The organism is Symplocastrum torsivum (assembly GCF_059505465.1).
In genome coordinates this window covers 1-57,671 of record NZ_JCACKQ010000040.1, presented here as the reverse complement: position 1 = coordinate 57,671, position 57,671 = coordinate 1, and the positions used below count along the sequence as shown (strand labels likewise).

Here is a 57,671-nt window from a genome sequence, read left to right as displayed (position 1 = left end):
TCCCAAACCTAAGCCACTCACTGCAAGCCCGATGAGAATCTGCTCGTAGCTCTGAACCCGATCGATAATCACATAGCTAACGCCCATGGGTCTAAAGATGAGTGTGAGGATGCTGATAAAGTCTAGGCGTGTCTTGACCCGCCCATAGGCGAGGGAGGCAAAGGAGCTAAAGAGGGTGGTAAACGCGATCACTGGTTTTATTGGTATCGGATTGCTGGTTCTCGGCCCAACGGCACGCCTCGATCCTGTTGGCATTGTTGCTGCGATCGCGCCTAGTCGATCGCTCCGACACCACCACCATTTAAGGTGCTTTTGAGGCAGTAGCGGTAAAAGCCGTGACTTGCCGTTTCATAGCAATAAAACTAACCCCCAAAACCAACAGTAGTGTGCCACAAAAGGCGTAAGTCACCCCCAAACCAAACTTTTGACTCACAGGCTGGGTGACAATGGGTGAGAGAAACTGCCCCAAAAATAAAGAGGTAGAAAGTCCACCTAAAGCCCGTCCCCGCACGGCATCGGGTACAGCAGCGGATACCCACACCGTCATATTGGGCATCAGCAGTCCTAGTCCCAAACCTGCAATCGCTAAACCGATCAGGATGAGTGCATAGCTGCCCGCTAAACCAATTTGGACGTAGCCGATGCCCATGAGGAAGAAAATGAGGGGCAAAATGCTCACAAAGTCCAGTCGTGTTTTTACCTTGCCATAGCCCATAGAGGCTATGGCACTAAACAGAGTACAAAGAGCGATCGCCATCCCACTTTGGGACGCACTAGCATTCGTCAGGCTGCGGAGATAGAAGGGTAACTGTACTGGAACCAAGTAAAAGATAACCTGGCTGAGGGTCGTAACTCCATAGATAAGTAAGAGCAGCTTTGTGGGTGTGGAAGCGTTGGTGCTAGGTTGATTGCCCCTTTGGGGTGTAAGTGGGTTAACGCGACGCGGCTCGTAGATAAATGTCACAATCAAGGGCAGCAGGAGCCAAGCCAACAGATAAATCAAGAAAGGGTAGCGCCAGCTCGACTCAGCCAAAGAACCGCCAGTAGACAGAAACAAGACTCCTCCCAGCCCCATAAAGGCGGCTTGTAAACCCATGAAACTAGCGCGGGCAGCTCCGATATAGTAGTCGGCAATCAGCGTCGTGGCACTGACTATAACCCCGGCAACAGATAAACCCAGCAAGGCACGACCGCACAAAATCGCAAACAGAGAGTCCAGGAAAAAGCCAGAACTCCCGGCAAAACCATATAGTGCAGCGGAGATAACTAATAAAGGTTTGCGTCCCAGCCGATCTACAATGACTCCGGCAAGGGGCGAACCAATGACGATAAATAGCGCAGGAACCGTCAAGACCAGTCTTACCCAAAGTTCCACGTTCCCCACTGAGGCAAAGTGGTCTTGCATGGCAGGTAGAGAAGGAGCAATGGTTGCCCCTGACATCACCGTTAGCGTGCTAGCACCGAGCAACGTGGCTTTGGTTAGGAGCGAGTTAGGATTAGACTGCTTCATAAGTACATACCGTTGCTAGGTTACATTGTGTTTTTTAGAAGGAAAAGACTGTTCGTAATGTGCCAGTGACAATCGTGCCGTTAGCCTCCTGGTTAGCCGGATGGGTAATCACCTGAATCAAGGGCGTAATCCGGATATTGTCACTGACCGGGAAGTTGTAAAACGCTTCAAAATTAGTTTGAGTGGCATTCCCGACAGCACTTTCAATAAAAGGTTGACCGAGCGCAATACCGAAGAGAGCACGCGGTACAAATAAGTCTCTTAACGCCACCCCTGCCATCCAGTAGTTGGGGTTAATATCACCCAATGTCGTGTCAGGGTAGGTAGCATAGCCGTAGCGACCAAATACGCCCAGTTGGTTACTCACTGCCAGGTCAAAGTTGACCCCAAACCCCTGAAAACTGCTACCAAATACCCGACCGCCGCTGTACTGAAGGCGAACAGTAAAGGTTTGGCTGGGAGCGTATTCCAGTTCCAAAAAACCTTGGTAGGGGTCGCCGAATAACCCCCCGTCAGCCCCCCCACCCGCTGTAGGGAATAGCCGGATATCTTGAAGCCCTCCGCCACCGATTAACCGCTGGTTCTCAGGGAAACTATTTGTCGCATCCCCAGACACGTAAATTCCCCGTAACTTCAAGGCTCCTCCTGCCGGATGCCAGTCAACAACGGCACCGGCTCCCCCAGGTCTAGGGAATAGGATGAAGTTGCTGACCAAGGCTTGCGTTGAGAAGTCCAGAAAGCTGACGCTCGCATAGCGATTCTTATCCACAAAGTCTGGGGCAACTATCCTTGGACCAATCGTCACTTTTAGGTCTTGGACAGGAGCAAAGGTGTAGTACAGTCGCGCCAGGCTGAACTGACTGTCTCTACCGGGAACTGAGAAGTCCAGGGTACTACCCAGGTTGGGTTCGAGAAAGCCAGCTGCGTTATCAGTGATACCATCACTACCTGTCACCAAGCGGATTTTCAGTAGGTCGGTCCCGTGAAAGCTGGTGTTTAAGTCTAGACTGGCTCGATAAATGACCGTGGGATTGGGTTGGTCTTCGCTAACTACTGCACCTCTGGGAGCAATGATACGTTCACCATCAAACCCCCCTGCATTCACAGCGAAGATAGCTTGACCCGTCAGCTTTGTTGTTGTGGAAAACTGATATGCCTCCAGCTCGGCTGTACGAGCTTCGAGTGCATCAACCCGACCCCGCCATGTTGCTAGCTCTACGGCAAACTCCTGTTGCAGTCGCTGCAACGTCGCTAAGTCCTCAGGAGAAACTAAATTCTCTTTCTCCGTCCTGATTAGCTCATTTACTTGGTCAAGGGCTGCATTGAAAGCGGCTGCAAATTCGTAGCGGGTCATAGCTCGGTTGCCCCGGAAGGTGCCATCTGGATAACCGGCTAACGCTCCATAGCGCTCGACTAATGATTGAAGAGCCTGAAAAGCCCAATCGGTCGGCTGCACATCTTTTAGCTGGCTTACGGAAGTTACCTGACCTTCTATGGTGGTTTCCAAAGATTGGTTTTGAGAAACGGCTTCTGCATCGGCTTCAACAACAGCAGAATTTACCGTCAGCTCTTGCTTATAACTTACAACAGGAGGTTCATCAGTTTGAGCCAATACACAAGTGCTGTGGAAAATGAGACAAAAACTACCAAGACTCGCCGCAATAGATAAACCAATCTTTTTCATCGTTAGGGGTTGGGCTTACTCATCGGGCTATCTCACCAACTGGCAACCATTTTCTCAATCGCTGCACGAGCCGCAGTCAGAGACTGTTGACGAACTTCATCACCTGCCGCCAGATTATCGGCGTGAATAAACGTAATATCTGTAATGCCGATGAAGCCAAAAGCTGTTCGGAGGTAAGGTTCTTGAAAGTCGTACTGAGCGGAGGGAGTTCCAGGCCCATAAGTGCCACCACGGGCAGTAATAATCAACATCTTTTTGTTTTTTGCTAAACCTTCGTAGCCGCCATTGTTGATAACAAAAGTTCGGTTGACTCGAAGAATTTGGTCAATGTAAGCCTTGAGAGTAGAGGGGATGCTGAAGTTGAACATCGGCACTCCAAAAACATAATAGTCAGCAGCCAGAAACTCATCAATTAACTCATCAGAGGTTTTAATCACCGCTGCTAGTTCGGTCGTTCTGGATTCGGCTGGGGCGAAGGATGCTGCAATCCAGGGTTCATCCACAGCCGGAACCGGATAATGTCCTAAGTCTCGATAAGTAACGATATCGCTTGGATAAGAGGCTTTCCAGTCTGTGATAAATTCCTTCGTCAGAGTGCGTGAAATGGAGCGATCGCCACGAGGACTAGAGTCAAGGTGCAGAATGTGTGCCATATACTGTTCTCTTAAAATGTTCGAGTAGGGACAAACAACGGATAGCCCAGACGGTTAGAGATATACGGTGGGGTAGTGCCTGTTAGTTAAGAACTTCTTTCTCAATATCGATACCAAGACCTTGCGCTACCCGGATGCCGAAGTCTGGATCGGATTTTTAGAAGTGGGTAATCTACGGACAGATGTCACTTTTATAGAAATTCGACAAAGAATAACTCAATGGCGTGTACGGCGTTAGCGATCGCGTGCGTGTACTTTTCACATAGCTTTCCGCAAGAATCCCAATTAAACTGGCTGCGATCGCCTTGGCATCCGCATCATCACCGCAGTAGAAAACACTGGGGCGCTCGGAACCAAACTGTCTCATCAAGACTCGCCCCACTTACTGTGTTCTTGATACAATTTCCCAACCTCATCTCCTGTGGAGCTGTTCCAATCAGCCATTAACTCGGAGGCAAGTGATACCCAATTCGTCATCACAGCCCCAGCTTGGGTCATTCGCATAATGGCAGCATCTTCCACCAGCTTGGACTCGGTTCCTGAGACATCCACGACAACATATACTTCGTACCCAGCGCGTAAGACATCGAGTGTTGTTTGCAACACACAGTTATCGATGGAAATACCAGCCATAATCACTTTAGGGCGGTTGAACTTTTGCAAGGCTTCAACAAACTTTGGTTCATGCCACGCACTGGGGGTATGACGTTCAATTCGCCAGCCATGTGATAAATACTGGGAAATCTGGGGGAAGAACTCGCCGCGAAAACCGCCTTCATCCCCAAGGATGATGGTGGGCAGTTGGAAAATTTTGCCGATTTTAGCCAGTGCTGTGACGTTGTTCATGTAGGTGTCTCGGTCCATTGTCCGCAGCCCTGGCAGGAATCCTGTCAGGTAATCAACCATTACTAAGACGGAATTTTCAGGAGTTAGCTTGATCAGGTATTTCTGCTCTACAAGGGTTTGTGTTGTCATAGACTCACAATGGTATTTTTTCTGTGGTGATAGGACTTTGTATCTACTGCGTTACGCTAGGCAACCACGATAAAACCCCATTAGTCACCTAACTCATGGCTTTTTTAGGTTCAATCAACAGGCAGCATCGTCGCCATCCACTTTTCAACCGCTTTGGGGTCTAGTAGCAATTGCGCTGCCATTTCTGTTGCCTGCTCGCCGGGGTAAACATCCTCAACTTCATCAATCACAGCTTGCAATGCCGTCTGAGCCACCACCTCTGGAGCCACTTTGGGCGGAGGAAAATGCTTACTCATTCCAGCATCCACTGTTGCCGGCATCACAGCGACAACCAGCGTCCCCTGTTGTGTCAGTTCAGCTCTGATTCCCTGAGTCATTGATAGAGCCGCTGCCTTGGAAGCGCTGTAAGACCCATTCATGGGAAGATTGGCTTTCGCCAGAATCGTTAGCATATTGACGAGCGCTCCCCCACCATTCGCTTTCAGAATAGGAGCAAAGGCACGGCACATCAACAGCGTGCCAAAATAATTGACCTCTATCTCGGCTTTCGCACTAGAGAGGTCGGGCGCAGAGATAAACCCTTTGAGAAGCCCTATGCCAGCGTTGTTAATTAGCAGGGTAACATCCTGGCACTTGGTAGTAGCAGTACTCACAGATTGCTCATCGGTGATGTCGAGTTGAATTGGGATAACCCGTTGTGGGTCAGCCGCCACCATCTCACTCACAGAGTTGGGATTCCTTGCCCCTGCATAGATCCGAGCGGCTCCTGCTGCTTGCAGTGCCTCAACGTAATATTTACCAATACCGCCATTTGCACCTGTAACTAAGGCAATTGCGCCTTCAATCTGCATTTCTTGTCTCCTTTGCTCTAGAGTCGTAGGCTAGGTACTGCCGCTCATTCATGAAAAAAGTCACGCCGCACAAGCCGTTGACTTCTGTTTTGATTTAATATCTGTTCGTCCCCAGGTTTGAGAATGGAAATAGCGATGATGGCAATGAGACACACCGTCTGAATTGAACCGCCAGCAATCACGCCCTCTGTGTTGCAATAACGGCTTTGCCCGTTCCACTCTCGGCTGAATCACGTACTGGTAAGGTGCAACACGCATCGACTATTTGAACAGTTGGCAGCCGATTATACAGATTTTGAGCGAACGATGTAGAGCTAATTTTGAAAAAATTTGGCATTTTCGAGGCTCCATCTAAACCTGCGACTAGAATACTCGCTCTTACAAACAATTGCATTGATTTGAATCAAGCGGCGGGTGAATTCTGAAGGGTGATTTGTAGCCGTGTCCGCGTAATCATCCCTTCTTGCTCCAGCCGAGTCAAAGCGCGTGAAAGGGTTTCAGGCGTAAGCCCCAACTCGGCGGCAATATCCTTGAGTGGGCGCTCGAAGTTGACCAGATTTTGCTCTCCAGGCTGTACTTGGTAACGCAGATATCGCAGCAGCCGCTCATGAGCCGCTCGAATGTCCCGCAACTCTAAGCGGACTTTCAGCGCCTGAATTTTCCGCACCAGCATTGCCATAAAATCTTCTGCTAAGTCGGGATTTTCACGAAGTGCTGACAAAAGTAGTTGCTTGGGATAAACAATTACCCTTGAAGCGACTTCAGCCACCGCCGCACAAGGGTAAGTGTCCGAGAACAAGGCAATCTCAGCCAAACTCTTCCCAGGTCTAGCCACCTGAAACGTCACCACTTTGTCCCCAGTCGTGTAGCGCATCAGTTTAACTCGTCCCGTTTCCACAATGAAAAAGGCAGATGTTTCCTCCCCCTGCTGGAAAAGGTTTTCTCCCCGCGCCAAGTCGCGGTGTGTAATCGCATTTCGTAACTGGGCAGGCAAGCTATCCAGTGTTAACAGATCCATACAGGCTTCTCCTATCTACTCTGTTTATTTAGCTGGCTAAGTAAATCACAAAAAAAAAGAATGTTCACGTTAGGTTACTGCGGACTTGCAAAAGCAACCGACGAAACAGGAGTTGCTCCTCTAGCGTCAGGTCGGTCAAGATCCGGTTTTCCTGGACATTCCAGACGTGGGTGACTGGTTCAAAAAGCGCTCGACCCTTGTCAGTTAAGTAAATCCGGTAGCTTCGAGCATCCTGTTCATCCCGGCGCCGCTCCAGTAACCTAACTTTTTCCATGCGGTGTAGCATCTTAGTTAAGGTTGGAGGTTCCACCTCCATCAGAAGAGCCAGTTCAGATTGGATTAGACCATCGTTTTCCCACAGGTGCATGAGCAAAATCTCTTGTCCCGTGTGGAGTCCTAGTTCAGCCAGAACCACGCTAGCTTGATTGCGGTGCGCCCTACAAACTTGCACCATTAGGTAGGCAATGGTTTGGAGCATGGGTTTTTCAGGCATCTCTGTGTTTATTTAGCTGGCTAAATAAACAATAGAACAATTCCTTATTCACTAGCAAGGTGTGGAAAAAGTGTGGTTTGCCGACATGCCTCCACCTCCCCACAACAACTCAAGGTGCTCGCTGCATACAGATGGGGAGCATCCCAATGAGAGTAAATCGCCCACAGACTGGAAGTCTGAGGCTAGACAAACCAAGCCTACCTCCGTCGAACCAACGAATTGTTAAGGGTGAAAGGCGCAATTACACGAAATGTCTCGAGAGTGGGTCAGACTCGCAGAGATCGCGATAGGTTTTTGCTACCCCATCTAAAGGATTTTGGTTTAGGCAGGCTTGGAACTTTTGGGCGGCTGCTTCCCGCTGCTCTGATTCGTAGAGGGCCAGAGCTTGAGAAAACAGTTCGGCAGTTGCCAGTTTACCGGAAAGTTCAACAAGCCAGTGAATGGAGCTGTGCGATCACGCCTTCGGAATACCAGCCCAAACAGCGATCGCTCTGATTTTTTCAAGTTTATTTCGGCTTGAGTTAACAAGCTATCATAGTAGCCATGCGTATTCTGGCGATTGGACACATTCACGGCTGTTCCAAAGCGTTTGATTCCCTGATAGCTGTTGTAGATTTACAGCCGGAGGATCGATTAGTCACTCTTGGCGGCTACGTAGATCGCGAACCCGACTCAAAAGGCGTGATTAATCGGCTAATTAGCGGCAGAGTTTGGCAAGCTAATCAAAATGCTGATGTACGAACAGCTTGGATTGACGAATTTACCCCACAGTGAGTGTCTTCTCAAGCCGCTCAGGGCTTTGGAGCAGTCTCACCTAACCTCCACAGTCATAGGTAATCCGTTTTTAGGACGAGTATTGAAACTGTAGAATGGCTCGAATTGATATTCAGGGGCGACAGTTAGCCGATAGTCTTGCAAAATCGTTGCTAAATTGATTCGCATCTGCATCATTGCGAATGCATTGCCAATGCAGATGCGAGGACCCGCAGAAAATGGTAGGTAGGCAAACTTAGGAATTTTATCTTTGCAATCGGGATGAAACCGCTCTGGGTCAAAGCTAAGTGGGTTAGGGAAGTACTCCGAGCAACGATGCAGCGTCCACGGCGCAAAGAGTACAACACTGTTTTTAGGAAGGGTATAACCACCTTTAAGCACAACACTTTCTACGGCTTGACGGGACAGCAAAGTTGTGACAGGCAACAGGCGCATGGATTCTTTCAAAACCATTTCTAGGTACGGCATTTGCTCTAGATCGGGAATTGTGATCGCTCTTTGACCAACAACTCGATCGATTTCCTCAAGCAATCGTGCTTCCACATCTGGATGTTGAGAGATGAGATACAAGGTAAACGCCAGTGTATGCGCTGTGACTTCATAGCCCGCAGCAAATAAGTTCAGGACTTCGTTTTTGATTTGTTGATTCGTGAGAAGCCCTGTCGTGTCTGCGGCTTGCGCCTGAATCAGCATAGACAAAACATCGTCATGCTCTGCAAAGGACTGATGACGTTCTGCAATCAACGGGCTGAGGTGGCGATCGATAATTGCAATCTGTCGTTTGATTTCCCAATTACTAGGAATGGGCAACCAAGCTGGTACTGGAAATCCACTAAGTCGCTGGGAGAATAGTTCAATGAAGCGGATAATTGCTTGACCTGCTACATCATTGCGTAAATCTTGACCAAATAAAGCTTTAGTCGTAATGCCTAACGTTAAATCCATCATGGCTTGTGGAATATCAATGACTTGACCCGGTTGCCATTGAGAAATCATAGCCTTGGTGTAGTCCACCATGATGCTGGCATAGGCGTTGAGCCTCTGAGCATGAAATGCAGGTTGAATGGCAGCACGTAATACTTGCCACAGTTCGTCATCACTCGTGAAGAGGTTTTCGCCGAAAAACTCTTTTGCCGTGTATTTGACGATAAAAGGCTTGTGAAACTTCCTGGCTTGCTTCAGCAGAATCTCTTGCACTAAGTCAGGACTATTGACGAAATAGGCTGAACCAAGAAGTCCAAACGAGATGCGGAGAAGGTCACCTTGTCGCGCTAAATGCTCGATGTACGTGATCGTGTCCTCCCGTAAGGCACGCAAGTGTCCCCGATGAGTTTGACCTTCTGGAGTTTTTGCACTGAGGATGTTTTGAACCATTAAATTTTTAGTTGAATTGGTACAGCAAACACAAGTTATTTGAGAATTTTGTGGAAAAGAGCGTTCTTATTTCTGCAAGCTAAGATGGCGATCGAATGCCTCAATAGCATTGGCGATGCCATCTTCTGCCCTAATCTTTTGCCCGAGCGCGATCGCACGGGAACGCATAGCTTCATCGCTAACAGCCACTTGGATTGCAGCCGCCAATCCCTCCACTGATAGTTCCTTGTAGGGAATTGGTGATAGTCCCACACCTAAGTCAGCAACTCGTTGACCCCACATAGGCTGATCTCCAAAGAACGGGACGACTATCGAGGGGACACCTGCACGCAATCTTCGGCAGTGGTGTTAGTGCCTCCATGATGGACAACAGCAGCCATTCGCGGAAAAAGCCACTCATGCGGAACAGAGTCGCATAGGAATACACTCTTTGGTAGATCGGGCTGCACGTCTCCCCTAGAACCGACAGCCAAAATTGTAATCAATCGATTCTGCGAGAGCGTTGCGTTGCCGCCTTCGGCAGATCGCTCAACAGTTAGAGGTTCATTCATATTGCTTAATTCTGTTAAAGAACGTTTGCTAATGTGCTGGTGTAGCCAGTCATTTCAACATAACCTTGTGCCTGAACTGGCTTTCCAGCTTGCGTACCTTTGAACCTAACTGCGCCTTCCCAATAAGTGGTAGAAAGGTTGAGTTCTTGATTGGGCATCAACGGCTGTCCTTCCAAATTCAACGCTAGCTTTGGAATTGCAAGCCGCCACTTAGCCGGATACTGTGCTTTACTGGTTGGGCTTTTCCAAGTATCCAATACCTCTAATTGCCAATCAGTGTTGTTCAATGGTTGCACCGTACCGTCAGCAGTAATGAAAGAACCGCTAGAAACGGATTCTATGGTTCCATCTTTACGCCGCAATAGGTATAACATCAGCGAGGTATCGTTATCGAGTTGCAACGAAAACCAGTCCCAGCCCACGTCATCAGCGCTGAGAGAGCTGGTTGAGTATTCATGGTCTTTCCAAGTTAAGCCTGTAACCTCAAACGTCTCTCCTTTTACTGTTACTTTCCCAGTGGTTTCTTGATGCACAATTGAGTAGTAGTAAGAGGCATTTCCGGGTTCTGAACTTTTGGCACTGTAGCCGCGATCGCCCTGTAAAATAGGAGGCAATGTTTCCTTAACAACCAAATCTAAAGCGACTTGGTCAGTTTTAGCTGCAAGCTGCACTTGACCTGGGGCAATTTCTGTGAATGACCAATCCTGGAGCCAGACTCGATAGGGAACGGCTTGCGCTCCAGCTAATCCTGCTGCTCCTCTGCTAAAACGTTCAGCGGGATAGAAGGCTTTGTCGGCAATATCGCTAATGGTGAAATGGGCAAAATATACCTGATTAGTGCGCCAGTCTGAGCGATTATCAGTACTTACAGGTTGAATTGAAGGAGTTAAACCCCGTCGAAAAATGGTTAACTGAAACCCAAAGGGGTGACCTGTGGAGGTTTCTAAATTCCCCGTATAATACCACCACTCCGTTTGATAGTCCTCGTGAGCGCCTAAGTCCCGAGGAAACACGATTTCGCTTGGGCTAAAAACCCGTTTAAAACCATCTGAGTTGGCTTGGTTATTGTCAGCAAGCCATGCAACAGAAGCACTTCCTTTCTCGGCTACTTTCTGAGGCTGAACGACGAGCAAAGCAATGCTGCCGACGACTAAACCAACTATGAGAATAAAGGCTAAAAATCGTTTCATAAGTCTTATGAAAGGAGTCAGTATTGAGAATATAGAAGTCAGAAGAACTGCCAGTCGCACAGGAATACTTCTGGCTCCTGGCTACTTCTCAAATCATTCTTGACGGATTGCTGTAGCAATGATCGTGTTGCCCTGACGCACTGAAGGATAAATCCCTGCCAAAAGTGCTGCGACAACAGCAACCACTAATGCCTGCCAGAAGTAGCTGGGTTGTAGTTGCATCTGCAATGTCCAGCCAAACGATCGCACGTTAATCACGTAAATTAAAATCCAAGCCAAAACGTAGCCCAAAGGCATTGCCAACACTCCAGCCGTAGCGCCCATTAACCCTGTTTCCAGCAGTGTCAGCAGCCACATCTGGCGTGGAGTCATTCCTGTTGCTCGCAAAATGCCCAATTCCCTCGTCCGCTCTAATTGCAGGCTCATCAAAGCACTGAGAACCCCAATAAAGGCAACAATCACAGCAAGGAGACGCAAGGCGTTGGTGATGGCAAAGGTGCGATCAAAAATCTCCAAGGAACCATTGCGTAAGCTTTGATTGGACTGGACTAGCAAATCCTGTCGTCCCTGGAAATGATTTCGGATTGCTGCGACAATTTCATCAACCGATCGCCCTGGCTCAACAAATAAACCCACAGAAGCAATACTCTTGTCTTGCCACAAATCGACGTATAAGTCATCATCGATTAAAACTGTGCCTTGGTCGGAGGAGTAGTCGTAGAACACGGCTAGGACAGGAAAACTACGCCAACCTTCTGTCGTCTCCAAGGTGAGGGACTGTGGCGGTTCAGTCAGATTCTCTCTCAGCATCAACGCCTCGGAAATAATGATGCCTTGACCTGCGTCTAACTGTTGCCAAGGCTTTACCCCCTTGTCACGAATCCAAGCATAGGGGCGTTTGCCTTGCGACACATCTCCATCAGCAGAGATGAGTTTCACCCGTTTGTCAAATTCTTTGATGGTCGTATCAGCATCATTGTAGGTAACGAAATGGTCAATCCCCTCCCAATCCTTAATTTCCTCGACGACATCGGGAGCTAACTTACCTATGACGCGATTGGCAGTAGTGCTGGGAGGTGAGACGTAAATATCGGCTTGTAAAGTTTGATCGAGCCACTGGACAACCGTTCCTCGGAACGAGCCGACCATAATGGAAACACCCACAATAACGGAAACTGCCACCATTAAGGCGGCGATCGCAACTGAAGTTCGACTCAATGAGCGAATAATATCTCGAGGAGCCATGCGTCCCAAAATACCAAACAAACCATTTCCTAGGGGAGCAAACAGTTGCATGAACAACGCCGTTACAGGTGGTGTGAGTAAGGCAGCACCCAGCAGAATCGCAAACAATCCGGCAAAGGCAACAACCAAACCCCCTGCATTTAACCGCAGCAAGATGACTCCCAACAGAGTAAGTACGCACCAAGCAACAACTAACCAAGGGAGGATTCGCTGAACTTTGCTTTCTAATGTTGATCGTTGCAGCGTACCTTGAGGTGAAGTCCGCATCGCTTCTAAAGCAGGAATCAGGGACGCAAAAATCGCCGCACTTACGCCAATGATGATGCCTTTCACTAACGTCTGTTGAGAAACCGTGACCTGCTGGACGCTAACGACAAAATAAAAATCATTAATGGTTTGGGTAATCAATCCCACAATCGAGCGACCGAGTACAATCCCCAACCCTACTCCTAGAACTGACCCCACTAGACTCAAAACAGCAGATTCGCTGAGGATGAGAATTCCGAGTTGACCTGGAGTGACGCCCAAGCAGCGCAGAATGCCGAAGATCGGCCGTCTTTGTATCACGCTGAAGGTGACGGTGTTGTAAATCAAAAACATCCCAACCACCAATGCCAGGAGGCTTAAGGCAGTTAGGTTCAGTTGAAACGCCGCTGTCATCTGTTTAACGGCATTCTTCTGTGCTTCTGCTACTTCTACTTTCACTCCAGAAGGCAAAATAGCTTGTATTGAGCTAAGTTCGGCTTCAGTTTCAGCAATCAGGTCAATATGGCTCAGATGACCCACCATCCCCAAAATCTCTTGAGCTGAGGCGATATCTGTAAACAGAAGGTTGCTTAAGGCACGGCGAGTCACTTCATTGGCGGGTTGCAGTAGCCCGACTACACGCACGGGAATGTGCTGTCCAGCCAAATTCAGGGACAATGCATCACCCGGAGATACGCCATATTGTTGGGCTACGTCTTGGGAGAGGATAACGGTATTCGGTTCGGTCAGAAAGGTTGTAAATCCCTCTTGTCCCTGAGTGCTATCGTCGTTGTCGTTGAAATAGTTGCGAAACGGAGTTTCAGCAAACAAATCGATGCCTACCAGATGCATCGGTTGTGCGCCGAGTTCTTCTGCTACAGCATACCCTTCGACAACTGGCGCAGCAGGGATAGTACTAGCGTCTTGACGAATCTGGCGATAAATCGCTTCGTCTACTCCTGTTGGTGCGACAGCCTCAATGCGATGAGTAGTGCGTCCCGCGATCGCATCCGTGGAAAGCTCGAAGGCGCGTTGTGCTGACCCATTAGCTAGGTCGATTGATACCATCATCGCAACACCCAGCGCCACCCCCAAGATAAACAGAACGTATTGGAAGGGTCGTCTCTTGATGCGTCGCCATGCCAGTCGCCATAACGGTTGGTTAGAGATGGAAGGTTGCTTCTTAAAACTGAGTTGCTCGCTCAAGCTACAACCTCCTCCATACCTTCTGTTTTGATTGATTCTTCTTGTAGATGTCCATCGTGAACGCGCCAAACCCGGTCAGCCAGCTTGGCAATTTCGGGGTTGTGAGTTGCCATAATTAAGGTTTTGTTGGCGCTGCGCGTTAGGTCGAGTAACAGCTTCAAAACGCGATCGCCCGTTTCTTCATCCAGGTTGCCCGTTGGCTCATCGGCTAACACCAGCATTGGATCGTGGATGACGGCACGAGCAATGGCAACGCGCTGCTGTTGACCTCCTGAAAGCTTGTCGGGGAAAGCTTGAGAGCGGTCAGCCAACCCGACCTTTTCGAGGAGATTTAAAGCTTTTTGTTCCACTTCTTTCCTATCCCGCCCAGCCAATTCTTGAGGGAGCGTGACATTCTCTAAAACCGTCAAAGTCGGAATCAGGTTAAAGAATTGAAAGACAAAACCAATATGGTCGCGCCGGAACAGTGTACGCTCTCGCTCGTTTAGCTGTGTAATCGGCACGTCATTAATTAGGATAGAGCCACCTGTGGGCTTTTCGATGCCACTAATCAGGTTTAACAGGGTGCTTTTGCCGCTCCCGCTATTACCTAATAAAACAACGAATTCTCCGCGATTGAATGAGGTGTTAATCTCATTGAGGACGACCCTTGTTGCACTGCCCTCTGTAAATTCTTTACGTATCTTTTGCAGTTGAAGCAACGATGGTTTATAATCAAAGTCTTTTTTATTCAACTTTTTCACCTAAATTAGAGCCATCTTAAATTTATGTTAAGCCAATAGGGGGCGATGCCTACGGCATCTACCCTACGCACTTCCAAGTCAGAGAGGCGATCTCATTCACGGTATCGCTCTTTCTCGCGATTCGCTCTCTCCTGCCTTGCTCAAAGGGCAAAGCCTAGAGAGCGAATTAGCTAGGAGCAGACATCTGGCGGCGCTAAAGCGAATGCAATCTGCATCCTGATGTGCTTTCCGGAAAGCACATCGGGATGCGTTAGGCAAAAGTCGCGATCGCTGTTGAGAAGGACGAGTGGATTATATTGCTCTAAAAGGTCTGGTTCTGCTTTGTCGGATTTATCAAACAGTGCTTGTAGGTTGAAAAGACCCACCTTAAGCGAAGCTATCTGAAAATTGAAATTCAGCCTCTAAAATCTAAAACTAGAGGCTGTCTCTCAAAAAATATTATTGGCTCTTCAGTACCTGTTATGCCAAAATCCAATATGGAAAATCTCTAAGCCTTACGGGGCAAGGATTTTCATGAAGTAAATATTTTTTTAGGCTATGAGCCTTGCCCCGTAAGGCTTTTTAGCTGATTTTGCATACTAAGTACTGAAGAGCCATATTATTTAAAGTTATTTATGTTTGGAGTCTTTATATCGGCTGACTCCATTTGAACTTTAATTAGCACATCGCTGCGGAGGTACATCCATCAGACAATAGTACAGAACCTTCAATCAGCACCTATCTTCTTCATCATTGTCATCAATTTCCGCTTCTCCCCTATTTGTTTGCGCTGCTTGTAGCGCTCTTTAGCTAGCTGTAACACTCTAGTCCTCAGTTCCCCTTCCTCACCTACCACTAGGTACGCCGCCTCAAGAAAGGTGTCCTTTGTGATTTTCTCCCGTTGGCACAACTGCCTCATCTGTTCATCAATCTCTGCCGAGAGTCTAATAGTAGAGCGCACCACCTCATCATTCAGTTCATTCGACTCTTGTGCAAAAGAAAGCTGATCTGAACCTTTGTCAGATTCAGTATTTGGTTTAGAACGAACTTCAGTAATGGAGTTCGTCGGTTGAGCCTGGAGTTCTGGCACATCTAAAGATTTACTAACTTTGGTGTTTTCTAAATGACTAAATTCAGTTATTTCGTCAAGGTCAGCGGTCTTCAATGTCTCCGACTCAGCCTGTACGCTGAAAAGCTCCCCTTCTTCTACAGGTTTTTTGACCACAGATGTGTCTCTAGGCGGAACGGTGGGTCGGGTGCGGGACTTTAGCCTGCTGAAGGCATCTTGTGAAGACATTTCTCTTTGAGTAACTCGACAACTTTCAAAAAAGGCACTTCGAGGTGGGGGTATCCTAACTCCGCTAGGGTAACGCCAGAGTCCAGCGCTTTTTTGTACTGCTCGGATTCAGGAATCGCTGGAAGAATTGGAATATCCTGGGCAGCCTCTCGCATTCCTTCAAGGCTTTTGACGCTCTGAATCGCCTGATTTTTCCCAAAACGCCGTTCTCGAAACGGAATAACCCCCAAAAGCGTACCAGTGAAGGCATCAACATCTGTCAGTTCTTTGGTTAACTCCAAAAAGCGAATCAGAGAATTCAGACCTTTCGAGGAAGCTTCTGCTGGAATGAGAACAGCATCCGCCGCGCCTACAGCCGTTAAACAAATCTGCGATCGCTGCGGTGGGGAATCAATAATGCAGAAGGTAAATAAGTCTGCCACTTCACTCAACCGCTTTTTTAACACCACCGCTCCCATACCAGAAGATGCCAAGAAGTCCTGGACGCTATCTAACCCTTCATCAGAGGGAATAATCCACATATTGCTGTGTGACAGTTCATAAATGCCATCCTCGACTTTGACTTGCTTCTTCAAAACTTCCAGCAGTGTGGGTTGGCTAGGCTCAACATCATGACCCAGATAAAAAGTCAAACTACTCTGGGGGTCAGCGTCCACCATCAATACGCTGTATCCCAAGCGAGCTAATACCCTTCCTAGGAACAGTGAAACCGTTGATTTCCCTTGTCCGCCCGATAGTGAAGCACAAGTAATAGTCAGCACAGAAGTGGGTTCCTACAACTAGTGTTTCTATAAAAGCACACTTTCGTAATTTAGTAAATTAGTCATTATGTCAATTAAAAATGACGTAATTTATAAATGACGCAAATCAATTAGTACAAAAAGAAGCTTCAAGGTGGGAAAGATCTGAGCTAACTGATAGACAGCGCGATCGCGCTGGTAAGTATAGCGGCATCGCGCACAGCGTAACGTTCTTTAGGGGGAGCGCACAGATTTCTTGGTAGGGGAGAGCCAGTTCACCTCATGTCGTTAAGTCACCTAGTTTCGCACCGGAAACTAGCTATGACTAACCCACCTGCCAGAAACATAGTGATTCAATGCCATCATTTACAGGTCGCGGTCAATCGCATGGCTGAAACAACGTAAATTCGTTAAGCTTATCTTGACAGAGCTTGCGATGCCTCATCTGGTTCAACTGATGGATTTCGCTGAAGATGGGGGTAACGAGTAGAAGAAAACAAGGAAATGAATCCCTCAGTGTTGGTTTCGCTATTGCTCTATCCAACCTATGGCAATAGCGATCACGCTGCCAGTGACTGCGTTAGCAGAGTACTAAGCAAGTAGAAACTCTATGTTAGATATACAGAATCTCTGAATATTGATGTTGTCTCCGAGAGTTAATCCCAACTTACCCCCCAACTTTTATGAACTGGGAGAGTACGACTTCCAAGATATGTGCCGTGACGTGTTCTCAGTACAACATGGAATAGCTACTTGCGATGTATATGGAACACGAGGGCAGAGACAGGATGGGATTGACCTTTTGGCTCATCGTGATGATGGTATTCACACTGAAGTAGGTCAGTGCAAGTGTTATAAAGATTTTCCACCTCGCGAAATTAGTAAAGCGTCTGATGAGTTTTTGAAACATATCGACTACTGGCAAACCCAGAAGGTTAGGCGATTCATCTTATTTGTCGGCTGTGAGCTAACTCAAAACCAGCGGCAAAGAGAAATTTTGATTCAGAAACAACGTTTTGCAGAGTATGGCATTCAGTATGAAGCTTGGTCAGCAAGCACGCTACGCCAAAAGTTAGCTCCTCACTCTGAAATTGTTTATCGCTACCTAAAGTCGCAGGAGTGGGTGGAAAAAATCTGTGGTCGTGCACCACAGCAATACCCACAATTCCCAGAAAATTCTCAAGAAACACAATTGGCGTTTGGTGTTCTCAGTTCAAAGATTGGACATTTGTCCTCTGAGTTGTCGAAGGAAAAAGCTAAACAGCTAGACGAATTCCGGGAATTATATAGGCAAGGATATTTGCAGCAAGCATTTACCTGCCTCGAAGCCTTGCGGCATGACTCAAACTGGGATGTCTTTGAGAAGCCCCTACAAGCACAGATTTTGCAATCCCTATCAAGCTATGTCCTTAGTGTAGAACATGATGCTGAGAAAGCTAAAGCTTTAGCAGAACAAGCCCGTACTATCGCTCCAGAGGGAGATGATATTCTCCTACAAGCCTTGATTAGCTATCGCACTGAAGGTGCAGAGGCAGCACTGAGACTGATTAGCAGTCCGTCAAGTATTGACCTTTTCAATCTCGAACTAGGCTTGTTGTTGGAACTAGGACGTACAGAGGCGGTTATTACCAAGCTGCAAACCTTGCCTCAAGGTTTAGAACCAGACGCTGAAACTAACCGCATACACGCCTTGGCACTTTTGGACAAAGGGGACATCACTAGTGCTCTGGTAAAGATTCAACAAGCTCGTTATGAAAAACCCAATTGGGAGAAGATTAGGGCATCTGAGGCTACTATTAATTACTTCAGTGTACTCTCATCTGCTATTCCCAAACGGTTAATTGACTTTGCTCAACCTGTTGACTGGTCACTTATCAAGCGTGATGACGAAAGTTTGCAGCGACTACGCAAAGCAGCAGAGGAGTTTAGGCAACTCGCATCTCAAACTGAGCGAGGAGAGAAACAACGGAAATACTGGCAAATAGGGTATCTAGCTTGTTTAGCAAACGATCCAGATCGTCAGTCAGAGGCTCAGGAGTTATGTTCCGCGCTACTTGCCGAAGATCCAACTAACTCACAAGCCATCATTTGGAGAGCGGTTCGCAACTATGAAATTGATTTATCTACGAGTCAACAAGCCTTAGAAGCGTTGGTGCAGGAAGGAAGCAATAACCTTGAACGCATTGTTACTTTGCTCGGAATATACCTTTACTTGGAGACTCCCAAGCCTGCTTTAGAACTTCTACATCGTACAAGGGAAACGTTTGAGCAAACTGGAAATCAAGATGTCTGGCTCTTCTGGTATGTACAAACTCTAGCGATAGATGGAGAGGTGGAAACCGCGCTTCAAGAAAGCGAAACGTTTAGCAACCCTGCTGTTCGTCGCAGCATTCAAGTGGTAATTCGGCGGGAACAGTCACGGGTGAGCGGTAACTGGCAAACATTTGCTGACTATTTAGGGACGTGCTGGCAGGAAAGCCATAACGGTCAATATTTAAGCGAAGCTTGCCAGCTTCGAGCTAGCTTACAAGACTGGGCATATGTAGCCGATAGAGCAGATGATTTGGTGAATTTGGTGGGAACACCTGATGCTCTCAGTCTAGCAGCACAATGTGCTGAACAAGCGGGTCGTTTTGAGCAATGCTTTCAGTTATTGAATAACCATCAAAAGCTTTTCCCAGGCAGTACTTTGCCTCCCTATCTGCGCCGTTTGAGAGCCTGTTGTCAGGCAAGGTTGGGGTTGATCTCACAGGCAGTTGCTGATGCACAGGAGTTGGCGCGATTGCAAGAGACAGTTGAAAATCTCGTGACCTTGATGGATCTCCAGCTAAATCAGGGAGACTTACCAGGAGTAGCGAGTACGGCTTCTCGTCTATTAAAGCAAGAAGATGTCCATGCAACTTCCTTGCTCCGAGCAGCTAGATGGGTACAACTGCAAGATCCTGTATTAGCCCGTCAGTTATGGCAACGGGCAGCTACTGAATCTATTAACACGGAGATTCTAGAACAAGTCATTAGTCCAGGATATAGGTTGGGTTTGGAGCGTGAACTTCAACCTTTTTTGCAACAAGCACAGATTCTTGCTATTAAGGGAGAAGGTTCGTTTCAAGCAGTTGAACTTTGTGAGCTTCTAAAGCTACAGCGAGAATGGGCTGAAAATGCAGCTTCAATCAATCAGAAATATGAGAATGCAGAGCTGCCCCTACATTTGTTTGCCAAAGTATGCAAATTTGCTCTTACTACCATTTTCAGAGATCTTCTCCGAGAAAATGCTAACTATCCCAATCCCCATTTTCAGGTAGCCGTGTTAGCCCGCTATGGTGCCCGCCCTTTCCCAGAATGGTTTGCAGACTCAAGCATTCAGTTGCGTTTGCATCTAGACATATCAGCTTTCTTGCTGGCTGATCACCTTGGTATCTTGGATGCAGTGGAGCGGCGATTTAGTCCAATTCGGATTTCAGCGAAATTGCCAACTGCCCTTCTGCGTGAATGCGAACACTTCCTACCACATCAGCCCTCTCGGCTGGATAGTTATCGCAAAATCTTGCAACTGCATCAATCTGGACAATTACAAGAACTTCCTCAATCCTTGAGTTCAGACTCTAATGAATTAATAGAACAATTAGGTGAACAATCAGCCATTTTGCTAGAGAAAGCTCGTGCCGAAAATGGGTTTGTGGTTGAGTTCTTACCATTGGAACAGCTTGATGCTAATGGTGTGATGCAATCCGTTGTGTTAGATGAGACAGAGCAACAAAGGTTTATCAATTGTCGTGGGCTAGTTGAGGCACTGAAAGAACAGGGAGTTTTATCTAGTAGTGCATATGAAACGGCGCTGAATAATCTGGGAGATCAGAGATATGCAGATTTACTACCAAAGTTGCCGACTCGGAATGACTTGATATTCTTGAACTCTGAACTGGCTGTTCTCTTAGCTGGCTCAGATTTGCTAGCAAAAGTGTGTCGCTATTTTCGAGTATTTGTGACGCATCAGTGTGTTTGTGATGCACAGGTGGCGATTAATAATACTGGTGAGTATGCGGATCGATCAAGGCAGTGGCTTAAGGATCTACTCCATCGAGTCTCGGCTGGACTAGAGCAAGGAATATACGAGGCGATCGCGGTACCAAGCTCTAACCATGATACAGAGCTTGAGTTACAGCAATTTTGGGAAGCAAGTGGATTAACAGCCTACGACCTATTCACATATGCCTCTCAACCTGGTGATGTTATCTGGATTGATGATCGCTATTTCAGCAAATTTCCCCATCGAGATGGCAGAGTACCAATTATTGGTGTACTGGAAATTATAGAGGGACTAAGGGTTAGCAACGATCTTAGTCAAACGGACTACTATAAGAAAATTTTGCTGCTACGTGCAGGCAACATTCGGTACATTCCCATCACGAGCAAAGAAATCATTTATCACCTAAAGCAAACACAAGAAGTGCGGAATGGTAGAGTTCGAGAATCTGAAGACCTTGCTACTATTCGCCGTTATGTCGCTTCCTGTTTACTGGATTCACACAGGCTTCAACGCCCTCCGATGCCTGAAGGCTCACCCAGTCCTGACGGTGAAATGATGTTTGTTATTGAGTGTTTACGTGCCACAGAAGGTGCAATAAGCGATGTTTGGGCGGATAACAGTCTTTCAGAAGAGATGACTGTTGCCTATTCTGATTGGGTTCTAGAAAACCTATATACTGGCGCTTTTGGTGCTCAACATCTATTATCGAATGTTGATTCAAACAGTGATGGACTCGATTTGATTAGCCATGACATCAGCCGTCTTTACTTCCGAGGTATTCAGTTGTGGAGAATTGAAAATAATGATACCCATCAAAGTCTTAGCCGTCGTCAGCAATATTTTCAGTGGCTTGAGTGGCGAATTACAGAAAATCGTTTTAGAGCAAATCCAGAAGTAATTACTTCTGTAGCACGATCGATCAAAGATATTATTCTTTACCTGGGGCGGGAGCAAGAAGGAGACGAATCCCAGCAAGCCGTGAATCGAATAATGTTGATGGAGTTGTATCGAGATCTCCCAACTGTTTTACAGGATGAACTGAAAACCGAGCCTGAGTTGATGGCTTATTTCCAGATTCAAATGGTTGAGTCTATCAATCTAACACTGCCAGATTCATCAACTCCTCTTGTATTTCCTGTATCAGACTTCTTGCCAGCAATCGCCATAGCCGTTAATGGTGAAGAAGCAAACATTACAGCCTTACAGCCGCAAATCACTTTCAAACTTCGGGCTGTTCAGAATGGTTCTTCCATTCAATTTTGTTTTATCAATGAAGCAGACTCAGCTATCTGCACATGGCAAAATGATGTGATGCTGCTGGCATCAAACAATCCCAATGTACGCGAACAAGTTCTGCGATCGCATCGTTTCTGGTTTGACTGTGATAACACAACTTTTGAAAGGGTGGTCAGTGAAATCGTATCTACTACAGATCTTCGCAGGCGCGTTGACCTTACAAATGAATGGCGTGAGCAGTCAGCAGTAGTTTTCTATTCATCGTTTGAACAGAAGCTTCATCACGACGACGGTAGCTTTACAATTGATGACTTAATTCCTCCATCAGGGGCTGGGCTACTACGACATTTTCACCTTGAACAGTATGCAGCAGAAAGCCTCAGTTTCCACGAAAAAAAAAGTCGGGCAGCAGAATTCCTATTGGCTGCTGAAGGACTTGAAATTTGCCTAGAACGCCTTTGTTGCCTTCCCGTTAAACTTCCTGTGCAGGTAAGAGAGACATTTAGGCAGTTTCCGTCAAGTGAGAGACGAGCGGTGCTAGATAGACTTGCCTCCCGATTAACTTCTCCAGTATGCCAGCTACATCTGATTGATTTAGCGCTGCTTTCTCCCGACTCAACTGGCTTAGTTCAACATATCCTTGACGAACTTTGTGGCGATATCGGTGAACTTCAATTTCGGTTATTTCAGGCAATCCTCAATCTCCTCAGTGGTGAGTTTAGTTATTGGCACGAGACTAAGAAGTGGCTGCCTTCAATGCGGCTAGCAATGATTTGGGCACATACAAGCAAACTATATAACCTTTTGTATCATGCCGAACTTCAAGTAGAGGAGTTAGAGGACTTTGCTCAAAGACTAGAGGAACATTCCCAAATCAGATCGATTAATGCTGACCTCCTTGATCGCAACCTAGAATTCTGGAATGACGCTCTCCACCCTCGACGGCTCAACAGAATGAAGTTGGTTATTCATGGTCTTGGCACTGTCTTATCCGGGTGCGATCCGGAGATTTTCAAAGCCGTGAGGATTGCTGAAAAATTTTCTGCCTTGGCTATTAAAACTCTTGAGCAGCAGCAGTTCCTGGATTCACAACTTTGGCGTGATGAATCATCTCTCGCCCAAGATAACTTGGACTCGTTACTCGGTGGAGAGCACAGCAAATATTTAGCTTCTCTTCTGGGAACTGAGTTAGGACAGCAGATTGCCTCTAAGCAGTTGAAAGCAGTAGTAGAAAATGCGATCAATTTTCTTATCGATGAACCTTCTGCTAAAGAAAAATGGCTGCTGATTCTCACTGTGATTGGGGACTTGCCAATTTACAGGGATTTTGCCGAAAAACTGAGTAACCTATTGAACAATCTTGATATTGTTGAGCTTTACCGAGCAGAACCATCTACTTCACTTTTTGCCCTGATGGTTGCCTCGGATCATGCGGCAAATAGTGGTGATGAAAACCTTCGATCTAAGTTGGAGCAGGAATTAGTCGCGATCGCTAGGGTAATCAATTCTCAGGAACAAAAAGAACTAGTAAATCGTGAGATTGCTGACTACGTCATTGAAAGTGCGCTGAAGCTTGCTGTCAAAGCAAACGATCCACGTACAACAAGTCATTCTCTAAACAGTCTACTTGAAAGGATTTTTTCTGCTTGGCCACGTTTGGCCAGTTTGCGTGCTAATGGGCTATCTAGAGGAGTTCGAGAATTACCTGCTAATCAGCTACACGGATGCTGGAAAACAGTTCTGTTGCTTCGAGCTTTGTGTAACAACGAATAATAAATAGTCCTAGAGTGCCGCACGTTTACGGAAGCACCTATCCAAAGCGATTTCCTGAACTGCCTAGTTGGTTAAGCACTAATCGGGAGAGGGCTGCCACCAGTTAAGCGCTTTTTTCGTCTTCTCTATAGGAGTCATGTAGTTATAAATTTCATCCGCTTCCCGCAGCGAGTGCCCCATCAGTGCGGCTAAAGCCTCATTTTGTTCGGGAGAGCCAAATTTCCGTTGGTGCGTTATGGCTATCCTTCTAAAATCGTGGGGCGTTATTGATAGGGGAGTGCCAAACAAAACGTTGGTGGCTCGCCTCATTGTCGTTTTTACCAGGGAACACAGAGCATTTTCACTCAAGGGTTGACCAATCAGTTCTGAGTGCCGTTTTGAACCTAACGAGATGAAAACCAACTGATGATTCGTTATCACCCGCACACGCCAGACATTGAGCCACTCATCCAAAGTAGCCGTCAGCACTTCTGGCAAGAGAAACTCTCGGCTTAACCCAGTCGCTGAACCCGTTTTGTGGTCAGAAGGAGACAACCTGATAACATACCCAAACTCCTCCCTCTTGAGCGTTCGCCCCAGTTCCAGTTCCCGGATTTCCCGCTGCCTTATCGGACAAAATACCAACAGCTTGATCAGCGTGTAGCGCTGAACCGACTTGAACACCTCTGCCTCACTTCGCAAAATACTTCCAATACGTCTGTTGGCGCAGCATTTTTCTAAATATTCCAGGACTTGCAAACACTCAGAGAAAGTCAACAGCTTTTCAGCGTGCAAGGTGCGTCTAGAGTTGGGTTGTTTTTTCTCAATACGCTGCAAAGAACGCTGGTAAGCTTGCAGGGCATCCAGTCTGGAAGTGGCGCTTCTACTTGGGCCGTACTGTTCAAAAAACTTCGCTGTCGGCTTTAACCCCAGAAATTCTAGTGTTGCCAGTAGTCGCTCCGGAGTTGGCTCCGATAGAGTTGGGGGATGAGAAGCCTCCCACCACTTGGTCACGAAAATCGCTGCCTTTACCACTTGAAACGCCCAAGTGTAACTGTTTTCTCTTAAACCCAACCCCCAGTTAACAAACTCCTCGACTAGCTCCACCTGCGTACTAAGTTCCAGGTTTAATTCATTAGGTTCTATTCCCTGACGGTAAACGTTTTTGACCCAGCCTAGGAACATTTTGATTCGCAACAGGTACGTTTTGATTGAGGCGGGACGCAAGGGGGGTTGGCGACGCCGTGGGTGGAAGGATAGCGTCCAAAACTCTTGTAGCGCCACCAACTGTTGTTTGAGGCGCTCCGGATATTCCTCTTCCTTGAGGCTGTAGGGAACAATGTTTCGCGGTTTAACTTTTTGCGACTGATTCAACGAGTGACCGCTATAAATCGTGGGTGTAATTTCTGGATTGCAACTAGCGAGAGCCTCCTCATACCAGTCCTGCTGTTGCAGCCACTTGACAAAGCGATACAAATTAGACTTGTAGTTGAAAACAGTCGAAGCGCAAATCTCTCCAGCGCTTTGACGAGCGGTTGCCACCTCCTGAAAAACGACTTTTGCCTTCCGGAACTCTCTCAAGGACAGCCGCGACAAGCACTCCTGCAATCGTGCTTTGCTGGAAAGTTCATCCAATTCAAACCCGTATCCCGTAAGCAAGCACCTTTTTAAAGCGCTCTTGAGATTGCTAAGTTCTCTTGTTCTTTTGGCATCTGGCAAGGATTGCCCGTACCACTCGATCGCCATAGCTATCGTGGTGGGCACTTTCCCGAACACCATTGCTTTACCCACCTGCCTCACCAATTAATTCCATTTTTTGCGGCTCATCAAAACACTTTTCCTTCAATTGACCCTAATATGTCATCCTTCTTTACGAAGATTGTCGGGTGTGAGATGCTAAATATAAGACCGAGACTTTGACCCCAATTGCTCCTCGGAAAAATTATTTCAAAAAACTTGACAGCTTTCAAGAAGCAGTCTGACTAAACCTGCACGTAGCAGGCTAGCAGGTAGTTCAATACTTACCCAGATTCTTTTCAGGAGTAGAGCCAACTGATCGGACTGCAAGCTCGTAGTCCTAACGATAAGAGCTTTTCTTTCGATGTATCCCAAACTAGAAGGGCTACGTTCATCTAGATAGTTTGGTCACCACTTCTTACCCCTGTCAGCGCTGAGACTAAAATTGAGGCAATAGTACTCTTGGAAAAAATCAAAACCTCACCGTGAGGTTTTGATTTGTTGGTCAACGTGATCGCACTGGAAGAGCGCCACTCAGTGACGGCAGCAAAGGCAGTAGGGAGGCGATGTTACATACGGGCGCGAGTACACCCCCTCTAAAGCTGGTTGGCTTGAATCAGAAATTCACAGGAGAACCTACCATACCGCCCAATGGCAGTACTGCGTTTGTCAAGCCACTATTGGGGGAGAGCCAAACCTCTGAGGTAGCTCCAAGCGAGGCTTCCGAGGTTCCTACCGCCAGCTCCTTACCCTCTGCTGCGAAGCAAGTAGGCGATCGCGTCAATTGGTCTAAATGTCCAGCACATTGCGAACAATTTGCTCCCTTTGAAATTACTGCCATTGATGGTGATTACGCCAAGCTTGACTTATTCGAGAAGCCAGTGCTGCTGTGTGAGCTGACGAAAGAATGAAATTGGGTGGGGTGTGATCGCGCTCTTCTAGCGGTGCAGAATCCACATCTGTGGTCAGAAGCGATCGCCTCCCTGACCCTCTCACCCAAGATGCCTGTGCTTTACGAAGATCAGGCGCTGTTCGACGAGTATACTGACATCGCTAGACAGCGAGGAGGGTAAACAGATTGCCACTACCCTTAGGGATAGGAAGGCTTCACTCTTACACAACTACGGCTTACTGACAGTTGGTCGCTCGGGGGATGAGGCGGCGTGGTGGTTCATCACAAGGGACGGTTCTTGCTCAACCCAGAGGTCAGAACAAAACTATCAATCGGCGACCTTCCGTTAATATTAAAGGAAGGTAGAAGTGGGGCAACCTGTCGTGCGATCGCTTGAGAAACCGTTGTGAAACCGCATTTTCCGACAACTCAATTGCCTTGCTTGACAAAAATCTCGCTCTCAAAGGCTGAGAGATTGCCTTGCACCGCAACTATTCAAGAGCCGTCTTTTGTCCAACTCAGAAGATCGTATTCGCCGCCGCGCTCTAAAGCACGCCGATATGCTGGACGTGCGTGGATGCGCTCAAGGAAGTCCATTAACTTGGGTCGGCTCTCGTCCAAGCCGGAACGTGCTGCCGCTGCCTCCAACGGAAAGCTCATCTGGATATCAGCCGCCGTGAACTCGTTACCTGCGAACCAATCACTTTTCTGGCTCTCCATCTCCAGATAATTCAGGTGCTGCGCGAGCTGAGGTTCGATGAACGAACTCTTAGCGCGGTTGACAATTACCCGTGCGAACGGTCGCATGAAGAATGGCATAGATGCCTGCCCTAGGCGGTCGAAGACCAGCTTCAACAGTATAAAGGGCATGAGCGAGCCTTCTGCGTAATGCAGCCAATAGGTATACCGTAGCCGCTCCGGGGTGCCGAGCGGTGGCACGAGTCGTCCTCCGCCATAGCGCTCGACTAGATACTCGATGATGGCACCGGACTCAGCCAAAGTTAGTGCCCCATCGGTAATCACCGGCGACTTGCCGAGCGGATGCACCTCACGCAGCGTCGCTGGTGCCAGCAGAGTTTCCTGGTTGCGCTCGTAATGCTTGAGTTCATACTCAAGTCCGAGTTCCTCTAGCAGCCAGAGCACACGCTGAGAGCGGGAGTTGTTCAAGTGGTGGACAATGATCATTAAATTGTTCTGTGTTGTTCAGCTAACCCTCTCAGGTGGGTTAGCTCATAGAGTCGGGAACTGGAGTGCAGAGGCGCTAACACAATAAACTAAGTGTCAGCAATCGCTCTGGGCGTTTTCTCTGAGTAGAAGACGATTACATCACCACCCAAGACGGCTAGGTAACTGTAACGAACAATACAAAGTTTTTCTCGCTTGAGCCGTCTGGCTGAAGGGATAGTTTTACAGTGCTGTCACGTCTTTTCAATCAGCTTAATGTCCCGGCTCCGCCACACGCTCTGGCTGAGCAACTCCCTCTGTTGTGCAACAAATGTGAAACAACACAAAACAGACCTTCCGTTAATATTAACGGAAGGTCGCCAATTGATAATTTGGTTCTGAGTTCTGGGTTGAGCCAGCCGGGAAGCGCCATTACCCAACAAATCAAAACCTCATCGTGATGTTTTGATTTGTTGCTCAACGTGATCGCACGGGAAGAGCGCCACTCAGCAACGGTAGCATTGGCTGTGGAGATGATCGCGGAAAAACTGGCGCAGCCGCCCCATGCAACTCAGCATTATAGGCACTTAGCAGCAGGTAAAAAGGCGGTTAAGATAATGTTCGCTAACAACATTTTCTGCCGATGACCGCTGGTATAAGCAGCCGGATACGGAGATCGTCAAAGCGAGATTACAGATTGATCGAGAACTGGCAGTTTCTCAAATCCGAGGTGTTGTGGGATGGGTTTAATCTGAAGCGCTTCGGTGCCGTGGTTAACGGGACTTAGACATTTTATAGCCCCTAAAGGGGCTGAAAATGCCTCTTAGAAAGGGAAAGAGGTCGATGACTTAAAAAAGCCTGAAACCCTTGTAAATACTAGATTTATGTCTATTCGAGCTAAAAGCCTTTCTATATCTAGGTTTGAAGCCATTTTTGCTTCACTTTTTGTCTAAGTCCCGTTAAATGAGTGCGTGATCGCACCCACCTCTCAAATTTTTCGAGCTTCCTTGGAATTGAAAGAAAGATCTGCTTGGTGTGATCGCTCATTGGTTTGGCAAGGGTAAGCAAATGGTGAAACAGGTTCTGCCCGGTTTTGTCTCAAACGAGAGCGTTCCCTGGTGGCGATTCTCCACAATCCGCCGCGCCGTTTCCAACCCTAGCCCAGAACCCTGTCCGACTGATTTGGTGGTGAAGAAGGGTTCAAAAATGCGTGTTTGAATCTCAGGCGCAATGCCGCATCCCGAATCAGTGATGTCAACCTGGACAAAGCGCTCGCACTGATGAGTCGTAATTTCAAGCACTCCCTTGCCCTCCATCGCATCAATCGCATTATCAATCAAGTTTGTCCACACTTGATTGAGTTCGCTGCCTAAGGCAAGGATTTTCGGAATCTGTTGGTCGTAATGACGTTGAACCTGGATGCCGCACTTGAGTTTGTGAGCAAACAACCGCAAGGTATCTTCTAAGCCTTGATGCAGATTGACCTCTTGCTGAATGCCCTGATCCAGGTAAGAGTACGACTTCATTGCCTGCACCAGTTCGGAAATTCGTTCCGCTCCCCGTAAACCATGTTTAATCATCGACATCACTTCAAAGGAAAGCGCTAGCCAGTGCAAGCCCATTTCCCGCATCTCCGTGGAGTCGTTGCGCCAACGCTCCATGAGCTGATTTAAGGTATCGACCTCAATGCCCCCAGACGCTAACGGTTCTGCTAGTTTCCAAGCCTGCTTCACCCCATAGTCTTCCAACCAGTCCAGCAGAAGGGTTTCACGATCGCTCAAAGTTACGAAGTCTACGTGATCGTTGAGAATCGCCTCATAGCCCTGGTCTCGCAGCTGCAACCAGTGCTGAGTATGCGCTTGTTCAACCTGGCGTTGTCCATAAACTAAGTTCATTCGTTGAAGTTCGAGGACAGCCGTTGGCATTTCCCGCAAGCCACGAACCAGGGCGGCGGCGGGATTGTTGAGTTCATGGGCTAATCCGGCGGCAAGGGTTCCTAACGCTGCCATCTTCTCACGTCCGCGAATGAAGGACTCTAGCCCACGAGCCCGACTCAGCACGATGCGGAAGACCGTTCGCTCAAAATCTCGACATTCATGTAGTAGTTTGAGAAAGTCGTCTGCCGAAATCTCGTAAACTTTACACTCTGTTGTTGCCCGCATCGTTACGGGTACAGGTTCATCCGTGAGGACGGAAAACTCACCAAAGAACGATGGACCTTCATGTTGTCCGATGGGAATGTCAATCCCTTCACTGCGGCGGGTAATGCTCATTTTGCCGGCAATCAGGATAAATAAGCCACACGCCGGATCTCCTTCATGCACCAGGAACTCTCCGGCACCCAGTTCGACGGTTTGAGCGTGTTCGCAGACCCACTCTAATCGCTCTTGGGGAAGCTGTTGAAATGGGTCTAGGTTTACCAAATCTTCAACACATAGCATAGGAATCTCCTTGAGCTAAACCGAGAACCAGGTAGCGATGAATGAATTGAACCGCTCTTGCACCTTCGCCTTATACCAGAGGCGACTTGCTTGATTGACCTCTACCGCCCATCTCCGGCTGTCAAGATGCCAGAACAATGAAATGAATGACGTAACTTAAAAAGTGGAGGAAGATATTGACCAAAGTGTAACCCGTTACCGAGAAGCCTTGCGTGAAGCTTGAGAGGATTGGCGAGTGCACCCACCTCTCAAATTTTTCGAGCTTCCTGTGAATTCACAGGAAGCTCGGCTTGTCAGGCGAGCGCACCAAACTACCCCATTTCACCCCCAACGCGATCGCGCCCCCTTAAACCGGACGACCACTTGCCCGATTTCGCCCAACGGCGAAGGTCGTGTTCGGGTTCGTCCATTGGTTTTCTCCGCTTTGCCTAACTATTTAGAGTCTAATTGGTACATCGACAACAATTTCCCACTTAAGCGAGCGCTTATCACTCGTCCGGTTTAGGGGAGAGCGCTTCCAAGGTGGAAGTAACTAACGGTTGCCCCTGCGCTAGCAATCCGCGTTTGGTGTCGTACTCAATGGGTGAGTGACTTCCCCAATTATCCGCTGTCTGCACCCTGAACAATTCTGGTGTCTGTGTTGGCACTAAAGCCACCGGAATTTTTTCTCCTGACGCGGTTGCCACTAGGTTGTGCGTCGGGAAGAAGCTACTGGGTGTTTCTTTGCTGTTGCTATGCTTCCCGGCTCGAAGTTGGGACGGAGCGATTGAGCGCTTTTGCTTTGTGGGCTGAGACTTTTTTGGATTAGTCGTGGCTTTAATCGTCTTGGGTTTGGGAGGACGACACTGTTCGCAGTACAGCGGTCTAGAGCCGAAAGTTTCCCGCACGGTGGGTGCAGAGCATTGCTTGCAGATGAACTTGAAGGTGCGGGTGTGAATTAGTCGGTTGTGAGCTTGTACCGTGTACTCTTTAACAAAAACGTACTTGCTAGGCATAGGGAACACACAATTCGATGATGAAAGAAGCAGCAAGCCACTCATAAAGAGTGGTTTTACTAGGCTAGAGGAAGATAGCCTTCCCTTAAATACCTTGCAAAGAAGAACGCTCCTGCCCGATGACCGAACACTTCCAACTCTCTCCACCTCCCGACGACTTACGCACACCCTTGGTGCAGTTAAAATCCCACTACGTGCAGCAGGTTCAGGAGTACGAAAAAAAGCTGGCGCTAGCTTTAGACAAGTTGGCGCATGTCGAAGCCCTGCTGGAAGGATGGTCAAGCGTTGAAGAACTGTCAGTGACACTTGAACTACCACACGCGGAGCCAGCAACTCCAACCCCGACAGCTTTTAGCGCTGCTATCAAGAGAAACGTGGAGAGCGATTCGAGTGATGCCGCCCAAAAAGATAGCTCCCTGATGTATGGCAATGGTCACGCCAGTGAGGTCGTCAACAACAGCGCCCTTCAAACTCATCAGGGGAATGGTGCATCTGACCACACCTCAATAGAAGAGCCGTCTTCTCCAAATCTGTTGGAGCAATTCCTTGACACCCTGAGTACCTCCAGCCGTACCTTGCTGAGTTTCTGTGTTGACTCTGGGGGGATTTCACTAACTGACAATACTGTTGGTGGTAAGACTTTATCCTTGGAGTGTCCGAACGAAGCCGTGTTTCGCCGTCTCAAGTTGAAGTTACCCGGTTTGGCTTCCAAATGGAATCGGTTCGTTGGTGAGGATGCCATTGTTGTGGGTTCAACGGCGAATAATCCCCTCGACACAAAGGAGTTGTCGTGGTCAAAAGAGGATTTAGCTCAAATGGAATTAGTTGTGGATAAGGTGTTTGAACTCCTGGGAGTGACTTACACCCAACTAAAACACCTTGGACACTCCTGGTTGGTCATTGTGCCCAACTCGGTGCTGACTCCACTTGGGTCTGAGGACTCACCGTTTGGGGAGCCACATCTTCCATCAACCACTACCAACACACAAATCAATGGCAGCCGCAACGGTAGTACTTCCTCGGAGGGGGTGGAAGATGTCGAAAGGCTTCCCAATTATCAGGGTATGAATCAAATAGAGGCGCTCTCACTCCTGTTAAGCGAACATTCGGGCACGGTGCTACACCTTGACTTTATTGTGCGCTCTCTCTATGGGGAATTAGAACCCTCACTCTTGAAAGTCATCAAGAATCGAGTCGGGAGTAGTCTGAAGCAGGGGGTAGAGCAAAAGTTGTGGGCGAAAGTCACTGACTCCCCTGGTTGCTACACAAAAGATTTAAGCTTGGTGGAACCCGCAGAACCCCTACAAGTCAAGCGCTCCGGTGAGGGTCGCTTGTTACAGTGATTGGGCAGCTCGATGATTTAGTCTGGAGGCGATCACCCAAAGTGAACCCTCCCGACCTTCCGTTAATATTAACGGAAGGTCGCGCTAGTGCAAGACAGGGGCGAGCCGATCGCATCATCCAACCCGTTGAGGTGGACAAAGGCTTTGCAAAAAAAATAAGAGAGTCACGCTAGGCGGCTCTCTCAATCATCAGGGTGCATCTACTAGCCTTATTATTACTTTCAGGCATGAGGGGTGTCACCCCCTATTTATGAATTCTTGATGAAGTGTAAGCTGGCATTGCCTTGATCTAGGGGGCGATCGCAGTTCTAAATTCCTTTAAGACTTCTACTCGTCGTGAAACTTGCAAAGACAGCGATCACACCTCCCTCGCTGCTCAACGGGATTACGCACTGCGAAAGCCTAACTCTGACAACTGCACGAACGGATTAACTTATTGATGAAAATCAGTAGCCAGCAGCGTCACAACATCGGCATGAGCTAACACCACATCAGGGTGGCGTTGAAACGCTGCATCATACTTCATTGCGAAATCATCCCCCAATTCATCTGGGGTCAGCCGGATACGAACATCACTCACCAGAGCAGCAATCACCTCTGAGGTCACAGGTTCCGATGCCTGTAGCAAATCATCAATTTGCACAATCAGTTCTGAGAGTCGATGTAACCAGGCAAATTGGTCGTGATTGATTACCAGTTGCAGCAATTCACCTCTGGAAACCTGTCCTCGGACTTGTTCATATATTAAACGCTCTGTATCCAGCAAAAGTTTGTGCAGACGTAGCAATTTAATTCGTAACTCGCTGAGTAATTGATGTTGAGCGATGCGTTGTTGAAGTATGTTAATCATGGATACGTCCCATCCTTCCATTGCGGTAGTCTTCAATCGCTTGCAGAATTTCGGCTTCAGTGTTCATCACAAAGGGACCATAGCGCACCACAGGCTCATTGAGTGGTACGCCGGCAATGAGCAGCAGGTCGAGGGGTTTTTCGGCATCAGCCGAGTTAGCAATCGTCACCTCTGGCCCATCCTGAGCAAAGAGCACCATTTGCCCATCATCACCACGCTCAAGCTCTGCCCCAAATAAGCCCGCTCCCTCTAGTACATAGGCAAAGGCGTTGTATTCCTTCGGCACAGGTTGAACAAGAGTTGCGCCGGGTTGCAGCGTCAAGTGCAGATAAATAATCGGTGTGCGCGTCTCAATCACCGCTTTTGCCCCTAACGCTTCTCCCGCAATGACCCGCACCGTCACGGAAGCATCCTCGGTTTGAGCCACGGGAATTTGAGCTGACGGAATTTCCTGATAGCGGGGTGGAATCATCTTGTCTTGTTGCGGCAAGTTCACCCACAGTTGAATTCCATGCAGCCGTCCACCACGGCGGGTAAACTCTGCCTCCGGCATTTCGGAATGCACGACACCTGCGCCAGCCGTCATCCACTGCACATCGCCGGAATTTAAGAGTCCGGCATGTCCTTGAGAATCCTTGTGTTCTAACCGTCCTTCCAGGACATAGCTAACGGTTTCAAAGCCACGATGGGGGTGGTCGGGTGCGCCTTTCGCCTGACCCGGTTTCAGATTAACAGGACCGAGTTCATCGAGGAGGAGAAACGGGTCGAACTCTGAGAAGCTGCTTTTTGGGAAAGGACGACGCACCAGGAATCCAGCCCCTTCTAGCGTCTCAACGCTGTTGATGATTCCGGCAACAGTTCGTAGCGTTTGAGTTGGCACGCTCATACAATTGCCTCCGATGATTGGACAAGTCTTTAGCTTGTCCTGTCCTATATATGATTAATCATATATTAGCATAGAGTTATATGAATATAACGAGTGGGGCTTTTCCCCCATGGAGTTCGGTAAACCGTTTATGTCTCTTGCCCACGTCATTCTCGGTCTTCTCCAGCAGCAGGAGAGGACAGGCTACGACCTCAAAACCGAGTGCTTTAACCAGTGCCTTGCCCACCTGTGGCCTGCCGATCAGGCGCAGATTTATCGCACATTAGACAAGCTAGAGGCGCAGGGTTGGATTGTCTGTACTGTTCAAATTCAGCAGGATCGTCCCAACCGTAAGGTTTACCAAATTACAGACACAGGCGTAGCCGAGTTAACCCAATGGCTCCAGACGCATCAACCCTTACCGATTCTACGAGAACCCTTGCTTGCACAACTTCACTTTGCCGCCCAATTACCGAATGAGGCGATTATCCCGCTGCTGGAGCAAGAGCTTGAGGCACGGCGCGAAAAGTTAGCCGAGTGCGAGGCGCTAGCGGCTTCATCCCTAGAGGCGACGACGGCTTCCCGTGAGCAGAAGATGCAGCGATTGGTAGTGGAGTTAGTGAGGCGGAGAGAACAAACCTATCTGGATTGGCTAAACGATGCCATAGAAACGCTCCGAAGCTAGGTGTTCAGGAGTTTGTGAGCTTGGGCTGTTGTCTGGTTCAATAGGTTATAGAAAATTTCCTTTGCTCTGTTGTTGTGTGAAGTTGGCTCTTTACACAGTGCGATCGCACTTCATGACACAATAACTTGCTTGAAGCCTAGTTCCGATAACTCATATAACCGGAGCCATAGCGCAATCGCCTGCTGTTGTACCAAAAACTTCAACACAAGGGGTTATAGGGACATAGAAAAAGTGACAGGTTTTTGGTACACCGCCAGGGGTTGAAAGGTAGGTTGAAGGTGGGTCACCTTGGTATACCATCAATCGGTCGTTTACTGGTATGCCCTCAACGGTTTTAGATAGTTGAAATAGAAGAGCCATCTCAACTTAAAGGGGAGTCATTCAGCAGTTGTTGCGTCGAGGACATCAGTGAATTGTGAGACTGACGTTGGGCTTGAACACTCCTGAAAGTTGCGATAATTGGCTCTAAACAACGTCTAGCATCTTCGTAGCCACGCTTTTTGAGTTCTGTGATGCGTTCAGCACTAAAGTCAAGCAGACTACTAACTGACCCAAGAATGGGAGTGTCAAACGTGTTAATTGGTTGTTCGGGTCGGATTTCAATAAGAGTCTGCTGTGCAAAGTCGTGGCGGTTCCATGTTTCTCCATTACCTAAGTGAATGACAATCGCCTGAGTGCATCCTCGCGCCGCCAAAGCTCCAAGGGGGATATTATCGCCTAACGCTCCATCAACATAAAACTGACCGTTAATTTCCCGTTGGGGAAATGCTAGGGGAATTGCGGCACTGGCAAGGAGTACATTGTAAAGAGTTTCGTCATCCTGAAAGTTCTGAGCGCAAAGCCATTGTGCTTTTGTGCCAGTCCTAGCGCGAATCAGATCGACCAAGTTCATCAGTAAGTCGTAATTGATGCCTGGGATTTTCAGTGCCGGAAAGACCGTTACCCATAACTCAACACCCTGTCGCAAATCGGCTAAGTCTACGGCTTCGCGTAACAGTCGCTCGATCGGTTCTGGGTCAAAGATGGCTGTAGAGTCTGGCAGTAACTGTAGCTGCATCAACAAATCGAGCGACCACTTTTGGAAGGTTGGTACTAAGGTTTGAGCCGCGTAGCTTAACGTCCTCAGTACTGTACCCGTATTGGGACGTAGAATCTGTTCGTAACCCAGTCGCTCCCAAAGTTCGTTCAGGCGACGGACACCCTGCTCAAAGGGTGGATGTGCTGCTAAAACGGCACCGTTAAGAGCGCCAATACTAGTACCAGCAATGATTTGTGGTTCTATGGCTGTTTCTTCGGCAAGATACTTGAGCGCACCAGCTTGATAGGCTCCTTTGGCACCGCCACCCACCAAGACCAACCCAACTTGCGTATTTGCAGATTGCATAAATTTTCAACTCCTCGACAAGAGGGCTACAGAGTCATTGGCTGTTTCTTCAACCACGGCGGTAACAAATTCGCGGGCATCCGTGACGCGGGAGATAGAGTCAATTTGGTTGCGACACAGAGATAGTGCGATTTGACCGGGTTTAGAAGGTCTAGCTTCTTCTGGGAGTGTTGCGAGTTCTAGGGTTGTTCCAATAGCAAACAATCGCGGTGTATTAGTAAGGCGTTGTTGCGGGATTGAGCGAATTTCGAGTAAGGCGGCACAGAGGTTGCGATCGCTTTTTTCCATTTCTACCCAAGAATGGTCTAGCAAGTCAGCCAGTCCAAAGAAGCTTTGAGGCAGTTGTTTGCTGGTTGAGAGAATTTTATTAACCAGTAACGAGCGATACCCAGTTGTATCTCCCGTTTCCAGTTCATACGCCGCAACGGAACTGCTAAAGACTTCCCGCGCTAATAAGGCAACTTGCACAGCCCAAGGCAGGTTGGTATAAGTTTGTTTGGCTGCCCAAGCAGTGACAATTCGGTCTAAGTCTTCATTGGCAGCCACTCGCACTTCCAGCGATCGTACTCTCGCTTCCAGTTCGTTGAGTCTCGTGCCAACTTGTTGAGCGAGGCGCTCAAGTCCTTGACCCAGTGCCAGCAGTGCTTCTTCTTGCATTTGCAATCTTTGTTTTTGGCGGCGAATGGCATCACGCGCTTCTAGTAAGGACTGCTGGGTAACTTCCAGGGCGACTTGGCTTATACGAAGTGAGTCACTGAGTTCTAGTACCCATTGGTGCAAAGCTTCTTCACCTGTGATTAGGTTGCCATCCAAGAGGATTTGGCGTTTGCGATCGCTTCCATTTAGTGTGTCTAGCAGTTGCCCAAAGAAACCTCGATTCTTGCGATAGCGGATGAGGTCTTTGCTAACTTGAATGCCGTTAACCAGGTCAATCAAAGCTTTATCCCCAACGACAGGAACTCGGCACTGGAGTTCTTCAAGGTGACGGGTAAACTGGCTGGAGATACTCGCGTTTTGCCCAAGCCTGCCTGATTTAGAGAGATCTGAAAGATTGGTCATCACCTACCCGGCATCAACTCGTTTGTGCGTTTGATATAGATGTCTGTTTTTTTTATTTGTTCCATAGACTGTGAGCCTATGGACTCAAGTTCGCCCATTAATTTTCCCTTTTCGTCAAGAGACAATCTCTGGTCTTGCTGTGCCTGCCTCAAACTATCTCGATAGTTACTCAGATAATGATCGAGATTGTTAAAAAATGTATCAATCCGCTGCTGAAAGTCTTCATCTAGGTACTGGTTCATTCCTTGTTTAATCGTTTCAATATTTTGCTCGATAAAGCTATTAGATTCTTTAATTATTTCTTTCAATGATACAGTGTAAAAATTCTCTTTTTTTTGAGACTTTTCAACTTTTTGTTCAAAAGGAACAATCCAAAGCCAGTGCCACCACTCTCTTTTTTTAACAATTTCATGACCTTGGTCTACCATTCTAAAACCACTTTTGATGCGGGGCTTAACGAAAGTCATCTCAGCGGGCTTAAGTGTTGGGGTCGGCAAGGATAAATTTAGGTTAAAACCTTCATTTAAGCGCTGATTTGCTTGCTCAATAATGGGTTGGGTTTCACTGACTAACTCAGTTATCAACTTTTGACGCGACTGCTCAATTATATTTTCTACTTGTTGACGAACATTGTTTAACAAGCTCTCGGCTCTTTGCTTTGGGTAAGTTATTGCCAATGTTGCAAATTTTTCTGCGTCGTCAGAACTACTGAATTCAATTATGCCAGTCTGTTTATAGCTTCCTCTTAGCTCAAGAGTATTCAAAATGTTACCAATACCCCTTGCTACCTTTTTGAATACCCCAGAGCGTTGGTACTCTTCTTCACTAAAAAAAGTCTCTATGCTGACTGTTGCTTTGTCTTTTAGAACTTCTAATATTCTGTTGAGTTCATTATGAAGGTGAGTCTTAATTTTATCGACTTCTCTTAACTGAGTGCGACACAATTCAAGGCGATGTAAATCTGCTTCTAGTGCCCCTACCTCAAGTCGTAGTTTCTCTTCATCTTTGGCAATGGCACTACCTCGGAGTTGTACATCGTCATGGAGTTCCATAAGACGACTATAAGCAATATTGAGCGCCGACTTCATGCACCTCGGTGCAGCGCGTTCCATGAGGCCATTAATTGCCTTTTCTACGAATGGGGCAAAACCTGACTCTTTCCAAAGATACTCTGCTTCATCTTGGAGATCTTCTACACTTACCCTGTTCAGTTTGGCTTCCCACCTTGAACCAAGTGCTTGTTGAGCTAAGGCTCGTGCTGTTGTCATCTGAGCAAGATCAAGGCTTGGATACTGTTGGAGTTCTAACAGGAAGTTAGTAGCACAAAAAGCCCATCTTGCAGCTATTTCAAACACTCGGTTGGTTTCACCAGAGCCACCTATCCCAAATTCAGCAGCGACAAACTGCCGTACTTGCTCTGGGGTCATGTCACCCTCTGTACGCTGGTCAACCTTATTGATTAGAACGTAAAGGTTTTCCTTTCCTCTGAGTTGGATTACCCTCTCAACATCTTTTTTAACTTGCTGTGCTGCTTCTGTCTTTAATTGAGTAAAATCCAGAACAATCAATACCAAGGAACTTTTCTGAAGCTGCTCATAAACGACATTCAGCAGTCTGAGGTTTTCTCCAGCTTCATTAGGGCCAGGAGTATCTATGATAACTAGGTTACCTAATTGGTTTGATTGCTCAGTTGTCTGTGAGTGCCAGAAAGGAGTGTAAATGCGAGGAACCTCCAGGAGAGACTGAAGCGGGTCGGCTAGGGGTTCGATCACGCTACATAACCGGATTAAGTCGTTCAGCTCAGTTAAGGTTTGAGTAATCTGTGAGCGCCCTACAGTTTTGGCAGGGATTGAAACCACTCCCATTGCTTGGATTTTCTCCAGCAGTTGTGCCAGATGTGGGTACTGAGCAATCTTTGAATGCCCTCGATCCTCTAAGGTATCAATCTTGCGCTTTAAAGCTAGAAGCGTCTCTTGAAAAACTGCCAAGATTTGGGGAGTCAGGATTAAGATTGGCTCTGATAACTCAGTGTAAAAGACAATTTCAGTGGGAAGTGTCGTCATCGCTGCATTACGACTCGGCAAAATATCTTGTCCAACAATTGCATTGATGATTGTGGATTTACCTGCCTTCATCGGTGCAACAATTGCCATTCTCAGCGCCAAATCTTTTACATTGCTGGTAGCATCGTTGATTTCCTGCTGCAATTCCCCATACTTTTTGCCAGCACTATCGGAACCGAGGGCGCTACTAGCGCGACCCATTAGGGCATCGATTTGCCCCAATAACTCGATAACATCTTTTTGCAGGTCTTGAACATTGGGCTTGAGGGCATCAGAAACCATCGGCTTTTTTCCTGAGACGAGAGCTGCATTAACAGGCTAGTGAAATAGGCATCGTCTCAGCTTAGCCTTTGTTCAACAGACATCGGTTCTGTAAAAATACCTGTATTGCTCAGCCAAATAGCCTAAGTTCCGTGAAAATCCTGAGATGGCATCAAAAGTAGGACGTTGTGGGGTTCTACGTCACGTTCTGGGGAATCTGCTCTAAATCTGGAGAATAAGGCTTGTCCCTTCCCTCCACTCGGCACATAATTATGTCTATGTGTTAAAGGCTCTCCAACACAAATCCTGACATCGGTTCTCCACGGTTGGTCAGTCCTTTCTTTCTGTGATACTTAATAATGCTTTCCCCAGCAAACCAATCTAGAGCTGTCCTGACAAAAAACCACCCCTTCTCTGATGCTGCCTCTAAAGCGACGGGCGTTATCTTGCCCGTCGAATCAACTAGGTTATGTGTTGGCACAAAGTCACCTCGTTCTGGCGGTCGGGTATCTCCATTGGGGTGTTTTTTACGGGGACTGCACTTGAGGCAATACTTCGGTGGATGACCTGGATACACATCACGAGTCGTGACTTGATTGCATTTAGCACAGGTAAAGGTGATGGGTTTGGTGTAAATGGTTCTGGTGTGCGCTCGGATGACGAAGGTTTTGCTGGGCATGACGGGAAAAGAGCAAGTATTTACTAATCAATCCAGAATCCCTCAAATCGGCAGGAAGACAACGCCGCGTACTTGACCGTGTGATGGATATTCACATGTCCCTAGTAATCTTGGATTGCCAGAGTATCATGCCCCTTCATTGCCAAGTAATATCCACAGCCGTGTACTTAACTGGTGGGGGAGGACTGGAAAGGGTAGCCCTGTCACTTAAGAGGCTCTAAGCAGAGACTATGATTGACCAGTAATACACTAAATTGACTTGTAATACAGTAAATATCGTACTTAAGAAAGAGCCAAAAGCTCATTCAGGTAGGAACCATAAGAAAGAACTGAGCTACATTTTGCCTTTCCAACTGGCACGCTGAATATTCTCACAAATTGAGCAGGGCTGCAATTTGCTTTTTCAAAACTAAAGAGTCTGTGGCAATCAGGGTTTGCAGGTCGTGATTAACCAGCCAACTGGTTAATGATTCTGTGCGTCTACCTTTCTCTAACAGAAGTTGAAAGGTTAAGGAGCCGCTGCTTTGAAGCAGGTCGTCATTGAAAATCCTATTATCAATTCAGCTTTTTCTGAACCCAAACGACACTTCCGCTTTGATGATGAAGGGATTACTAATGAAATTGTTGAAGCTCGTCGTACTAGTCATTACTTTATTCCCATTGCCAAACCTAAGAAGAAGGGGAAGCAAGCTCAACAACTAGAGTTAGACCTAGGAGAATGGACTTCTGACCGCATAGAAGAGAACAAGTTCATTAACCGAGTCCGCGAGCGCGTCTCCTTATGGCGACGGGGCGGATATGTTGGCGTTACCCCCACGACACGGCGCTTACTGGAATACTGGACAAACCCAGAGCGAGAACGGCGATTATATTTCTGCCAAATTGAAGCACTAGAGACAGTCATCTACATCACTGAGATAGCTAAGAAGCACGGTGATAACTGGATTGATAATGAGCTGCGACAGTTCAATGCAGATGCCAACCCGCTGCTGTTCCGTATGGCTTGTAAGATGGCGACGGGTACGGGCAAAACGGTTGTGATGTCGATGCTGATTGCTTGGCATACCCTCAACAAGATTGCCAACCCTCAGAACCGCCTCTTCAGTGATGCTTTTTTGGTCGTAACGCCAGGGATTACTGTACGCGATCGCCTGCGGGTTCTTCAACCGAATGATGCAGAGACTTACTACAAAAAGCTGGATTTAGTGCCACCAGACCTCATGCCGGAATTGGACAAAGCCAAGATTGTCCTTACCAACTATCATGCCTTTGGGCTGAGGGAAAAAACTAGCGCTGGCAAGCTAACCAAGGACATTCTGACTCAAGGAAAACAGAGTCCCTTTACCGAAACACCAGACGAAATGGTGCGGCGAGTCTGTAAGGCTCTTGGCAATAAGAAAAACATTATTGTTATTAACGATGAGGCTCATCACTGCTACCGCCGTCGTGTCGGAGATGATGACGCCAAGCTCAAAGGGGATGATCGAAAAGAAGCTGAGAAGCGGAATGACGAGGCTAGGCGTTGGATTTCTGGCATTGAAGCGGTTGTCAACAAAATCGGTGTCAAGGTTGTTTATGACTTGTCTGCTACGCCCTTCTTCCTCAAAGGTTCTGGCTATTCTGAAGGCAATCTATTTCCTTGGGTCGTATCGGATTTCTCCCTGATTGACGCGATTGAGAGTGGCATCGTCAAAATCCCCCGCGTCCCTGTGTCAGACGACAACATGAAGGGGGAACTGCCAACTTACCGCAGCATCTGGACTCTGATTCGCGACCATCTCCCCAAGAAAGGACGACGCACTGTAGACGAGAGTAAGTCTACACCTGAACCGAAACTGCCTAAAGAGTTAGAGGGAGCCTTACAGAGTCTTTATAGTAACTATGAAAAGGCTTATCAGCAGTGGGCATCAAATGCTGATGCTCAAGCTAGAGGCATCACATTGCCAGTTTTCATCGTTGTTTGCAATAACACCAATGTGTCAAAGCTTGTTTATGACTACATATCTGGTTGGAACACTGGCAAAAAATACCCGGATGATAGACCTGTTCTTGCTCCTGGAGCGCTAAAACTCTTCAGCAACGTTGAGAACGGGCATTGGACAGCTCGACCAAACACCATCCTGGTAGACAGCGAACAACTGGAATCAGGTGAGGCAATGAGTGCCGAGTTTAAGAAGATTGCGGCACAGGAAATTGAAGAGTTTAAAGCGGAGTATCGAGAACGGTATCCAGGGCAAGACCCAGAAAAAATCAGCGCGGAGGAGCTACTGCGCGAAGTACTAAACACAGTTGGGAAACCGGGCAAGCTCGGCGAACAAGTCAGGTGTGTTGTCTCTGTCTCGATGCTGACTGAGGGATGGGATGCCAACACCGTTACCCACATTCTAGGGGTGAGAGCCTTTGGCACTCAACTGTTGTGCGAACAGGTTGTGGGTCGGGGGCTACGACGGATTAGTTATGCCGTCAACGAGCAGGGGATGTACGAACCGGAATATGCTGAGGTCTACGGCGTTCCCTTTGCCTTTATTCCCTGTGCAGGTTCTAACAAAACCCCCAAGCGAGGTCCGCTGCCCACCCGTGTCCGTGCTTTGGAAGAACGCATTGCCTTCGAGATTACATTCCCAAGGGTTATTGGCTATCGCTACAACATTACTGAAGAGAAACTCAAGCCCAAGCCTAACTTCACCGCTGTTTGTAAGTACACGCTTTCGACGGCTGACCTACCCACTCAGACCGAGAATGCGCCAATTGTCGGTCAGTCTAGCATTCATACGCTGGACGAGTTGCGTTTGCGTCGGGAACAAGAAGTCACGTTCTTACTGGCAAAACTGACCCTGGAAAAATACTTCCGTTACGACGGTACTAAGAAAGAAGACCGACCCGCAGTACATCAATTCGATTCAGAGGTGCAGGCTTGGTTGTTCCCTCAAGTGTTGCAGATTGCCAAGCACTGGATGGAGGAGTGCGTCACCTACAAAGCCAATACTTATCCACAGTTACTGCTGCTCAATGAGTTTGCCCATGATGCCGCCGATTGTATCTATCGTGCGATCGCTAGTGGCGAGTCTAAGAAATCCCTAAAGCCAATTCTGCGACCCTATGACACATTCGGCTCAACTCGTTACGTTGACTTTGACACTGCCCGTCCTGTTTATGCTACTGACCCCAACAAGTGCCATGTTTCTCATGTGGTAGCAGACACCGACTCCTGGGAACAGAAGACAGCGCAGGTACTGGAAGACATGGATGAGGTGGTTTGCTACGTCAAAAATCACAACCTGGGATTCACGATTCCCTACACGCTCAATGGAGAGCAGAAGAACTACATTCCAGACTTCATCGTGCGATTCAATGACGGGCGTGAAGACCGGCTGAATTTGATTGTAGAGGTATCGGGTGAAGCCCGGAGAGATAAAGCTGCCAAAGTTGCCACAGTCCGAACGCTTTGGGTGCCAGCGGTGAATAATCACGGTGGGTTAGGACGCTGGGCATTTTTAGAAATTTCCGATCCGTGGGATGCCGAGAATACGATTCGTGCTGCCCTTAACAGTGGGCAGTTTAACTGAGGAAGAAACTAGCCATGCCAAAAAAGACAACTCAAAACTCTACAAATATTGAAAGCGTTCGCCATAAAGATAAACGGGCTAATATCCCCACAGAGGAATTACGCGATTTTATTTCTGACGAACAGAAGACACCCAAGACAATCCTATATCCTCGTGATGAATCCCTAGACCCGCAGTTGGTGTGGAAGGGGAAAGATGAGCAGGACAGCAGAGAGTTAGAGGTTCCTGCTGTACCGATTTACATTCAGGAAAAGATTCACCCCCAAGCCATCATTGAAGACTTTCGCACCCAAGCTAAAAAGGAGCAGTCTGAACAACAACTCAGTCTGTTTGGTGACTTCAATGGGTTGGAGTTTGAAAAGCTAATTGACTTCTACCAGCACAAAGACGGAGTGAAGTGGGCGAATCGGATGATTCTTGGTGATTCCCTGCTGGTAATGAATTCACTGGCAGAGAAAGAAGGGTTAAAGGGTAAGGTGCAGATGATTTACATCGATCCACCCTATGGGATTAAGTTTGGCTCTAACTGGCAAGTATCGACTCGGAAGCGAGACGTGAAGGATGGTAAATCTGAGGAAGTTACTCGCCAACCGGAACAGGTTAAGGCATTCCGGGATACGTGGGAAAAAGGTATTAATTCTTATCTAGCTTATCTGCGCGATCGCCTGATATTGGCAAGAGAGTTACTGACGGAAACTGGTAGTATCTTTGTCCAGATCGGAGATGAGAATGTGCATCTTGTTAGGTGTTTGCTGGATGAGGTGTTTGGGAGCGAAAACTTTTTTGCTCAAATCAACTTTAAGAGTTCTGCAACCCTGAGTCAAAGTGGAATAGCTAAAACATATGATTACATAGTTTGGTATGCGAAAGATATAGAAAAAATTAAGTTCCGTCCTCTTTATCTAGAAAGAAATATCAGTAATGATAAAGAATACCGATTTATTGATGATTACGCCACTCCTGAAGGATATCGTAGAATCTCAGATAAAGAATTTAATCGGTTGCCGAACTATGCTGGAGTGTTTCGCAGACTCCAGTTAACTTCGTCGGGTTTTACTCCGTCCTGTATTTTTGATTTTACTTTTAGAGGAGTCAAAGCAAAACCGTATGGGGGGAAAAGCTGGCGAACTAATCATAAAGGTATCGAAACATTAATAAAAGCCAACAGGCTCTTTATTCTTGGAAATGTTCCCCAATACAAGCTTTATTACGATGATTATTCTTGCGTTCAAATTGAGAATAGTTGGTCTGATCAGCCCACAGGAACATCGAGAATATATGCTGTACAAACAGCAGAAAAATTCATACAGAGATGCCTTCTCATGTCTACAGACCCTGGTGATTTGGTTCTAGATCCTACATGTGGATCAGGTACTAGTGCCTACGTCGCTGAGCAGTGGGGCAGACGTTGGATTACCATTGATACCAGTCGTGTTGCCCTAGCACTCGCTAGAACTCGCCTGATGTCAGCCAAATATCCTTACTACCTGCTGGCAGACTCTCCTGAAGGCATTCAGAAGGAAGCTGAAATCACAGGACAACTGCCACCGACACTGCCGAAAACAGAAGGCGATATCAAAAAAGGCTTTGTTTATGAGCGCGTTCCACACATAACTTTGGGAGCGATCGCCAACAATCCAGAAATCGACACCATCCATGCCAAGTGGCAGGAACAACTAGAAACCATCCGCACCCAGCTTAACCAGTTGCTCAAGAAATCCTGGGAAGAATGGGAAATTCCCCGCGAACCTCAAGAGAAATGGTCACAGCAAGTAAAAGACTTGCTACAAGAGTGGTGGGAACTCCGACAGCAGCGGCAGCGGGAAATCGATCAGTCAATTTCCCGTCAGGCTGATACTGAAATCCTCTACGACCAACCCTACGACGATAATAAGCGCCTCCGTGTCACTGGCCCGTTCACAGTCGAAAGTCTTTCACCCCACCGCGTCTTATCCAGTGATGAAGAACGCCCCGCATCTGAAGCCGAAGGGCAGCAGCAAGCTTCTGACCAGTTTGAGATTAGGATTATCGAGAACCTGAAGAAAGCTGGGGTACAGAATACCATCAAGAACGAGCGTTTAAAGTTTGATTTCCTAGAACCTCATGCTGGCACTTGGCTACACGCTACAGGCGAGTACACCGAGAAAGATGACACCGTGAAGCGCGTCGCCGTCTCTATTGGTCCAGAGTACGGTACGGTTGGTTCAGACCAGATTAAGGAAGCTGCCAAAGAAGCGGTAAGAGGATTGGGGTATGAACTCCTGATTGTCTGCGGTTTTGCTTTTGACCCTGGTGTTTCTGAGGAATCAAAACGCTTTGGCAAACTCACCGTGCTGCCGACCAAAATGAATCCCGACCTGCTACTGGGTGATGAACTGCTCAAGAAAACCAGTGCTGCCAACCTGTTCATGGTGTTCGGAGAGCCAGATATTGAACTTAAGTGTCAGGACGGTCGGTTAGTAGTGACGCTCCAAGGTTTGGATATTTACGATCCGACCACAGGTGAGATTCGCAGCAGTTCTCCTGATGAAATTGCTTGTTGGTTCATTGATACCAACTACAACGGTGAAAGTTTCTTTGTTCGTCACGCCTACTTTACTGGAGCTGACCAACCCTATGAAAAACTGAAGCGGGTTCTAAGAGCAGAGATTGATGAATCCGCTTGGTCAGCCCTCTACTCGACTACCAGCCGACCTTTTGACCCTCCCCAAGGTAAAGACGGAAAACCTGGGAAGATTGCCATCAAGGTGATTAACCACTATGGGGATGAAGTACTCAAGGTTTATGAGGTGGCGTGAGGAGCGAGCGCTCCCTCTCTAACCCGCTCGACCTGTCTCACCATCCAATAATCTGTCATTTGCAAAACTCAGTATTTTGGCGATAGAGATTAGCAGGAAAAAGTTCTAATTGCTTCATCACAACTCGTCTTGCTACGCGGTCATTATCTCCAATGTACTGAAGGAAGCACTCAGCAATATATTGCCCTAGTTTAACGGGAACTGCGTTCCCAATCATTTGTTCCACACAGGTTTTTGTTCCAAACCATTTGAAGCCTTCTGGGAAAGTCTGGATGTAGCTTCGTTCCAGTGTGGTCAAAGGACGAACCTCACTTGGATCACACAGATCACCCTCATGCCTCTTGTAATTCTTAGGAACAGGTCTGTTCACTCCTCGAATGGTAGGACTAGGTTCATAGATGCTGAAGATGCCTCTTCTCGCATAGCTTCTTGGGTGTCGATAGTAGAACTCGAAATCTAGCTTTTCGCCCATGTAACCATGAACTGTCATTGGAAAAGTAGACTGATTTTTAACAAAATACTCATCGAGAAAACCGTCCTCTGAGTAAAGATGACCAGCAAGAATGAATCTTTTCCGGGTTTGAGGAACTCCACAATAACAGGCATCTAAAACAGTCAAGCTAAGCCCATAACCACTTTCTTTGAATATTGAAAGAGTTTCCGGTAATATCTGGCTTCTTCTTATTCGTTCCACATTTTCCATCAAAAACCATTCTGGTCTCACCTTCGAGATGAGCTTTGCATATGAAAGCGTCAAATTCGCACGACCAAGAGTTTCATCTCTCTTTCCAGCGCTTGAAAAGTCTTGGCAGGGAGGACCACCAATAATCATGTCTGGATTCCATTCTTTAAATCGCCCTACGTCTTTAATATCTGACAAATCAGTTTGAAAGATAGGGTGAGCAAAGTTAGCTGCATAGACATCACAAGATTCTTTCCAGTTGTCAAAAGCTGCTACAACTTCAACGCCAGCATTTTGAAACCCTAATGAAAGACCACCACATCCTGCAAATAAGTCGAGCGCTTTCATAGTTAATCAAAAATGTCTGGTGAGTTGAAAATAATTGCGTCAAAACGCCTTTCGGGGCTTAACAAATTTTGTCCACCGCCGAGAATAATTTCCTTTATCTGTCTTTTAGTAATTCTTGGCTGTGTCAAAACTTCACCTCTCATATATGGGTGCGTTACTTTTCCATTCACAGAAAAAGCTTTATCGTTCCTAGTATCATACGATAATTCATCAATGATTCTGCTATGGTTGATTTGACCATTAAGGCTAAAATCATAAAGCATTCTAAAAAGCCAAACTACCGTTCTTACTTGACGAGTTATGGTTCTCTGCTTGATGAGTTCTTTCCGTGCCACATTTAAGAACAACTGAGCAAAAGCTAAATTACTCCAAACAAAAACATCTAAGCAGTTCTCAGCAAGCTTAGGGGTTTTCCCCTCAGTTTTCCATATTGGCTGCATAACTAATGGTTCTTGTGTGTCCAGAATAGAGAGGATTATCCTGTCAAGAGCAGCACTTATCTTAGACACTGAAGAAAGAATATTTACTCCTTCTTTCCAGTCTTCAATTGCGTCAAATCCGTCTCCAATTAAGACAATTAAGCCTCCTAAGTTTCTTTGAAAATGTCTTGCAATGCTGCAAGCTAAATAAACTATTGTATCAGGTCTAATCACTAATTCACAACCAAACCTATCATCTGTCAAATTGCATGTCGAATTATCTGGAAGTGCTGTTAACTTAATCTCAATTCCTTTCAAACAAGAATTGCTTACTCTACTCAGCGTTACCAAATCAACTCTTGGGAAATCACCTATTACTAATTGTTGAAACGGCACATATGGGCTTTCAAATGAATAAAAAATATCCTCAGAAATGGGGTTTTCTCCATAAAGACTTGTTGTACTGATGCTAGTGTGATAAGTTTGGAGGTTTCCATCAAGTTTTAGATAAATATTCTCAAATCCTTGATACTCAAGAAAAGCTGACAGCGAAGCTGGAAAGGATGAATTGAATTGATTTTTACCCCAAGTGTCTCTTTGAGCAAAATTTCGATTTGAATGATTAATTCCAAAAAGACCCGGGCTTTGATTATCACGCATCGGAGGCTTTAAGCTTGAGATAGTCTCTTAACTCATCTAAGTTATCAAATAGTACTCATTAACCGATGCCTTCCTCAAATTCATCAATGGCTTGAATCTGGTCAGAAATCGTGACGCATTGTTCCAGTAGAGGTATGTTCAAATCTGGCAATAGCTCACTTGAGGCAATCGGCTCATATCCGTGAGTTCCCATAAACTTTGATGGCGTTTCTTCTCGTAAACGGTAGAGTGTCAGTCGATTGACTTTCCACATCCAAACTTCTGTGACTTCCAAGCGCCGGTAAGTCTCTAGTTTGTCAACGCTGCCGCTAGTGATAACCACTTCAATCGCTAGGTCTGGGATGCTTTTCTCTTCCCCTATGCAGTAACATTCGTCCGGTTCAGCCCCAGCTCTTTTTAGCCGTTTCCTGACAGTAGGACTTCCCATTGGAGTATGTTGAATTCGCTTTTTGAGAAGGTAAAACTCTACCAGGGTAGCCAAACGTTTTTTGAGTTTTTCATGCCTCAGGGACGGCGACACAATTTCTAAGACTCCATCCAAGTAGGTGACACGGTAGTGAGAATTGTTTTCCAGTTTGGCTAGCACGGCTTCATACTGCTGCCAGCTCACCTCGCTTCTGGTGAATCTCTCCTCTGGGTCGTCAAGTCCTGCGAGTTGTGGATCGTCAATGAGTTCAAAAAGACTACTAACCATTATTTAAAACCCAATAACTGAAACAGCTTTTCGTCTTTGGTCTGGCGACACTTCCAAGTAGCGCTGTAAGGTTCCCAGGTCATTGTGACCCGATATTTCCTGAATGTGGCGCAGTGGTATTCCAGCGCTGGACATCTGCGTTAGAGCTGTACGGCGAAACGAGTGGGTGCTAACGCCAACTAAACCAATGCGCTCGCAAGCCTTTTTCAGAATCTTGTCTGCCATGAAGCGAGTCATCGGCTGACCTGGGCGACCACCTGGAAACAGAAAACCTGGCTTAACTGAGTAGGCTTGCAACAGTCGAGCCAGCCCTGGCTGGATATCCACCACACGGGTTTTGAGCTTCCCTTTTGTGGTACTCTTCCTGAGAGTTAAGGTTTCACCTTTTATGTCCGTGGTTTGGAGGGCTAACACCTCGCTGACCCGACAACCTGCAAATAGACAGATGCCAAATATCGCTCTATCCCGTGGGGTTACTAACCCTTCGGTAAACAGTTGTCTCAACTCCTCCTGGGTCAGGACTTTTCCTTGTCCGTTGCCATTGACCTTCATAACCCTTGTGAATACTCGCTTCTAACAGATTACACGTTATTATCAGTTTCGTGTAATATCGTCTGAAAGCCTTGATAAACCGTGATTTACCCGGGAACTCGCGCCTCAATTTAGTCCCGCTTATCAATGGCTCTATCACCCCCTCACGAGAGAATCCGGGTTCTGGGCGTTTTTCATGATTTTTTCTTATGTCTGAAGTCTACTCACCGACTTCAGGTAAAGTCCGCGAACGAGTGAATCAATTATTCAGTAGTGTCTGAAAGTCTTTTTAGCTAAACCTGCCCCGGCAACGGCTTGAAAGGACGATTTGACGAAAGCACGAAAGCCAGACTAGCCATGATGCTCCGTCCAAAATTTGAAGATTCGCTGTAATAGTTCAACTTGTGTGCAGCCATAAGTCGCTGCGGCGATTTTGAAATCCTTTTTAAACTCGGCAGTCACCTTGAAATTCAGATTGACGATTTCCCCAGGGTCTGGTTTCTCCAGATTTTCCTTTGTTTGCTTGAGGCTAGGAGGTTCACCTTTGCTGGGCTTACGTGGTGGGGGCGGGGGTTGGGTTGCCATACTATGCCTCTTGTTTACTCAACTTGTTGATGATGCCCTGAGCGACTTCTTCGGCTCGTTGTCTCAAGGTGGGAAAGGTGACTTCAGAAACGGCGCGACCGCTATCGCTTGCCTGTCGATAAGCTGTTTTTTCAGGGATTGAGCCAGCGACAGTGCTATAGCCGGCTTTATGAATGTAAGAGCGGGCTTCTTCGATTTCGTTGTCCCTGTCTCCGACTCGGCAAAGGGCAAAGGTAATTTTGGACTCTGGAATATGAGCCTTGACTAATTCGTGTGCCAACAGGACGGATGGTTTTAAGTCATCAAGGGATAAACCTGTGGGAAGGACAAGCAGCGCCGAAGCGCGAGCTATTTCTAGTGTTCCTTGCATCGAATGCGGTGCGCCATCTAAAACCATCAGGTCATAAACATCAGCGTGTTTGAGCGCTTGGGCAATAGTACGGAATGGTTCGACGGCAATTTCCGGCTGGAGGCAATTTTGCTCTCGACGTTGCTTCCAGTCGGTGCTTGTTCCTTGGGAAATATCGAGGTCAGCAATCTTAACATCCCAACCCGCCGCCGCGTATTCACGGGCAATTAGACGGGCGAGGGTGCTTTTGCCAACCCCTCCTTTCTGGGAAACGACACCCACTAATACGGTCATCTGGCTTTCGTGCAATCGTCCTATAGCGAAATCTTTATATCGTCTTTTCGCTCACAGGTCAAGGACGAATTCTTTAAAGCAAGAAAGCCAGGTTTAACGAAATCGTTAAATCGTCCTTTAGCTCGATTGAGGGAAAATAATACAGGGTGCAGTCCCAAGAATTGGGAAAGAAGAGAAGAATGCGATCGCTTCTCACCTAATCACGCAGTTGTGACAACACTCGTCGGGAATGTCACGAAAGACGACACCAGAGGGATACCGTCACAACAGCAGGAAAACAATATTTCTGAGTTCCCGTCGTGACCAGCTCAAGTCGTCAAATGCACCGAGGTTGACGTAGCTCAAGTCCAACAGCAGGCGACTTTAGAAGGGGATGGTTGAGAGGCGTGAAAGCGGAGAGCGCTCAACTGAAATAGTTTGCTCAAACACCTATTTCAGCAAACTTCTCTAGTAAATAGAGCCACTTTCACCACGAATTTTGTCAGACGGACTCGCTAAAACCTAGGAAGTTACGACCCATCACAATTAACTGGCTGTATCAAGCGATTCGAGGAGGTCACATTAGGAACACTTGCCGTGAGGCTGACTTGACCATCAGGTAACGTCACCCACCCAGTCGCTTCCACTATTGCTGATTTTGTGCCAGGGGGGTTAGTGGAAGACGGTAAGGTTGCATTCCCAGAAGTATTCGACTGACGACTAACTTCAGCCGGAGTCCGCCAGTCTCGCCAACGTGGGTCATCACCCAAGGCTTGTTGAGGAGTAGGTGGCAACCCCCCACGACCCGTAACGACAAAAGAACTACCTTGAACATCTCGACAGGCTTGAGCAATTTCGTCTGAGGCATCCACTACCTCGGTCGGTAATTGGGCGAGTCCTCTTGCCGGGTCAATCCCTGGTGTGATGAGTTCGACTGTGCCACTAAACTCCTCACTTACTCCTGTAGCGGTGATGTCGCTTAAAGGGGTCAGTTGCTCTCTAAAGTCAATGCCAAAGATGCCCGACGCTCTAATGGTTACGTTACCGCCCCGGAAGTCACGCGAATTGGCGCTGATGTCACTATTTTCGTTTGGGACGGCAACCAAGTTGTCTGTATCGATGCTGATGTTGCCGCCAGGGATATTGCTTCCTCTGGCATCGGTGGTGATACTACTACCATTGCGCAACAGAATTAGAGGCGATCGCAGGTTGATATTACCGCCACCACCGGATGTATCAGCTCGAATTCTGCCCCCATTGTTGAGGTAGATGAGATCGGCATCGACAAACAAGGAGCCTGCACTGCCCGTGTTGGAACTGCTGACGGTAACTTCTGCTTGGTCTTGAATGCGGAGGTCTCCGGTTGTCAGAAATAGGTTGCCTCCGGTGCCAGTACCGCCCGTCTCAGCCGCAATGACCGAACCGCTCCCGGTGAGCGTAATGGAGTCTGGGGCAGTAATGGTTAATGTTCCACCGCGACCACTGCTGGAGGTGGAAGCCGAGATTTGTGCGCCATCTTGCAGATTCACCCGCACACTCTGCCCGTTGCCACGAGGTTGAATCGTGAGGTTACCCGCATCGGCAGCCGTGGTGGTTTGAGCGAATAGCCCACTGTCTGCTCCGACCAACTGGAGGTCAGGCGTGTTCACCGTAATGTTGCCAGCCTGACCACGGCTAAACGTTGTTGTAAGCAACCGTCCCCCCTGGCTTAAGCCCATCGTGTCAGCACTGACAGTGATGTTGCCCGCGTCGCCATTGCCAGAGGTGGAAGCTGACAGTTGAGCGTTATTGAGGACTGAGAGCGATCGGGTGGTAATGTCAATATCGCCGCCTCTGCCTACTCCCCCTGCCGAGAGCGTGCTAATCGCATCTCCATCATCAAACAAGACGCTATTGCTTGCCCGAATCTGGATATTCCCTGCATTGCCTTGTCCCTCAGCATCCGTAAAGATTCTCCCTTGGTCTGAGACAGAGAGTGAACCTGTGGTGATACTGACGGCTCCTCCGCTTCCCACAGATCCTTTGAACACTGAGGTAAACACCCCACCTTGGATAAAAGGAGTAGTAGGGGCTGTACCACGAATCTGTACGGAGTCACGCGCGTCAATGGTGACTTGCCCTGAGTTACCTGTTCCACCAACATTGTTAGTATTTACGGCACCCCCGTTAATCAGAAATAGCGAGCCAGTTGTGATCGTTACATCTCCTCCCTGACCCGTAGCTCCTGATGCCACTTGTGTGAAGATACTGCTGGGGAAAAGTTTATTGGAAGATACGCCATCGAGTAAGACGCGATCGCGAGCATTAATGGTAATGTCACCAGCAGATCCCTGCCCATCCGTGTTAGCAACCAATTGACCGCCCCCTGTGAGTGCAAGTGACCCTGTTGTGATGTTGATACCGCCACCGTTGCCAATGCCGGTTTGTCTCACGACATTGAATACACGAGCGTTATCTAAAGAAACGGTATTGCGGGCATTAATATTTACACTGCCTGCATCTCCTCGTCCATTTGTGTCAGAAACCAATTGGCTACCCTCGGTGAGAGCAAGCGACCCTGTTGTGATATTGATACCGCCACTGTTGCCAATGCCGGTTTGTCCTACGAAGTTGAATACATCACTGCCATCATCAAGGGAGACGAGATCGCGGGCATTGATAGTCACTCTGCCTGTATTTCCCTGCCCATTTGTGTTAGAAACCAATTGACTACCCTCGGTGAGAGCAAGCGACCCTGTTGTGATGTTGATACCACCACCGTTACCAATGCCAGTTTGGTTCACGGTATTGAACATGAAACTGCGATCAAAAGAGACCGTATCGCGGGCATTAATATTTACACTGCCTGCATCTCCTCGTCCATTTGTGTCAGAAACCAATTGGCTACCCTCGGTGAGAGCAAGCGACCCTGTTGTGATATTGATACCGCCACTGTTGCCAATGCCGGTTTGTCCTACGAAGTTGAATACATCACTGCCATCATCAAGGGAGACGAGATCGCGGGCATTAATATTTACACTGCCTGCATCTCCCTGCCCATCCGTGTTAGAAATCAGTTCAGTACCCCCTGTAAGTGCAAACGACCCTGTTGTGATGTTGATACCGCCACCGTTACCAATGCCAGTTTGGTTCACGGTATTGAACATGAAACTGCCATCTAAAGAGACGGTATCGCGAGCATCAATATTGACATCACCGACATTGCCCTGCCCTCGGGTGAATAAAAGCAATCGAGTGCCTCTAATAGCAAGTGACCCTGTTGTGATGTTGATGTCGCCACCATTGCCAATGCCGGTTTGTTCCACAGTATTGTATACAGTGCTGCTATCGATAGAGACAGTATCACGAGCGTTGATGAAAACATCACTCGCATCCGTTGGCTGAGATGTATTCGCAACAAAAAGTGTATTATCAAACAAAATTGTCCCGGCTGTGATCGTTACATCTCCAATGTCACCCATGCCATCAGGCTCAGCCGTGCTGAATAATGCGCTTCCATCAATAGTGATACGATCGCCTGCTGTCAGAGTGATGTTGCCCATCGTTCCCTCTCCAAACAAGCTGTTTGCTAAGATGCTGTCGCTAATTGTGATGGAGCCAGTCGCATTCAACTCCAGATCGCCTGTCTGGGTAGCAGGGAATCGTGAATCACTCGGAATCTCAATCCGAAGAGTGCTGCCCAAGATATCAATATTCCGGGACAGAATCCGAATACTCCCCCCGTCCCCTTTTACATTAATGTCACCCCCATTCCTTAACAAAGCATCTGCTCGTGTCACCCCATCCGCTAGGTTTAATTGCCAGTCTTCTTGAGCAGTTGATAAATTGATGGTTCCTGCCCCACCAACACTGCCCAGTTCAACATAGCTACCCGGACTGATTACCCGTCCACCATCCAACTGAACAGGTCCGCCAACCAGTAACAGATTTTGTCTCAGGGGAACTTGTAAACCTGTGTCATTAAAGATGGATTGATTGACAATCGATTGTGCTGCCAGTTGATTGAAAAATAAGGCATTGGGATTAACGTTCAAGAGCTGACTCGGTAACGGTTGCGTCGCATCGCTACTGAACACTTCACCATTGGGAAAGCCGATCTCACTCGCCGTCGTTGCCACAAACGAACCCCCAATATTGAGGGACGCATTCGGGCCAAACAGAATGCCATTGGGGTTGAGCAAAAACAGATTCGCTGTACCATTTGCCCGAATCACGCCATCAATATTTGAGATTGACCCACCCGTAACGCGGCTGAAAATGTTCTGCACATCTACTGCATTGTTGAAGTAGGCAGAACCGCCAGTTGGCACAGAAAACTCGCTAAAGCTGTGGAACAGATTGCCACCCCGCGTTGTTCCACCATCGATCTGAAAGTTGGGGTTGCCTGTAACTTGCGATCGCTCTCCTACTGGCAGTGTTGTATCTCCAACCACTTGTGCGGCTGTTGGGTTAGAGATAAAGAATGCATAGAAGACACTGCCAGGAATGAGCCATTTTTCTAGATGACACCCTTTCATCTCAAGGAATCTCCTGCGGAAGTAGCTAGACTCTATCATTTGATAGATAAATAAAGCCTCTCTAGTGCATCTATCCGTAGGATATTTTTTTGTCTTTAGGCAATATGACATACCACAGCCTACTTTACGACTAACTTATTGAGTCTAATTCGCAACAAATAGCTAAAAACAGCCTCCAAAACCAGGACTCTTGCTAAAACAACGGTATAGCGTTAATTTATGGTTGCTCTTTTAACAAATGAGCAATCATTAGAACAAGATGAAGAACAACCGTAACGGTCAAGCAGAAATACTTAGGGAAGAACAGCTAGAGGAGTTGTTTGGTGTCTTGTCTCCCAAGCACAAGTTGTTGTTTGTAACTTGTTACTACACGCCCTGTCGAATATCAGAATTACTTTAGCTACAAAGAGCAGACATTATTGGTAACTGTATTGTCTTTAGGGCATCTACTACCAAAACAAAAAAGACCAGAGAAGTCAAAATTTTACATAAGCTGGCTCAGATCATGAATGAGGTGGGGTTGCCAGATAAGGGCTATCTCTTCCCCAATTCCACTGGTTGTCGCATGAGCAGACAAGCAGCAGATAAAGCCCTTAGACAAGCTTGTGACTATATCGGCTTGAAAGGTGTCTCGACTCACAGTTTCAGACGAACTGGAATCACCAAACTGCATGACGCTGGAGTACCGCTCCGTACACTTCAGAACCGTACTGGTCATGCGAGTTTAGCTAACTTGGCTCTTTATGTAGAGGTGAATCAAGCTGATGTTGATGCGGCTGGAGAGTTACTTTAATTTTTCTTGAAAGGCTTTCAATCAACTTCCTTAACCTTCTCTAGATGCGCTCACTCCTCGTAGATAACTGGTCAACACTCATCGAATGGCTTAGACAAAGTTGAAGTCTAATTGCAAGCTGAGATTAATTACATTTTCTACAACAGCAATCAAATTACCTTGGTAGCTAATGTCTGACCCTCCAAAAATATTTTGCTCAATTGAGTAGTCACTGGCGCTGCCAAAGACTTGAAGTTTATCGCCTTCTGCCCGATTAAAATCAATAATCCTAGCGTGTTCATTGCTTACCGGACTTGTATAGAAAGCAAACCCTTCACCGAGAACAAAAGTGTCTGCTCCTTTACCTCCGGCTAGAAGGTCAAAATCAAAGTCTGGTGCGGTACCGCCACCATAACCAATCAGGTAATCTTCGCCATAACCACCATACAGTTCATCAATGCCAGAACCCCCATACAAAGTATCGGAACCGTATCCTCCAAAAAGAACATCACTGCCACCATTTCCTAACAAAGTATCATTTCCTTTGTTACCGTACAGGCGATCCTGGCTATCATCCCTGCCGAACAAGGTATCATTACCAGCACGACCATACCCGATTGGGGTATCAAAACCTAACTGGAAGAAATCGTCTCCAAGTGTTCCATAGTAGTATGTTTTATTGTTCGTCATTGTCACCTTCCCTGATTGCTTAAAGTACAGCAACTTAGCGGCTTTGATTAAAGATGTTAGCTTCAATTACAAGAGTCTTGTAAATATTTAGGGAATAAAGGTTATTGCAAACACTTCAAAAAAGCGATCGCACATCTTGGTTCTTGGGGCGACGTAATAAACTTTCCGTAAAACGGACTTTTGTACTAAGCTTGGGCATGACTTGCAAGGCTTATTTATGACTTAGCCTACCTCTAAAACATTCCGTAAAAAAGTCCAAAACCTGAATGTTTGATGGTACAGGTTATCCATATAATCCTTCTAATTTCTAGCAAAATAAGCCGGGTCTTGGTCGCGACGATGCTTAATCGGAATCGGCTGACCTTGTTGATCACCGACCAAGCTTGCCGTTTTTTCGATTGCCTCCCTGAGTCGCTTAGCAGCAAAGATCGACATATCGCGAGGTACATTAATGCGTGAGCGTAAATATCTCAGCGCACCATCAGAGCCAGTCGGCGGCACACAAACAACACCCGTCATCATCCAAGTCAATGCACAACGCAGAGCTATTTCAAACAATTCGTCATCAGCCGGATTGACTCGAATAATATTAGCGCGATGCTTAATTACCCGAATTAGCGCTTCAGCACGGGAGCTTTCCGGTTCTGGGCATTCGTGACAAGTTAAGACAGAGTAATTCTTGTCAATGAGAGAATATACTTAATTTCCTTTTAACGAGAATGATAATCAAACCGAGGAGAGAGGGGGAGAGGATAGCGCTGCTATCCTCTCGGGACTTAAACAAAAATGAAGAGTTAATAGAAGTATAATACTTGCTTAGTAGAC

The 57,671-nt window shown here is 47.3% G+C and carries 51 protein-coding genes and 1 pseudogene (1 of these 52 running past the window's edge); 14 read left to right on the top strand and 38 right to left on the bottom strand.

Translation table 11 applies throughout. The annotated features are described in order from the left end of the window. From AC5JL3_RS12835 to AC5JL3_RS12790, 10 genes are all read right to left on the bottom strand, one after another. Positions 1–255, bottom strand: partial view of a hypothetical protein gene (locus AC5JL3_RS12835; protein ID WP_496074862.1) — the 5' portion only. 24 nt of this gene lie to the left of the window's left edge; only the first 255 of its 279 coding nucleotides appear in the window; the start codon lies at positions 253–255; its stop codon lies beyond the left edge, outside the window. Between the two features lie 46 nt (positions 256–301). Further along, a complete protein-coding gene (locus AC5JL3_RS12830; RefSeq protein ID WP_496074861.1) occupies positions 302–1,510 on the bottom strand; it encodes an MFS transporter in 1,209 nt (402 codons plus the stop codon). A gap of 34 nt (positions 1,511–1,544) precedes the next feature. Continuing rightward, a complete protein-coding gene (locus AC5JL3_RS12825; protein WP_496074860.1) occupies positions 1,545–3,194 on the bottom strand; it encodes an iron uptake porin in 1,650 nt (549 codons plus the stop codon). A 32-nt stretch (positions 3,195–3,226) separates the two neighbouring features. After that, on the bottom strand, positions 3,227–3,847 hold the full coding sequence (locus tag AC5JL3_RS12820) for an FMN-dependent NADH-azoreductase (RefSeq protein WP_496074859.1): 621 nt from the start codon (positions 3,845–3,847) through the stop codon (positions 3,227–3,229). A 172-nt stretch (positions 3,848–4,019) separates the two neighbouring features. Beyond that, a complete protein-coding gene (locus AC5JL3_RS12815; protein WP_496074858.1) occupies positions 4,020–4,214 on the bottom strand; it encodes a hypothetical protein in 195 nt (64 codons plus the stop codon). Next, positions 4,214–4,822: an isochorismatase family protein gene (locus AC5JL3_RS12810; RefSeq protein ID WP_496074857.1), complete on the bottom strand. Its 609-nt coding sequence runs from the start codon at positions 4,820–4,822 to the stop codon at positions 4,214–4,216. The genes AC5JL3_RS12815 and AC5JL3_RS12810 overlap by 1 nt, the downstream gene beginning before the upstream one ends. 110 nt (positions 4,823–4,932) lie before the next feature. After that, the gene (locus AC5JL3_RS12805) at positions 4,933–5,673 is read right to left on the bottom strand and encodes an SDR family oxidoreductase (protein ID WP_496074856.1); all 741 of its coding nucleotides are present in this window, start codon (positions 5,671–5,673) and stop codon (positions 4,933–4,935) included. Between the two features lie 60 nt (positions 5,674–5,733). After that, on the bottom strand, positions 5,734–5,931 hold the full coding sequence (locus tag AC5JL3_RS12800) for a hypothetical protein (protein ID WP_496074855.1): 198 nt from the start codon (positions 5,929–5,931) through the stop codon (positions 5,734–5,736). Positions 5,932–6,076: 145 nt separating this feature from the next. Further along, positions 6,077–6,691: a Crp/Fnr family transcriptional regulator gene (locus AC5JL3_RS12795; protein ID WP_496074854.1), complete on the bottom strand. Its 615-nt coding sequence runs from the start codon at positions 6,689–6,691 to the stop codon at positions 6,077–6,079. Positions 6,692–6,755: 64 nt separating this feature from the next. Next, entirely contained in the window at positions 6,756–7,184 is a 429-nt protein-coding gene (locus AC5JL3_RS12790) for a MarR family winged helix-turn-helix transcriptional regulator (RefSeq protein ID WP_496074853.1), read from the bottom strand. Between the two features lie 261 nt (positions 7,185–7,445). Here AC5JL3_RS12790 and AC5JL3_RS12785 point away from each other — a divergent pair, with 261 nt between their 5' ends. Both AC5JL3_RS12785 and AC5JL3_RS12780 read left to right on the top strand, forming a co-directional pair. After that, entirely contained in the window at positions 7,446–7,679 is a 234-nt protein-coding gene (locus AC5JL3_RS12785; protein ID WP_496074852.1) for a hypothetical protein, read from the top strand. A 48-nt stretch (positions 7,680–7,727) separates the two neighbouring features. After that, positions 7,728–7,958, top strand: a complete 231-nt coding sequence (locus AC5JL3_RS12780) for a hypothetical protein (RefSeq protein WP_496074851.1) — start codon at positions 7,728–7,730, stop codon at positions 7,956–7,958. 36 nt (positions 7,959–7,994) lie between these two features. On the opposite strand, the gene AC5JL3_RS12775 is transcribed toward AC5JL3_RS12780, so the two are convergent. From AC5JL3_RS12775 to AC5JL3_RS12735, 9 genes are all read right to left on the bottom strand, one after another. After that, the gene (locus AC5JL3_RS12775; RefSeq protein WP_496074850.1) at positions 7,995–9,332 is read right to left on the bottom strand and encodes a cytochrome P450; all 1,338 of its coding nucleotides are present in this window, start codon (positions 9,330–9,332) and stop codon (positions 7,995–7,997) included. A gap of 66 nt (positions 9,333–9,398) precedes the next feature. After that, a complete protein-coding gene (locus AC5JL3_RS12770) occupies positions 9,399–9,614 on the bottom strand; it encodes a hypothetical protein (protein WP_496074849.1) in 216 nt (71 codons plus the stop codon). A 26-nt stretch (positions 9,615–9,640) separates the two neighbouring features. Continuing rightward, the gene (locus tag AC5JL3_RS12765) at positions 9,641–9,883 is read right to left on the bottom strand and encodes a glycosyltransferase (protein WP_496074848.1); all 243 of its coding nucleotides are present in this window, start codon (positions 9,881–9,883) and stop codon (positions 9,641–9,643) included. 14 nt (positions 9,884–9,897) lie between these two features. Further along, entirely contained in the window at positions 9,898–11,073 is a 1,176-nt protein-coding gene (locus AC5JL3_RS12760; protein WP_496074847.1) for a lipocalin-like domain-containing protein, read from the bottom strand. Between the two features lie 93 nt (positions 11,074–11,166). Next, positions 11,167–13,770: an FtsX-like permease family protein gene (locus tag AC5JL3_RS12755; protein WP_496074846.1), complete on the bottom strand. Its 2,604-nt coding sequence runs from the start codon at positions 13,768–13,770 to the stop codon at positions 11,167–11,169. Beyond that, complete coding sequence (locus tag AC5JL3_RS12750) at positions 13,767–14,504, bottom strand: ABC transporter ATP-binding protein (protein ID WP_496074845.1); 738 nt, start codon at positions 14,502–14,504, stop codon at positions 13,767–13,769. Before AC5JL3_RS12750 ends, AC5JL3_RS12755 begins: the two co-directional genes overlap by 4 nt. 179 nt (positions 14,505–14,683) lie before the next feature. Beyond that, a complete protein-coding gene (locus AC5JL3_RS12745) occupies positions 14,684–14,878 on the bottom strand; it encodes a hypothetical protein (protein ID WP_496074844.1) in 195 nt (64 codons plus the stop codon). A 341-nt stretch (positions 14,879–15,219) separates the two neighbouring features. Beyond that, a complete protein-coding gene (locus tag AC5JL3_RS12740) occupies positions 15,220–15,789 on the bottom strand; it encodes a carboxysome distribution maintenance protein McdB (protein ID WP_496074843.1) in 570 nt (189 codons plus the stop codon). Then, on the bottom strand, positions 15,759–16,550 hold the full coding sequence (locus AC5JL3_RS12735; protein WP_496074842.1) for a ParA family protein: 792 nt from the start codon (positions 16,548–16,550) through the stop codon (positions 15,759–15,761). The genes AC5JL3_RS12740 and AC5JL3_RS12735 overlap by 31 nt, the downstream gene beginning before the upstream one ends. Positions 16,551–17,169: 619 nt before the next feature. Between AC5JL3_RS12735 and AC5JL3_RS12730 the strand changes: the two genes are divergently transcribed. Continuing rightward, complete coding sequence (locus tag AC5JL3_RS12730) at positions 17,170–23,565, top strand: tetratricopeptide repeat protein (protein WP_496074841.1); 6,396 nt, start codon at positions 17,170–17,172, stop codon at positions 23,563–23,565. 78 nt (positions 23,566–23,643) lie between these two features. On the opposite strand, the gene AC5JL3_RS12725 is transcribed toward AC5JL3_RS12730, so the two are convergent. Further along, on the bottom strand, positions 23,644–25,323 hold the full coding sequence (locus AC5JL3_RS12725) for a site-specific integrase (protein ID WP_496074840.1): 1,680 nt from the start codon (positions 25,321–25,323) through the stop codon (positions 23,644–23,646). Between the two features lie 524 nt (positions 25,324–25,847). Between AC5JL3_RS12725 and AC5JL3_RS12720 the strand changes: the two genes are divergently transcribed. The 4 genes and pseudogenes from AC5JL3_RS12720 to AC5JL3_RS12705 all read left to right on the top strand — a co-directional run bounded on the left by AC5JL3_RS12720 (position 25,848) and on the right by AC5JL3_RS12705 (position 26,570). Then, positions 25,848–26,192 (top strand): hypothetical protein, encoded by a 345-nt coding sequence (locus AC5JL3_RS12720; protein ID WP_496074839.1) that lies wholly within the window; start codon positions 25,848–25,850, stop codon positions 26,190–26,192. Positions 26,193–26,198: 6 nt separating this feature from the next. Next, entirely contained in the window at positions 26,199–26,354 is a 156-nt protein-coding gene (locus AC5JL3_RS12715; protein ID WP_496074838.1) for a hypothetical protein, read from the top strand. Further along, a pseudogene (locus tag AC5JL3_RS12710) lies at positions 26,287–26,424 on the top strand (hypothetical protein); the annotation flags it as partial. The gene AC5JL3_RS12715 and the pseudogene AC5JL3_RS12710, both read left to right, overlap by 68 nt. Positions 26,425–26,447: 23 nt before the next feature. After that, positions 26,448–26,570 carry a hypothetical protein gene (locus tag AC5JL3_RS12705; RefSeq protein ID WP_496074837.1) on the top strand — a complete coding sequence of 41 codons (123 nt, stop codon included), beginning with the start codon at positions 26,448–26,450 and terminating at the stop codon, positions 26,568–26,570. A 98-nt stretch (positions 26,571–26,668) separates the two neighbouring features. On the opposite strand, the gene AC5JL3_RS12700 is transcribed toward AC5JL3_RS12705, so the two are convergent. The 3 genes from AC5JL3_RS12700 to AC5JL3_RS12690 all read right to left on the bottom strand — a co-directional run bounded on the left by AC5JL3_RS12700 (position 26,669) and on the right by AC5JL3_RS12690 (position 30,773). Then, entirely contained in the window at positions 26,669–27,358 is a 690-nt protein-coding gene (locus AC5JL3_RS12700; RefSeq protein WP_496074836.1) for a glutathione S-transferase, read from the bottom strand. Positions 27,359–28,380: 1,022 nt separating this feature from the next. Further along, entirely contained in the window at positions 28,381–29,778 is a 1,398-nt protein-coding gene (locus AC5JL3_RS12695) for an ATP-binding protein (RefSeq protein ID WP_496074835.1), read from the bottom strand. A 488-nt stretch (positions 29,779–30,266) separates the two neighbouring features. Further along, on the bottom strand, positions 30,267–30,773 hold the full coding sequence (locus AC5JL3_RS12690) for a hypothetical protein (RefSeq protein ID WP_496074834.1): 507 nt from the start codon (positions 30,771–30,773) through the stop codon (positions 30,267–30,269). A gap of 119 nt (positions 30,774–30,892) precedes the next feature. Between AC5JL3_RS12690 and AC5JL3_RS12685 the strand changes: the two genes are divergently transcribed. Next, positions 30,893–32,116, top strand: coding sequence for a hypothetical protein (locus AC5JL3_RS12685; RefSeq protein WP_496074833.1), 1,224 nt, complete (start codon positions 30,893–30,895; stop codon positions 32,114–32,116). A 41-nt stretch (positions 32,117–32,157) separates the two neighbouring features. Next, the gene (locus AC5JL3_RS12680) at positions 32,158–32,289 is read left to right on the top strand and encodes a hypothetical protein (protein WP_496074832.1); all 132 of its coding nucleotides are present in this window, start codon (positions 32,158–32,160) and stop codon (positions 32,287–32,289) included. A 260-nt stretch (positions 32,290–32,549) separates the two neighbouring features. On the opposite strand, the gene AC5JL3_RS12675 is transcribed toward AC5JL3_RS12680, so the two are convergent. Together AC5JL3_RS12675 and AC5JL3_RS12670 are read right to left on the bottom strand one after the other, a co-directional pair. Further along, entirely contained in the window at positions 32,550–32,966 is a 417-nt protein-coding gene (locus tag AC5JL3_RS12675; RefSeq protein WP_496074831.1) for a hypothetical protein, read from the bottom strand. Beyond that, positions 32,959–33,852, bottom strand: coding sequence for a pirin family protein (locus AC5JL3_RS12670; RefSeq protein WP_496074830.1), 894 nt, complete (start codon positions 33,850–33,852; stop codon positions 32,959–32,961). Before AC5JL3_RS12670 ends, AC5JL3_RS12675 begins: the two co-directional genes overlap by 8 nt. A gap of 109 nt (positions 33,853–33,961) precedes the next feature. Here AC5JL3_RS12670 and AC5JL3_RS12665 point away from each other — a divergent pair, with 109 nt between their 5' ends. Continuing rightward, on the top strand, positions 33,962–34,516 hold the full coding sequence (locus tag AC5JL3_RS12665) for a PadR family transcriptional regulator (RefSeq protein ID WP_496074829.1): 555 nt from the start codon (positions 33,962–33,964) through the stop codon (positions 34,514–34,516). Positions 34,517–34,877: 361 nt separating this feature from the next. Here the strand turns inward: AC5JL3_RS12665 and AC5JL3_RS12660 are convergent, their stop codons facing one another. The 4 genes from AC5JL3_RS12660 to AC5JL3_RS12645 all read right to left on the bottom strand — a co-directional run bounded on the left by AC5JL3_RS12660 (position 34,878) and on the right by AC5JL3_RS12645 (position 39,962). Beyond that, the gene (locus AC5JL3_RS12660; protein ID WP_496074828.1) at positions 34,878–35,900 is read right to left on the bottom strand and encodes a patatin-like phospholipase family protein; all 1,023 of its coding nucleotides are present in this window, start codon (positions 35,898–35,900) and stop codon (positions 34,878–34,880) included. Between the two features lie 6 nt (positions 35,901–35,906). After that, a complete protein-coding gene (locus AC5JL3_RS12655; RefSeq protein ID WP_496074827.1) occupies positions 35,907–36,959 on the bottom strand; it encodes a diguanylate cyclase regulator RdcB family protein in 1,053 nt (350 codons plus the stop codon). Further along, positions 36,959–39,304: a dynamin family protein gene (locus AC5JL3_RS12650; protein WP_496074826.1), complete on the bottom strand. Its 2,346-nt coding sequence runs from the start codon at positions 39,302–39,304 to the stop codon at positions 36,959–36,961. Before AC5JL3_RS12650 ends, AC5JL3_RS12655 begins: the two co-directional genes overlap by 1 nt. A gap of 262 nt (positions 39,305–39,566) precedes the next feature. After that, positions 39,567–39,962, bottom strand: coding sequence for a hypothetical protein (locus tag AC5JL3_RS12645; RefSeq protein WP_496074825.1), 396 nt, complete (start codon positions 39,960–39,962; stop codon positions 39,567–39,569). A gap of 524 nt (positions 39,963–40,486) precedes the next feature. On the opposite strand from AC5JL3_RS12645, the gene AC5JL3_RS12640 reads away from it, so the two are divergent. Both AC5JL3_RS12640 and AC5JL3_RS12635 read left to right on the top strand, forming a co-directional pair. Beyond that, the gene (locus AC5JL3_RS12640; RefSeq protein WP_496074824.1) at positions 40,487–43,528 is read left to right on the top strand and encodes a BPTD_3080 family restriction endonuclease; all 3,042 of its coding nucleotides are present in this window, start codon (positions 40,487–40,489) and stop codon (positions 43,526–43,528) included. Between the two features lie 14 nt (positions 43,529–43,542). Beyond that, a complete protein-coding gene (locus AC5JL3_RS12635) occupies positions 43,543–46,326 on the top strand; it encodes a site-specific DNA-methyltransferase (RefSeq protein WP_496074823.1) in 2,784 nt (927 codons plus the stop codon). 55 nt (positions 46,327–46,381) lie between these two features. On the opposite strand, the gene AC5JL3_RS12630 is transcribed toward AC5JL3_RS12635, so the two are convergent. The 7 genes from AC5JL3_RS12630 to AC5JL3_RS12600 all read right to left on the bottom strand — a co-directional run bounded on the left by AC5JL3_RS12630 (position 46,382) and on the right by AC5JL3_RS12600 (position 55,384). Further along, entirely contained in the window at positions 46,382–47,356 is a 975-nt protein-coding gene (locus AC5JL3_RS12630; protein ID WP_496074822.1) for a DNA cytosine methyltransferase, read from the bottom strand. 2 nt (positions 47,357–47,358) lie between these two features. Further along, entirely contained in the window at positions 47,359–48,435 is a 1,077-nt protein-coding gene (locus tag AC5JL3_RS12625; protein WP_496074821.1) for a HindVP family restriction endonuclease, read from the bottom strand. A gap of 58 nt (positions 48,436–48,493) precedes the next feature. After that, entirely contained in the window at positions 48,494–49,129 is a 636-nt protein-coding gene (locus AC5JL3_RS12620) for a Uma2 family endonuclease (protein ID WP_496074820.1), read from the bottom strand. 3 nt (positions 49,130–49,132) lie between these two features. Then, positions 49,133–49,681, bottom strand: coding sequence for a tyrosine-type recombinase/integrase (locus AC5JL3_RS12615; protein ID WP_496074819.1), 549 nt, complete (start codon positions 49,679–49,681; stop codon positions 49,133–49,135). 330 nt (positions 49,682–50,011) lie between these two features. Next, complete coding sequence (locus AC5JL3_RS12610; RefSeq protein WP_496074818.1) at positions 50,012–50,245, bottom strand: hypothetical protein; 234 nt, start codon at positions 50,243–50,245, stop codon at positions 50,012–50,014. A 1-nt stretch (position 50,246) separates the two neighbouring features. After that, positions 50,247–50,888, bottom strand: a complete 642-nt coding sequence (locus AC5JL3_RS12605) for a nucleotide-binding protein (protein WP_496074817.1) — start codon at positions 50,886–50,888, stop codon at positions 50,247–50,249. A gap of 509 nt (positions 50,889–51,397) precedes the next feature. Next, positions 51,398–55,384 (bottom strand): two-partner secretion domain-containing protein, encoded by a 3,987-nt coding sequence (locus tag AC5JL3_RS12600; RefSeq protein ID WP_496074816.1) that lies wholly within the window; start codon positions 55,382–55,384, stop codon positions 51,398–51,400. Positions 55,385–55,799: 415 nt separating this feature from the next. Here AC5JL3_RS12600 and AC5JL3_RS12595 point away from each other — a divergent pair, with 415 nt between their 5' ends. Continuing rightward, positions 55,800–56,177, top strand: coding sequence for a tyrosine-type recombinase/integrase (locus AC5JL3_RS12595; RefSeq protein WP_496074863.1), 378 nt, complete (start codon positions 55,800–55,802; stop codon positions 56,175–56,177). Between the two features lie 90 nt (positions 56,178–56,267). Here the strand turns inward: AC5JL3_RS12595 and AC5JL3_RS12590 are convergent, their stop codons facing one another. Then, positions 56,268–56,846: a calcium-binding protein gene (locus AC5JL3_RS12590; RefSeq protein WP_496074815.1), complete on the bottom strand. Its 579-nt coding sequence runs from the start codon at positions 56,844–56,846 to the stop codon at positions 56,268–56,270. Between the two features lie 300 nt (positions 56,847–57,146). Beyond that, positions 57,147–57,281: a hypothetical protein gene (locus AC5JL3_RS12585; protein ID WP_496074814.1), complete on the bottom strand. Its 135-nt coding sequence runs from the start codon at positions 57,279–57,281 to the stop codon at positions 57,147–57,149. A gap of 16 nt (positions 57,282–57,297) precedes the next feature. On the opposite strand from AC5JL3_RS12585, the gene AC5JL3_RS12580 reads away from it, so the two are divergent. Beyond that, positions 57,298–57,504: a hypothetical protein gene (locus AC5JL3_RS12580; protein ID WP_496074813.1), complete on the top strand. Its 207-nt coding sequence runs from the start codon at positions 57,298–57,300 to the stop codon at positions 57,502–57,504. The last annotated feature ends 167 nt before the right edge of the window (positions 57,505–57,671 follow it).

Bases quoted from the DNA above. Each gene is read 5' to 3' on its own strand.
- AC5JL3_RS12620 (WP_496074820.1), bottom strand. From the start codon at position 49,129: ATGGTTAGTAGTCTTTTTGAACTCATTGACGATCCACAACTCGCAGGA.
- AC5JL3_RS12600 (WP_496074816.1), bottom strand. From the start codon at position 55,384: ATGAAAGGGTGTCATCTAGAAAAATGGCTCATTCCTGGCAGTGTCTTC.
- AC5JL3_RS12815 (WP_496074858.1), bottom strand. From the start codon at position 4,214: ATGAGACAGTTTGGTTCCGAGCGCCCCAGTGTTTTCTACTGCGGTGAT.
- AC5JL3_RS12670 (WP_496074830.1), bottom strand. From the start codon at position 33,852: ATGAGCGTGCCAACTCAAACGCTACGAACTGTTGCCGGAATCATCAAC.
- AC5JL3_RS12830 (WP_496074861.1), bottom strand. From the start codon at position 1,510: ATGAAGCAGTCTAATCCTAACTCGCTCCTAACCAAAGCCACGTTGCTC.
- AC5JL3_RS12650 (WP_496074826.1), bottom strand. From the start codon at position 39,304: ATGGTTTCTGATGCCCTCAAGCCCAATGTTCAAGACCTGCAAAAAGAT.
- AC5JL3_RS12730 (WP_496074841.1), top strand. From the start codon at position 17,170: ATGTTGTCTCCGAGAGTTAATCCCAACTTACCCCCCAACTTTTATGAA.
- AC5JL3_RS12645 (WP_496074825.1), bottom strand. From the start codon at position 39,962: ATGCCCAGCAAAACCTTCGTCATCCGAGCGCACACCAGAACCATTTAC.
- AC5JL3_RS12605 (WP_496074817.1), bottom strand. From the start codon at position 50,888: ATGACCGTATTAGTGGGTGTCGTTTCCCAGAAAGGAGGGGTTGGCAAA.
- AC5JL3_RS12800 (WP_496074855.1), bottom strand. From the start codon at position 5,931: ATGCGTGTTGCACCTTACCAGTACGTGATTCAGCCGAGAGTGGAACGG.
- AC5JL3_RS12665 (WP_496074829.1), top strand. From the start codon at position 33,962: ATGGAGTTCGGTAAACCGTTTATGTCTCTTGCCCACGTCATTCTCGGT.
- AC5JL3_RS12795 (WP_496074854.1), bottom strand. From the start codon at position 6,691: ATGGATCTGTTAACACTGGATAGCTTGCCTGCCCAGTTACGAAATGCG.
- AC5JL3_RS12820 (WP_496074859.1), bottom strand. From the start codon at position 3,847: ATGGCACACATTCTGCACCTTGACTCTAGTCCTCGTGGCGATCGCTCC.
- AC5JL3_RS12585 (WP_496074814.1), bottom strand. From the start codon at position 57,281: ATGTCGATCTTTGCTGCTAAGCGACTCAGGGAGGCAATCGAAAAAACG.
- AC5JL3_RS12580 (WP_496074813.1), top strand. From the start codon at position 57,298: ATGCGTGAGCGTAAATATCTCAGCGCACCATCAGAGCCAGTCGGCGGC.
- AC5JL3_RS12810 (WP_496074857.1), bottom strand. From the start codon at position 4,822: ATGACAACACAAACCCTTGTAGAGCAGAAATACCTGATCAAGCTAACT.
- AC5JL3_RS12700 (WP_496074836.1), bottom strand. From the start codon at position 27,358: ATGATCATTGTCCACCACTTGAACAACTCCCGCTCTCAGCGTGTGCTC.
- AC5JL3_RS12740 (WP_496074843.1), bottom strand. From the start codon at position 15,789: ATGTCTTCACAAGATGCCTTCAGCAGGCTAAAGTCCCGCACCCGACCC.
- AC5JL3_RS12720 (WP_496074839.1), top strand. From the start codon at position 25,848: ATGTTACATACGGGCGCGAGTACACCCCCTCTAAAGCTGGTTGGCTTG.
- AC5JL3_RS12780 (WP_496074851.1), top strand. From the start codon at position 7,728: ATGCGTATTCTGGCGATTGGACACATTCACGGCTGTTCCAAAGCGTTT.
- AC5JL3_RS12625 (WP_496074821.1), bottom strand. From the start codon at position 48,435: ATGCGTGATAATCAAAGCCCGGGTCTTTTTGGAATTAATCATTCAAAT.
- AC5JL3_RS12685 (WP_496074833.1), top strand. From the start codon at position 30,893: ATGACCGAACACTTCCAACTCTCTCCACCTCCCGACGACTTACGCACA.
- AC5JL3_RS12765 (WP_496074848.1), bottom strand. From the start codon at position 9,883: ATGAATGAACCTCTAACTGTTGAGCGATCTGCCGAAGGCGGCAACGCA.
- AC5JL3_RS12770 (WP_496074849.1), bottom strand. From the start codon at position 9,614: ATGTGGGGTCAACGAGTTGCTGACTTAGGTGTGGGACTATCACCAATT.
- AC5JL3_RS12655 (WP_496074827.1), bottom strand. From the start codon at position 36,959: ATGACCAATCTTTCAGATCTCTCTAAATCAGGCAGGCTTGGGCAAAAC.
- AC5JL3_RS12695 (WP_496074835.1), bottom strand. From the start codon at position 29,778: ATGCTATGTGTTGAAGATTTGGTAAACCTAGACCCATTTCAACAGCTT.
- AC5JL3_RS12610 (WP_496074818.1), bottom strand. From the start codon at position 50,245: ATGGCAACCCAACCCCCGCCCCCACCACGTAAGCCCAGCAAAGGTGAA.
- AC5JL3_RS12775 (WP_496074850.1), bottom strand. From the start codon at position 9,332: ATGGTTCAAAACATCCTCAGTGCAAAAACTCCAGAAGGTCAAACTCAT.
- AC5JL3_RS12635 (WP_496074823.1), top strand. From the start codon at position 43,543: ATGCCAAAAAAGACAACTCAAAACTCTACAAATATTGAAAGCGTTCGC.
- AC5JL3_RS12615 (WP_496074819.1), bottom strand. From the start codon at position 49,681: ATGAAGGTCAATGGCAACGGACAAGGAAAAGTCCTGACCCAGGAGGAG.
- AC5JL3_RS12590 (WP_496074815.1), bottom strand. From the start codon at position 56,846: ATGACGAACAATAAAACATACTACTATGGAACACTTGGAGACGATTTC.
- AC5JL3_RS12825 (WP_496074860.1), bottom strand. From the start codon at position 3,194: ATGAAAAAGATTGGTTTATCTATTGCGGCGAGTCTTGGTAGTTTTTGT.
- AC5JL3_RS12630 (WP_496074822.1), bottom strand. From the start codon at position 47,356: ATGAAAGCGCTCGACTTATTTGCAGGATGTGGTGGTCTTTCATTAGGG.
- AC5JL3_RS12760 (WP_496074847.1), bottom strand. From the start codon at position 11,073: ATGAAACGATTTTTAGCCTTTATTCTCATAGTTGGTTTAGTCGTCGGC.
- AC5JL3_RS12725 (WP_496074840.1), bottom strand. From the start codon at position 25,323: ATGGTGTTCGGGAAAGTGCCCACCACGATAGCTATGGCGATCGAGTGG.
- AC5JL3_RS12675 (WP_496074831.1), bottom strand. From the start codon at position 32,966: ATGATTAACATACTTCAACAACGCATCGCTCAACATCAATTACTCAGC.
- AC5JL3_RS12805 (WP_496074856.1), bottom strand. From the start codon at position 5,673: ATGCAGATTGAAGGCGCAATTGCCTTAGTTACAGGTGCAAATGGCGGT.
- AC5JL3_RS12790 (WP_496074853.1), bottom strand. From the start codon at position 7,184: ATGCCTGAAAAACCCATGCTCCAAACCATTGCCTACCTAATGGTGCAA.
- AC5JL3_RS12690 (WP_496074834.1), bottom strand. From the start codon at position 30,773: ATGCCTAGCAAGTACGTTTTTGTTAAAGAGTACACGGTACAAGCTCAC.
- AC5JL3_RS12660 (WP_496074828.1), bottom strand. From the start codon at position 35,900: ATGCAATCTGCAAATACGCAAGTTGGGTTGGTCTTGGTGGGTGGCGGT.